This is a genomic window from Flavobacterium panacagri (assembly GCF_030378165.1).
GTDB lineage: Bacteria > Bacteroidota > Bacteroidia > Flavobacteriales > Flavobacteriaceae > Flavobacterium > Flavobacterium panacagri.
Window position 1 is genome coordinate 634,386 of the sequence record NZ_CP119766.1, and the last position, 57,671, is coordinate 692,056.

Annotated in this window: 59 protein-coding genes and 1 tRNA gene (2 of these 60 cut by a window edge); 28 read left to right on the top strand and 32 right to left on the bottom strand. The window is 33.6% G+C overall.

The genetic code is table 11. The features are described 5' to 3' along the window. Positions 1 to 169, bottom strand: the 5' end (the start) of a protein-coding gene (locus tag P2W65_RS03005) for a thioredoxin family protein (RefSeq protein ID WP_289663465.1). 449 nt of this gene lie to the left of the window's left edge; only the first 169 of its 618 coding nucleotides appear in the window; it begins with the start codon at positions 167 to 169; its stop codon lies beyond the left edge, outside the window. Between the two features lie 371 nt (positions 170 to 540). On the opposite strand from P2W65_RS03005, the gene pyrH reads away from it, so the two are divergent. From pyrH to P2W65_RS03020, 3 genes are all read left to right on the top strand, one after another. Continuing rightward, positions 541 to 1,248 (top strand): UMP kinase, encoded by a 708-nt coding sequence (pyrH, locus tag P2W65_RS03010; RefSeq protein WP_289663467.1) that lies wholly within the window; start codon positions 541 to 543, stop codon positions 1,246 to 1,248. 70 nt (positions 1,249 to 1,318) lie between these two features. Next, the gene (gene frr / locus P2W65_RS03015) at positions 1,319 to 1,882 is read left to right on the top strand and encodes a ribosome recycling factor (RefSeq protein WP_179001844.1); all 564 of its coding nucleotides are present in this window, start codon (positions 1,319 to 1,321) and stop codon (positions 1,880 to 1,882) included. Positions 1,883 to 2,000: 118 nt separating this feature from the next. Beyond that, positions 2,001 to 4,496 (top strand): DUF5686 family protein, encoded by a 2,496-nt coding sequence (locus P2W65_RS03020; protein ID WP_289663469.1) that lies wholly within the window; start codon positions 2,001 to 2,003, stop codon positions 4,494 to 4,496. A 163-nt stretch (positions 4,497 to 4,659) separates the two neighbouring features. Here P2W65_RS03020 and P2W65_RS03025 read toward each other — a convergent pair whose 3' ends face one another. The 4 genes from P2W65_RS03025 to P2W65_RS03040 all read right to left on the bottom strand — a co-directional run bounded on the left by P2W65_RS03025 (position 4,660) and on the right by P2W65_RS03040 (position 8,941). Continuing rightward, complete coding sequence (locus tag P2W65_RS03025) at positions 4,660 to 6,930, bottom strand: cation:proton antiporter (protein ID WP_179001848.1); 2,271 nt, start codon at positions 6,928 to 6,930, stop codon at positions 4,660 to 4,662. Between the two features lie 113 nt (positions 6,931 to 7,043). Next, a complete protein-coding gene (locus P2W65_RS03030; protein ID WP_289663471.1) occupies positions 7,044 to 7,763 on the bottom strand; it encodes a LytR/AlgR family response regulator transcription factor in 720 nt (239 codons plus the stop codon). Then, positions 7,726 to 8,487 (bottom strand): sensor histidine kinase, encoded by a 762-nt coding sequence (locus P2W65_RS03035; RefSeq protein ID WP_289663472.1) that lies wholly within the window; start codon positions 8,485 to 8,487, stop codon positions 7,726 to 7,728. Before P2W65_RS03035 ends, P2W65_RS03030 begins: the two co-directional genes overlap by 38 nt. Positions 8,488 to 8,491: 4 nt before the next feature. Next, positions 8,492 to 8,941 (bottom strand): hypothetical protein, encoded by a 450-nt coding sequence (locus P2W65_RS03040; protein ID WP_289663474.1) that lies wholly within the window; start codon positions 8,939 to 8,941, stop codon positions 8,492 to 8,494. 187 nt (positions 8,942 to 9,128) lie between these two features. On the opposite strand from P2W65_RS03040, the gene P2W65_RS03045 reads away from it, so the two are divergent. From P2W65_RS03045 to rpoN, 4 genes are all read left to right on the top strand, one after another. Then, positions 9,129 to 11,495: an efflux RND transporter permease subunit gene (locus P2W65_RS03045; RefSeq protein WP_289663475.1), complete on the top strand. Its 2,367-nt coding sequence runs from the start codon at positions 9,129 to 9,131 to the stop codon at positions 11,493 to 11,495. Between the two features lie 331 nt (positions 11,496 to 11,826). Then, complete coding sequence (gene asnS / locus P2W65_RS03050; protein ID WP_289663476.1) at positions 11,827 to 13,272, top strand: asparagine--tRNA ligase; 1,446 nt, start codon at positions 11,827 to 11,829, stop codon at positions 13,270 to 13,272. A 203-nt stretch (positions 13,273 to 13,475) separates the two neighbouring features. Next, positions 13,476 to 13,871 carry a GxxExxY protein gene (locus P2W65_RS03055; protein WP_289663477.1) on the top strand — a complete coding sequence of 132 codons (396 nt, stop codon included), beginning with the start codon at positions 13,476 to 13,478 and terminating at the stop codon, positions 13,869 to 13,871. A gap of 126 nt (positions 13,872 to 13,997) precedes the next feature. Next, positions 13,998 to 15,458 carry an RNA polymerase factor sigma-54 gene (rpoN, locus tag P2W65_RS03060; RefSeq protein ID WP_289663478.1) on the top strand — a complete coding sequence of 487 codons (1,461 nt, stop codon included), beginning with the start codon at positions 13,998 to 14,000 and terminating at the stop codon, positions 15,456 to 15,458. Positions 15,459 to 15,558: 100 nt separating this feature from the next. On the opposite strand, the gene P2W65_RS03065 is transcribed toward rpoN, so the two are convergent. The 7 genes from P2W65_RS03065 to P2W65_RS03095 all read right to left on the bottom strand — a co-directional run bounded on the left by P2W65_RS03065 (position 15,559) and on the right by P2W65_RS03095 (position 22,679). After that, positions 15,559 to 16,563 (bottom strand): helix-turn-helix domain-containing protein, encoded by a 1,005-nt coding sequence (locus tag P2W65_RS03065; RefSeq protein WP_289663479.1) that lies wholly within the window; start codon positions 16,561 to 16,563, stop codon positions 15,559 to 15,561. A gap of 39 nt (positions 16,564 to 16,602) precedes the next feature. After that, on the bottom strand, positions 16,603 to 17,616 hold the full coding sequence (locus tag P2W65_RS03070; protein ID WP_289663480.1) for an AraC family transcriptional regulator: 1,014 nt from the start codon (positions 17,614 to 17,616) through the stop codon (positions 16,603 to 16,605). 362 nt (positions 17,617 to 17,978) lie between these two features. Next, on the bottom strand, positions 17,979 to 19,040 hold the full coding sequence (locus P2W65_RS03075; protein WP_289663481.1) for a phage tail-like protein: 1,062 nt from the start codon (positions 19,038 to 19,040) through the stop codon (positions 17,979 to 17,981). A gap of 72 nt (positions 19,041 to 19,112) precedes the next feature. Next, a complete protein-coding gene (locus P2W65_RS03080) occupies positions 19,113 to 20,147 on the bottom strand; it encodes a phage tail-like protein (RefSeq protein WP_289663483.1) in 1,035 nt (344 codons plus the stop codon). 21 nt (positions 20,148 to 20,168) lie between these two features. Then, a complete protein-coding gene (locus P2W65_RS03085; protein ID WP_289663485.1) occupies positions 20,169 to 21,200 on the bottom strand; it encodes a phage tail-like protein in 1,032 nt (343 codons plus the stop codon). A gap of 434 nt (positions 21,201 to 21,634) precedes the next feature. Then, entirely contained in the window at positions 21,635 to 22,054 is a 420-nt protein-coding gene (locus tag P2W65_RS03090; protein ID WP_289663486.1) for a DUF8479 domain-containing protein, read from the bottom strand. 34 nt (positions 22,055 to 22,088) lie between these two features. Then, entirely contained in the window at positions 22,089 to 22,679 is a 591-nt protein-coding gene (locus P2W65_RS03095; protein ID WP_091494672.1) for a thymidine kinase, read from the bottom strand. A 246-nt stretch (positions 22,680 to 22,925) separates the two neighbouring features. Between P2W65_RS03095 and P2W65_RS03100 the strand changes: the two genes are divergently transcribed. The 8 genes from P2W65_RS03100 to P2W65_RS03135 all read left to right on the top strand — a co-directional run bounded on the left by P2W65_RS03100 (position 22,926) and on the right by P2W65_RS03135 (position 31,310). After that, positions 22,926 to 23,981 (top strand): DUF8457 domain-containing protein, encoded by a 1,056-nt coding sequence (locus P2W65_RS03100; RefSeq protein ID WP_289663487.1) that lies wholly within the window; start codon positions 22,926 to 22,928, stop codon positions 23,979 to 23,981. Positions 23,982 to 24,023: 42 nt separating this feature from the next. Further along, positions 24,024 to 24,743, top strand: a complete 720-nt coding sequence (rsmI, locus tag P2W65_RS03105; protein WP_289663489.1) for a 16S rRNA (cytidine(1402)-2'-O)-methyltransferase — start codon at positions 24,024 to 24,026, stop codon at positions 24,741 to 24,743. Between the two features lie 105 nt (positions 24,744 to 24,848). Continuing rightward, positions 24,849 to 25,193 carry a HopJ type III effector protein gene (locus P2W65_RS03110; protein ID WP_135223461.1) on the top strand — a complete coding sequence of 115 codons (345 nt, stop codon included), beginning with the start codon at positions 24,849 to 24,851 and terminating at the stop codon, positions 25,191 to 25,193. A 338-nt stretch (positions 25,194 to 25,531) separates the two neighbouring features. Then, on the top strand, positions 25,532 to 27,244 hold the full coding sequence (recJ, locus tag P2W65_RS03115) for a single-stranded-DNA-specific exonuclease RecJ (protein ID WP_289663492.1): 1,713 nt from the start codon (positions 25,532 to 25,534) through the stop codon (positions 27,242 to 27,244). Beyond that, on the top strand, positions 27,231 to 28,514 hold the full coding sequence (locus tag P2W65_RS03120; RefSeq protein ID WP_289663494.1) for an MFS transporter: 1,284 nt from the start codon (positions 27,231 to 27,233) through the stop codon (positions 28,512 to 28,514). The genes recJ and P2W65_RS03120 overlap by 14 nt, the downstream gene beginning before the upstream one ends. Next, entirely contained in the window at positions 28,515 to 29,429 is a 915-nt protein-coding gene (locus tag P2W65_RS03125) for an alpha/beta fold hydrolase (protein WP_289663495.1), read from the top strand. It begins immediately after the preceding gene. Positions 29,430 to 29,658: 229 nt separating this feature from the next. After that, positions 29,659 to 30,015 carry a hypothetical protein gene (locus tag P2W65_RS03130; RefSeq protein ID WP_109190828.1) on the top strand — a complete coding sequence of 119 codons (357 nt, stop codon included), beginning with the start codon at positions 29,659 to 29,661 and terminating at the stop codon, positions 30,013 to 30,015. A gap of 83 nt (positions 30,016 to 30,098) precedes the next feature. Next, complete coding sequence (locus P2W65_RS03135) at positions 30,099 to 31,310, top strand: cytochrome c3 family protein (RefSeq protein ID WP_289663496.1); 1,212 nt, start codon at positions 30,099 to 30,101, stop codon at positions 31,308 to 31,310. Here P2W65_RS03135 and P2W65_RS03140 read toward each other — a convergent pair whose 3' ends face one another. From P2W65_RS03140 to P2W65_RS03155, 4 genes are all read right to left on the bottom strand, one after another. Next, on the bottom strand, positions 31,311 to 32,054 hold the full coding sequence (locus P2W65_RS03140) for a UDP-2,3-diacylglucosamine diphosphatase (protein ID WP_289663497.1): 744 nt from the start codon (positions 32,052 to 32,054) through the stop codon (positions 31,311 to 31,313). It lies immediately after the preceding gene. A gap of 74 nt (positions 32,055 to 32,128) precedes the next feature. After that, positions 32,129 to 32,581 (bottom strand): 6-pyruvoyl trahydropterin synthase family protein, encoded by a 453-nt coding sequence (locus P2W65_RS03145; RefSeq protein ID WP_109190831.1) that lies wholly within the window; start codon positions 32,579 to 32,581, stop codon positions 32,129 to 32,131. Between the two features lie 33 nt (positions 32,582 to 32,614). Further along, complete coding sequence (locus P2W65_RS03150) at positions 32,615 to 32,791, bottom strand: hypothetical protein (RefSeq protein ID WP_289663498.1); 177 nt, start codon at positions 32,789 to 32,791, stop codon at positions 32,615 to 32,617. 323 nt (positions 32,792 to 33,114) lie between these two features. Further along, positions 33,115 to 33,879: an enoyl-CoA hydratase/isomerase family protein gene (locus P2W65_RS03155; protein WP_289663499.1), complete on the bottom strand. Its 765-nt coding sequence runs from the start codon at positions 33,877 to 33,879 to the stop codon at positions 33,115 to 33,117. A gap of 104 nt (positions 33,880 to 33,983) precedes the next feature. Here P2W65_RS03155 and P2W65_RS03160 point away from each other — a divergent pair. Next, positions 33,984 to 34,057, top strand: a tRNA-Ala gene (locus tag P2W65_RS03160). Positions 34,058 to 34,124: 67 nt separating this feature from the next. Here P2W65_RS03160 and P2W65_RS03165 read toward each other — a convergent pair. Further along, on the bottom strand, positions 34,125 to 34,301 hold the full coding sequence (locus P2W65_RS03165; RefSeq protein WP_167398267.1) for a hypothetical protein: 177 nt from the start codon (positions 34,299 to 34,301) through the stop codon (positions 34,125 to 34,127). 215 nt (positions 34,302 to 34,516) lie between these two features. On the opposite strand from P2W65_RS03165, the gene P2W65_RS03170 reads away from it, so the two are divergent. The 10 genes from P2W65_RS03170 to tnpA all read left to right on the top strand — a co-directional run bounded on the left by P2W65_RS03170 (position 34,517) and on the right by tnpA (position 42,432). After that, positions 34,517 to 35,116 carry a hypothetical protein gene (locus P2W65_RS03170; protein WP_289663501.1) on the top strand — a complete coding sequence of 200 codons (600 nt, stop codon included), beginning with the start codon at positions 34,517 to 34,519 and terminating at the stop codon, positions 35,114 to 35,116. A 26-nt stretch (positions 35,117 to 35,142) separates the two neighbouring features. Next, the gene (locus tag P2W65_RS03175; protein ID WP_289663502.1) at positions 35,143 to 36,087 is read left to right on the top strand and encodes a hypothetical protein; all 945 of its coding nucleotides are present in this window, start codon (positions 35,143 to 35,145) and stop codon (positions 36,085 to 36,087) included. After that, entirely contained in the window at positions 36,088 to 36,540 is a 453-nt protein-coding gene (locus P2W65_RS03180; RefSeq protein ID WP_289663504.1) for a hypothetical protein, read from the top strand. A gap of 211 nt (positions 36,541 to 36,751) precedes the next feature. Continuing rightward, positions 36,752 to 37,117, top strand: a complete 366-nt coding sequence (locus P2W65_RS03185; protein ID WP_289663505.1) for a hypothetical protein — start codon at positions 36,752 to 36,754, stop codon at positions 37,115 to 37,117. Between the two features lie 178 nt (positions 37,118 to 37,295). Then, positions 37,296 to 37,727, top strand: a complete 432-nt coding sequence (locus tag P2W65_RS03190; RefSeq protein ID WP_289663506.1) for a YybH family protein — start codon at positions 37,296 to 37,298, stop codon at positions 37,725 to 37,727. A gap of 575 nt (positions 37,728 to 38,302) precedes the next feature. Then, on the top strand, positions 38,303 to 39,334 hold the full coding sequence (locus P2W65_RS03195) for an oxidoreductase (protein WP_289663508.1): 1,032 nt from the start codon (positions 38,303 to 38,305) through the stop codon (positions 39,332 to 39,334). A gap of 23 nt (positions 39,335 to 39,357) precedes the next feature. Then, the gene (locus P2W65_RS03200) at positions 39,358 to 39,726 is read left to right on the top strand and encodes a VOC family protein (protein WP_289663509.1); all 369 of its coding nucleotides are present in this window, start codon (positions 39,358 to 39,360) and stop codon (positions 39,724 to 39,726) included. A 61-nt stretch (positions 39,727 to 39,787) separates the two neighbouring features. Further along, positions 39,788 to 40,348, top strand: coding sequence for a hypothetical protein (locus tag P2W65_RS03205; RefSeq protein WP_289663511.1), 561 nt, complete (start codon positions 39,788 to 39,790; stop codon positions 40,346 to 40,348). 11 nt (positions 40,349 to 40,359) lie between these two features. Next, positions 40,360 to 41,520, top strand: a complete 1,161-nt coding sequence (locus tag P2W65_RS03210) for a leucine-rich repeat domain-containing protein (protein WP_289663512.1) — start codon at positions 40,360 to 40,362, stop codon at positions 41,518 to 41,520. 459 nt (positions 41,521 to 41,979) lie between these two features. After that, positions 41,980 to 42,432, top strand: coding sequence for an IS200/IS605 family transposase (gene tnpA, locus P2W65_RS03215; protein ID WP_289663514.1), 453 nt, complete (start codon positions 41,980 to 41,982; stop codon positions 42,430 to 42,432). Positions 42,433 to 42,741: 309 nt separating this feature from the next. Here the strand turns inward: tnpA and P2W65_RS03220 are convergent, their stop codons facing one another. From P2W65_RS03220 to P2W65_RS03235, 4 genes are read right to left on the bottom strand one after another with little or no spacing between them, the layout of a single operon-like run. Further along, a complete protein-coding gene (locus tag P2W65_RS03220) occupies positions 42,742 to 43,152 on the bottom strand; it encodes a hypothetical protein (protein ID WP_289663516.1) in 411 nt (136 codons plus the stop codon). A 29-nt stretch (positions 43,153 to 43,181) separates the two neighbouring features. Then, positions 43,182 to 44,141: a lipid A deacylase LpxR family protein gene (locus P2W65_RS03225; protein ID WP_289663517.1), complete on the bottom strand. Its 960-nt coding sequence runs from the start codon at positions 44,139 to 44,141 to the stop codon at positions 43,182 to 43,184. Then, entirely contained in the window at positions 44,128 to 44,913 is a 786-nt protein-coding gene (mtgA, locus tag P2W65_RS03230; RefSeq protein WP_289663519.1) for a monofunctional biosynthetic peptidoglycan transglycosylase, read from the bottom strand. The genes P2W65_RS03225 and mtgA overlap by 14 nt, the downstream gene beginning before the upstream one ends. After that, positions 44,913 to 46,025 carry an NAD(P)/FAD-dependent oxidoreductase gene (locus tag P2W65_RS03235; protein ID WP_289663520.1) on the bottom strand — a complete coding sequence of 371 codons (1,113 nt, stop codon included), beginning with the start codon at positions 46,023 to 46,025 and terminating at the stop codon, positions 44,913 to 44,915. The genes mtgA and P2W65_RS03235 overlap by 1 nt, the downstream gene beginning before the upstream one ends. Positions 46,026 to 46,239: 214 nt before the next feature. Here P2W65_RS03235 and P2W65_RS03240 point away from each other — a divergent pair, with 214 nt between their 5' ends. After that, a complete protein-coding gene (locus P2W65_RS03240) occupies positions 46,240 to 48,141 on the top strand; it encodes a S9 family peptidase (RefSeq protein WP_289663521.1) in 1,902 nt (633 codons plus the stop codon). Between the two features lie 191 nt (positions 48,142 to 48,332). After that, the gene (locus P2W65_RS03245; protein ID WP_289663522.1) at positions 48,333 to 50,765 is read left to right on the top strand and encodes a hybrid sensor histidine kinase/response regulator; all 2,433 of its coding nucleotides are present in this window, start codon (positions 48,333 to 48,335) and stop codon (positions 50,763 to 50,765) included. Positions 50,766 to 50,794: 29 nt separating this feature from the next. Here the strand turns inward: P2W65_RS03245 and P2W65_RS03250 are convergent, their stop codons facing one another. From P2W65_RS03250 to P2W65_RS03300, 11 genes are all read right to left on the bottom strand, one after another. After that, a complete protein-coding gene (locus tag P2W65_RS03250; protein WP_289663523.1) occupies positions 50,795 to 52,162 on the bottom strand; it encodes a sigma-54-dependent transcriptional regulator in 1,368 nt (455 codons plus the stop codon). Between the two features lie 128 nt (positions 52,163 to 52,290). Further along, complete coding sequence (locus tag P2W65_RS03255; RefSeq protein ID WP_289663525.1) at positions 52,291 to 52,587, bottom strand: hypothetical protein; 297 nt, start codon at positions 52,585 to 52,587, stop codon at positions 52,291 to 52,293. 17 nt (positions 52,588 to 52,604) lie between these two features. Next, on the bottom strand, positions 52,605 to 52,898 hold the full coding sequence (locus tag P2W65_RS03260) for a PepSY-like domain-containing protein (protein ID WP_109190852.1): 294 nt from the start codon (positions 52,896 to 52,898) through the stop codon (positions 52,605 to 52,607). A 17-nt stretch (positions 52,899 to 52,915) separates the two neighbouring features. After that, the gene (locus P2W65_RS03265) at positions 52,916 to 53,206 is read right to left on the bottom strand and encodes a hypothetical protein (protein WP_289663527.1); all 291 of its coding nucleotides are present in this window, start codon (positions 53,204 to 53,206) and stop codon (positions 52,916 to 52,918) included. Between the two features lie 28 nt (positions 53,207 to 53,234). Then, positions 53,235 to 53,531, bottom strand: coding sequence for a hypothetical protein (locus P2W65_RS03270; RefSeq protein ID WP_289663528.1), 297 nt, complete (start codon positions 53,529 to 53,531; stop codon positions 53,235 to 53,237). A gap of 75 nt (positions 53,532 to 53,606) precedes the next feature. Then, positions 53,607 to 53,903 carry a hypothetical protein gene (locus P2W65_RS03275; RefSeq protein ID WP_289663529.1) on the bottom strand — a complete coding sequence of 99 codons (297 nt, stop codon included), beginning with the start codon at positions 53,901 to 53,903 and terminating at the stop codon, positions 53,607 to 53,609. A gap of 316 nt (positions 53,904 to 54,219) precedes the next feature. Continuing rightward, a complete protein-coding gene (accC, locus tag P2W65_RS03280; RefSeq protein ID WP_179001924.1) occupies positions 54,220 to 55,566 on the bottom strand; it encodes an acetyl-CoA carboxylase biotin carboxylase subunit in 1,347 nt (448 codons plus the stop codon). Between the two features lie 110 nt (positions 55,567 to 55,676). Then, positions 55,677 to 56,162 carry an acetyl-CoA carboxylase biotin carboxyl carrier protein gene (gene accB / locus P2W65_RS03285; protein WP_091494574.1) on the bottom strand — a complete coding sequence of 162 codons (486 nt, stop codon included), beginning with the start codon at positions 56,160 to 56,162 and terminating at the stop codon, positions 55,677 to 55,679. 23 nt (positions 56,163 to 56,185) lie between these two features. Continuing rightward, positions 56,186 to 57,184: a beta-ketoacyl-ACP synthase III gene (locus P2W65_RS03290; protein ID WP_179001926.1), complete on the bottom strand. Its 999-nt coding sequence runs from the start codon at positions 57,182 to 57,184 to the stop codon at positions 56,186 to 56,188. Positions 57,185 to 57,358: 174 nt separating this feature from the next. Next, on the bottom strand, positions 57,359 to 57,553 hold the full coding sequence (gene rpmF, locus P2W65_RS03295) for a 50S ribosomal protein L32 (RefSeq protein ID WP_008465217.1): 195 nt from the start codon (positions 57,551 to 57,553) through the stop codon (positions 57,359 to 57,361). Between the two features lie 9 nt (positions 57,554 to 57,562). After that, positions 57,563 to 57,671, bottom strand: the 3' portion of a protein-coding gene (locus P2W65_RS03300; RefSeq protein ID WP_179001928.1) for a YceD family protein. It continues 434 nt past the right edge of the window; 109 of the gene's 543 nt are visible here — the last part of the coding sequence; its start codon lies off the right edge, out of view; its stop codon occupies positions 57,563 to 57,565.

The following is a 57,671-nucleotide window of genomic DNA, read 5'->3' on the forward strand; positions in this document are numbered from 1 at the left end:
TTTTTTCCAGTCTGTTCATTCTCGCTTCATTCAATTTAGAATAATTAGTCAAACTTTCTGATTGTTCATTTCCTGTTGATTTTCCTTCAGTTAATAAATCGGTAACTAATTTTCGGTATTCCGCATAAGAATGACTATTAAACAATGCTTTGGCTACGATGCTTTTCATATTTATTTCAATTTTAGTACATATAAAAATACAAAATTTAGAAAGATGCAGAAATGACATTTGTCACATTTAATAGTCTATTTAAATTTAATTTGAAATTGTTTTTTTACCGCAAAGGGCGCTAAAATTTTAACCTAAATAATGAAATAGGAAATTGAAAAAGTTCGCAAAAGGATTTTGAACACAAAGCTTTGCCAACTTTTCGTATCAAAGCGTATCTATCCAAAACTCTTAACGCCCTTTGCGGTAAAAAAACAAACCCTTTCAAAGGCTTTATAAATCTAAAATCATAAGTCCGATTAATTTTTTGCAAACATTATTTTTAAAAATCAGAATATGTCTATATTTGCACAAATTAACGCGACACACACATGAAATATAAAAGAATTCTTCTAAAACTTAGCGGCGAAGCGCTAATGGGTGATTTACAATACGGTATAGACCCAAAAAGATTAGCCGAATATGCAGACGAAATTAAGCAGATTCACAGTAAAGGAGTAGAGATTGCAATTGTTATTGGAGGAGGAAATATATTTAGAGGAGTTGCCGGAGCAAGCTCTGGAATGGATAGAGTTCAAGGCGATTACATGGGAATGCTTGCTACTGTAATTAACGGAATGGCTTTACAAGGTGCTCTTGAAGATAAAGGAATGAAAACACGTTTGCAGACTGCTTTGAAAATGGAATCTATTGCAGAACCATACATTAAAAGAAGAGCTGACCGTCACTTAGAAAAAGGCAGAATTGTAATTTTTGGTGCAGGAACTGGAAACCCATACTTCACAACTGATACAGCTGCAGTTTTAAGAGGAATCGAAATCAACGCTGATGTAATATTAAAAGGAACACGTGTTGACGGAGTTTATGATTCTGATCCTGAGAAAAATGCCTCTGCTATAAAATTTGATTTTATTTCTTTTGATGATGTAATCAAAAAAGGATTGAATGTTATGGACACCACAGCATTTACATTAAGCCAGGAAAACAAATTGCCAATCGTAGTTTTTGATATGAACAAAATTGGAAACTTATTGAAAATCTGCGAAGGCCAAAATATAGGAACTGTAGTAAATATATAGTCATCAGTAACAGTTTACAGTCGCATGACTTTAACTGAAAACTGAAAATAAAACTGAAAACTAAAAAACAATGACTGAAGAAATAGATTTTATTTTAGAAAGTACTGAAGAATCAATGAACGGTACGATTGCACACTTAGAAAAAGAGTTTCTAAATATTCGTGCAGGAAAAGCTTCTCCAGCTATGCTTGGAGGTGTTTTTGTTGATTATTATGGTTCAGCGACACCGCTTTCGCAAGTATCTAAAATCAGTGTACCAGATGCAAGAACAATTACATTACAGCCATTTGAAAAAAATATGCTGCAAGCAATTGAGAAAGCTATTTTAATTGCTAACATTGGTTTTAACCCGATGAATAATGGTGATATGGTAATTATTAGCGTACCACCATTAACAGAAGAGCGTCGTCGTGATTTAGCAAAACAGGCAAAATCTGAAGCTGAAGATGCTAAAATTGGTATTCGCAACTCTCGTAAAGATGCCAATACTGATATTAAAAAATTAGAAAAAGAAGGAACTTCAGAAGATATCTGTAAATCTGCTGAAGAAGAAGTTCAGAACTTAACAAACGCTTTCATCAAAAAAATCGATGAATTATTGGCTTTAAAAGAAGCTGAAATCATGAAAGTGTAATTAGTTTTATAATAAAATATAAAATCCGTCTGGTTTATTGTATCAGACGGATTTTTTTATTGCTATTTTTGCATACGAAAATTTAATTCTTTTCGTTTTTGAAACTATATCATTCTGTATGAAGCTATTTTGTTTTTTGACTTTGTTTTTTACGCTTACACTTCAGGCGCAAATTCAAATAAACGGAATCGTTACCGATTCAAACAACAAACCTCTTCCGTTTGCCACCATTACCACTTCAGAAAACAACAACACTATTACAGATGTTGATGGGAAGTTCATTTTCAAGATTAGTACATCGGCAAATACTTTAACAGTCTCTTACGTTGGTTTTCAAAAGAAGACAATTGCATTAATCAAAAACAAAACTTTTTATGCTGTTTCACTTACGCAGCAGACAGATGATTTAAAAGAAGTTATTGTTTCCAACGAAAATCCGGCTTTAACCATAATACGAAAAGTAATAGCCAGCAAATGGCAAAATGATCCACAGAAAAAGCTCAATAATTTCGAGTATAAAACCTACAACAAACTTATTGTAACAGCCAATCCAGACTCTATAGATGGGAGAGTTGATTCTTCAGCATCTTATAAAGATTTAGATAAAAAAATAATTAATGTTGATTCCTCCGATTATAAATTCAAAGAAATTATAAGCAAACAGCATTTATTTCAAACAGAGAAAGTCTCTCAATATCAATTTACAAACAAAAAATTAAAAGAAACTGTTCTTGGCACTAAAATGGCAGGATTTAAACAGCCAATTTATGAAGTGCTAGCATTTAATCTTCAGTCAATTTCGATTTATGATCCGAAATATGAATTGTTTGAGACTAAATATGAAAATCCAATTTCAAACTCTGCAACATCTACCTACAATTATAAATTATTAGACACTGTAAGTATTAAAGGTCGTGACGCTTACATGATTTATTTCAAAAACAAACTTAAGCGAAGATCATCTGGTTTAGAAGGAGTTTTATATATTGACAAAGAAAATTTTGCTGTCGCTAAAGCCGTAATGCGAATTAAAGGCGTTTTGGACATCAGCGGTATCCATGAATTTGAATATATTCCGAAAGAAAAAATCTGGTTCCAAAGCAATACCACTTTCAAAATTGTCAAAGGAAAAAATGATGATGATATTAGAATTCTTGGCGGAACGATTCAATTTGACGGAGATGTTGAAGAGAATTTTGAACCGAGAAAAAAAGTGGCTTCAGATTTTACTTATCTGCTTTCTGAGAGTAATAGCTTTGATGTTCGTTTCAACACGAGCAGTCCTGTAAAAAACCCATCACTTTATATCGAAATTAATGACGATGCTGCTAAAAAACCAGAAAGTTTCTGGGAAGCTTACCGAAAAGAAAATCTTGACTTAAAAAGCCAAAAAACATATCAATTACTGGACAGTATTTCTGTCAGCAATCGAATTGAAAAACGCTTGGGCATTGGCCGAAAAATTATAAATGGTTTTTATCCAATCGGCCCAGTTGATTTGGATTTAAAAAAGATCATTAGCTATAACAATTATGAAGGCTTTCGTGTTGGTTTAGGCGGTATTACAAATGATCGATTATCGAAAAACTTCCGAATTGAAGGTTATACAGCATACGGAACAAAAGATGGTGCTTTTAAATATAGTTTAGGCGCTGGCGTTTTATTAGACAAATACACCAATACTTGGTTTAACGGCTATTACACAGATGATGTTCGTGAGATTGCAAGTACTGTTTTTGCAGTTGACAAACGTGTTTTTAAAATTTATGATCCGCGTCCAATTAACATCAGTACATTTTATGAATATTCGGGATGGCGCGGTAATATTCAAACCAAAATTATTCCTAAAACAGAAGCTGTTCTAGAGTTTTCAAGAAATTATATCGAGCCAAAATTTGATTATTTATTTAATTACGACGGAAAATTGTATTCGAGTTATGTGATGACAACGGCAATGCTTTCTATTGTTTGGGCGCCTTTCAGTGATTTTATGCAGACTCCAACGGGAAGAAATGAATCGGAAAAAAGATTTCCTAGGTTTACTTTTCAATACACGCAGTCTTTGCCGAATGTATTTGATAATGATTTTACTTTTAGCAAAATCGATTTTAAAGCTGAATACGAAAAGAAATATTTAAACCGTCAGAAAACCAGTTTGCTTTTCCAAGCAGGTTTAGCCATGGGAGATGTTCCGATTACACATTTGTACAATACTTCTCCGAATAATTTAACTAAAGAAACGGTTGTACAGCGTATTACTTTTTCGGGAAGAAATGCTTTTGAAACGATGTTTTTTAACGAGTTTTTCTCTAGTCAATACTTAATGTTTCAAATTAAACATGGTTTTGACCGTATTACAATTCTCAAAAAGGTCAGACCTTCATTGGTTATAGTTTCGAGAATGGCTTGGGGTAATATGGAAAACCCTGAACAGCATGTTGGCCCATCTTACAAAACACTTGAAAGAGGCTTTTATGAATCAGGTTTAGAATTAAACAAAATTTACAAAGGTTTTGGTTTGGCTGGATTCTATCGTTATGGCCCAAATCAGTTATTGAAGTTTGAAGATAATATTGCGGTTAAGATTTCTTATGTACTGGATCTGGGACTTTAATTGTAAATTCCAATTTTTTGAAATTCCAAATTCCAATACGTTCGTTAGAAATCTTTGTCAAAGTTTAAAACTTTGACAAAGTTCTTCGCAAATAAAAAAAATCCCAAATCCCAATCACTAAAATTGGAATTTGGAATTTCAAAAAATTGAGATTTAAAACTATTTATGGTTTAAGAATCAAAACCGAAGGCGTATTGTTCAGCCAAGTACTTTGAGATTCTATTAGTTTTTTCCAGCTGTCCAAACTTATAATCATTAGGTTTTGACCATCTAAAAACTCTTTTTTAATTGTTCTGTCATTCATAATCATAATATGATTTGGGGCAATCTGTTCTATAGATCGGATGGTTTCCTGAATCTCACGAGTACTTCGAACTTCTCCGCTTGCATCCAGAACCGTGATCTGAGAACCATTATTATTGATTAATTTTTTAGCATAATCTATTAAAAAAGCATCTTCTTTACTAAAAACAGGAATAAACACTTGATTCATTTCTTCTAAATCTTTATCAATAAAAATACCAACTGGCATTTTGGTTTTTGCAATTATATGACGTGTTCTTTCATCAAAAGGATTATTTTCAAACAAACCTTCTTTTCCGGTAAACTTATCAATCAAACGATCTGGGTTTACAATTCGGGTTGTAAATCCAAGGATTTTTCCAAGCAAAGTTCCATCAAAGATAGATTGTCCAAGACCAACCAATAACAAATCATAATCTCCATGATTTGCCGAATCAATAATATCGGTATCAATATCATTAGAAACTTTAAAAAGACTTACAATCTTTTGATTTAAACGATTGGATTCTTCGATAACTGGAACCAGCATTTTTTTCTCATGATCTTTCACATCAAAAGAGTGAATTTCTGTACTCAATGACAAATGCATCGCTGTTACAATCGAGTTGTCTGGCTGTTTTTTAACTAAACTATTAGCGATTTGAAGCAGTTTTTTTCCTCTTTCTGGCGTTGCAAACGAAAGCAGAATTTTATATTTACTCTTACTTCCTATTTCTTCTGGCACAGCGGTTTCTTTATCTTTAAAAATGAATCCGATAAAATCTAAAGCTGGGCCTGTCATAAAAGTCGTAACCAAAGCCATGATTACCATCATCGTAAAAATCTCTGTAGATAAAACTCCAAGATCGTAACCGATATTCAGAACAACAAGTTCCATCAAACCACGTGTGTTCATTAATGCTCCAATTGCTAAACTATCTTTCCAGCTTTGTCCGACAAATTTCGCTGCCAAAGCACTTCCAAAGAATTTACCTGCAACAGCAACAGCAATAATTAAACCTGTAATTTTCCATAATTCAGGATCATTCAGCAAACCAATTTGTGTACGTAAACCAGTAAAAACAAAGAATAATGGCAATAAAACGATAATGGCTACATCTTCTACTTTTTCAATAAATATGTTTCTGAATTTATTGTTTTCCGGCATAATTGCTCCTGCCAAGAAAGCTCCAAATAAAGCATGAATTCCGATTAATTCTGCTGCATAAGCAGAAACCAAAAGTGTGATAAAGAAAATCGCAACAACTGGTTTATTCAAACTTTCACGAGTCGAATTTAAATCTCCAACACGTTTTAAGAACGGACGAACGATTTTCAACATAATAATTACGTATAAAATCGCTAAACCGATAACATATAACGAACTTGTAAATGAACCTGCTTTTACAATCGCAATTACAACAGCCAAAATACACCAAGCTGTAATATCATCGGCTGCCGCACACGTAATCGCGATCGTTCCTAGTTTTGTTTTCTGCATTCCTCGTTCCTGTACAATTCTGGCCAAAACCGGAAAAGCAGTTATACTCATGGCAATTCCCATAAATAATCCGAAAGAAGAAAACTCAACACCAATTGGGGCAAAAGTGTGGTATATAAAATAAGCTAAAGTTAATCCTAAAGCAAACGGAATTACAATACTGGCGTGGCTGATCACAACCGCATCATGTGCTTTGTTTTTTAGTACTTTAAGATCCAATTCCATTCCGATTACGAACATAAAAAGAATCAAACCAATCTGGCTTAAGAACTGCAAGTTTCCTAATGATTCTTTTGGAAATAAAGCGGCTGAAAATTCAGGAAAATACATTCCGACCAAAGACGGCCCAAGAACAATACCTGCAATCATTTCTCCAATTACAGATGGCTGACCGATTTTTCTGAAAAACCATCCAAATAAACGGGCTACTAAAATGATCGTAACGATCTGCGCCAATAAAATGGCTAACGGATGCTGTAAATTATGAACCATAGAATCCAAGAAGTCATTCCAATGGTTACTTTCGATTTGTTTTTTTACGATGTTGCGCCCCACTTCTAATGCGGCTCCTTTTGAAATTACCCAATAAATCAGTGCTGTAAAACCACCAATAATTGTAATGTAAAATACAGAGTTTTTAATGTTATTCATAACTCGTTCTTTTGATTTATTGCCGCAAATATCAGAACTGAGTTTTAAGTGAAAAAGCAAATTACAGGCTAATTTTCAATGTATGTAACAAGATGGAAAAACTTTGTAATAAGTTATAATTTTACCTTTTTCAAAAAATCAGAACGATAGGTTTCACTTAAGATTAAGGCTGTATTTTTATTGTTTTCTTCTAAATGATGAAGCACAATTTCGTTGTGATTAAAAAATTTTATCGCCTTTACCGCTACAATTTCTTTTTTGTTAATTCTACAGAAATCGGCGTCGGGTAATTCGTGTAAAAGGGTATCGAATTTTACATTCTTTAAATTCAGAAAACTTCCATCGGTAAGCAAAACTGTTTTATCACGGCTATCGCTTGAAGCTGTTGTGATGTATTGAATTTTATTAAAATACAGCAAAGTCTTTCCTTTATCTGTATTCAATTGCATGAACTTTTTGGAATTATCTGATTTATCGAAACGCTCAAAAGCTTTTGTAATGGCTTTTTGAAGACGTTCCAGTTTTACCGGTTTTGTGATATAATCAACAGCATCAATATTAAAAGCATCGGCGGCATAATCTTTATAAGCGGTACAGAAAATCACTAATTTATTATCTAACATTTCAGCTAAATGCAAACCGTCCATTCCTGGCATTTCGATATCAGAAATTAAGAGATCAAAATCCAGATCTGGAATATCAGACAAAAGTTTCTGCGGATTATTGAATGTTTTGACGATTTCCAATTCTGGAATTTGTTCGCAAAGCATTTTCAGATAAGTCAATCCTGGAAGCTCATCGTCCAGAAGCAAGCATTTCAGTTTTGTATTCAAGTAAATCTATTTTTAGATGAGCAATATAAATGTCGTTTTCTATAAACTTATCGAGTTTGAAATTATTCTTGTAAATAATTCGAAGGCGATGTTCTAAAGTCGCATGACCAAAACCGCTTCGCTCCTTTTTCAACACTTTTTTATCTGAGATTTTGTTTGAAACGGTCATAAAAAAAGCATTGTCTTTAAATTCAAAAACTACCGAAATAAAAGCATCAGCACTTTGAAGATCGGCGTGTTTAAATGCATTTTCTATTAAATCAATTGAAATCAAAGGCGCTAACAAAGGCTGATCGTATAATTTATCGTCTTCGTTGATATTCGTTTTAATCTTCAATTCAAAAAGCGGACTGATTTTAATTTTATTGATTTCGATTAGATTCAGTGCAAAATTGATTTCTTCTTTTGCCGTCACAAATTTCTTTTTGCTTTCATATAAAATATAATCCAAAACATTGGCCAGTTTATCTAAGGCGAAATACGTTTGATAAGCATGTGACTGAATCGAATTTAAAATATTCTTAAACAAATGCGGATTTAGTTTTGATTCAAGATTTTCTAACTGAAGATCATTTACTTTTACTTCAAGCGCATAAAAACTCTTTTCTGCATCTTCTTTTGCTTTTTTGGCCTGCATCAATTGATAAATCATAAAACAAATGATGACAATCAGCAAGAAAAGAATCGCTAAAAAAATAAATGTTGTGGTATTGTTGTTCTCCATATTTTTAAGATTGTAAACTTCCCTTTAATGTCATTCTATAATGAACTAAAATTCCAATTGTTAAAATTAAAATACTAGAAATCCAAAGATAATATCCTAACTCAAAAGAAATAATTTTAGCCATTGCTCCACTTTCAGCTCCCAAAATTTCACTCCAAAAAGAAAAAGAAACTGCCAAAGCTGATGCTAATAAACTCAGAGAAATAGCTTTTGGATCATTTTTCCAGAAATATATAATTGCATATAAACACAATGGATTTGCCAGCCAAATAATTTCTTCAAACAATCCACCACCCATAAAAGCGATCGCCCCCATAAAAAAATAGTCAAACGATGCACCTGTTTTTGTTTCTCCTCCGTAATTTACAATTAATGCATTTTGGCTTAATGAAAATAAAAGCAACAATAAACTCAAACCAATCGTTATAAACTTAATCTTTTTGGAATACATCATTTTTTATTCTCTTGTATTAATAAATTAATTGCAAATATGAGAAAACCTTGCGAGTAAAATATAAAAAGCACACATTTTCTCTTTCTCAAACATTATGCATTTTTGTGTTAACGTTAAGTAAAATACTGTGGTTAATTTATGATTTCGAGCACTTTTCACTACATTTGCATCCATTTTTAAAGAATATATGAAAAACGCTGTCCAAGTCGGATTTTGGGAAAAACTGGCCCGAATTATACTTAAAAACAGAATAACTATTTTGGTTATTCTTTCCCTGTTAACTATTTTCCTTGGTTATCAATGGAAAAACCTGTCTATGACTTATACCGAAGCCAACTTGCTTCCAAAAGATCATATTGCGAATAAAGATTATCAAAAATTTCTTGATAAGTTCGGCGAAGAAGGAAACCTGATTGTGATTGGTTTTAAAGATCCGAAGTTTTTTACACCTAAGAATTACGCTGCCTGGACAGAATTAATGAATGGTTTGAAAAAAGCGAAAGAAGTTGATTTGGTAATTTCTTTGAATGACTTAAAGAAACTGGAAAAAGATACTGTAAATCAAAAATTTGTTTTAGCGCCATTTATTGAAGAAAGCAAAGTACTTGATCCTGCTTATTTAAAAACGGTTCAATATGATTTGTTTCACAATCTTCCTTTTTATGAAGGGCTTTTGTTTAACAAAGAAAGCGGGAGTGTTCGTTCTGCCATCTACATGAATAAAGCGCTGGTAAATACAGCTGAAAGAAAGACTTTTATCTTAAAAGATTTAGTTCCGAAAATTGATAAATTCGAAAAAACAACAGGAATCGATCTTAAAGTTTCGGGAATGCCTTACATCCGTACGATCAATGCGGATAATATGAAAGGCGAAATCGGACTTTTTATTGGAGCGTCTTTATTAACGGTTTCTTTAATTTTCTTTTTCTTCTTCCGTTCATTCAGAGCTACATTTATTTCGATTTGTATTTTAATTGTCGGCGTAACCTGGTCGTTTGGAACACTTGGATTATTTGGATATAAAATCACGATTTTAACGGCTATTATTCCACCGCTGATTATCGTAATCGGAATTACCAACTGTATTTTCCTGATTAATAAATACCAGCAGGAAATTAAACTGCATAACAATCAGGCAAAAGCGTTACAGCGTGTGATTTCAAAAATTGGTTCTTCGACTTTGATGACCAATTTAACTGCTGCAATTGGTTTTGCAACCTTGATGATTACCGGAAACGAATTACTTTTTGAATTTGGATTGGTAACTTCTATCAACGTGCTTTCTGTTTATACTTTGACACTTTTTATCGTGCCGATTATTTACAGTTTTATGCCATTGCCAAAAGCGAAACACTTATACCACTTAGACAAAACGTATATTTCAACGCTGTTGAATGTGGTTGCTAATATCGTTAAAGGTAAAAAGACAATCGTTTACACTATTTATGCTATCCTTTTTATAATAAGTTTAAATGGAGTGAGACAAATGAAAGTATCAGGAAGTTTAATTGGCGAAATGCCGAAAACAGCTTCTTTCTTTAAAGATATTTTATTTTACGAAAAGGAATTCAACGGAGTTATGCCGCTGGAAATTATGATTGACACTAAAAAGAAAAAAGGTGTCATGAAGCCGGCTACAATTCGTAAAATGGATGAATTGCAAAATACCATTTCAGAAATTCCCGAATTAGCAAAACCGGTTTCGGTTGTCAATTTGGTTAAATATGCCAAACAAGCTTTTTATAACGGAAACCCTGAATATTACCAATTGCCGACTTCACAGGAACAGACTTTTATTTTGGGTTATGCTAAAAATGCAACCAAAAACAGTAAAGAAAATTTAATGAAAGCTTATGTGGATTCGACTGGACAATATGCCCGAATCACGACTTTCATGAAAGATATTGGAACAGATGAAATGGCAAAAGTAGAAGGAAAACTCCGCAAAAAAATTGATGAAATTTTCCCGAAAGACCGTTACGAAGTTACGATTACAGGAAAAGCTTTAGTTTTCCAAAAAGGAACAACTTATCTGGCACATAACTTAATCGAATCGTTACTTTTTGCAATTGCAACGATTGCAATTTTGATGCTGTATTTATTCCGTTCGTTCAAAATGGTAGCTGCTTCTTTGATTACGAATATTTTACCGCTTTGTATTACTTCGGGATTAATGGGGTATTTCGGAATTCCGTTAAAACCTTCAACGATTTTGGTATTCAGTATCGCTTTCGGAATTTCGGTAGATAATGCGATTCAGTTTATGGCGAAATACAAACATGACCTGATTCAAAACCGTGGAAAAGTGAAGAAATCTGTTTTCAGTGCCTTAAGAGAAACTGGTGTAAGTACTTTCTATACTTCTGTAGTTTTGATCTTAGGTTTTGCGACTTTTACTTTATCAAGTTTCAGCGGAACAATCGCCTTAGGAGGATTAATTTCCTGTACTTTGGTTTTTGCCATGTTTGCTAACTTGGTTGTATTGCCATCACTGGTTTTAACTTTTGAGAAGAAGAAAACTAAGAAAGAGGAATTGGAGAATTTGGAGAAATAATTTTTCTTTGCCCATATAAAGATATTCGCCACAAATTCACGAATTTATTTAAAAACAAATTTTAATAATTCGTGAATTCGTGGCTTATAAATTTACACTAATACTCGCCTTAACAACAAAATAGAAGAAAAATAGCTTCTTTTGAAATTGAGTGCCCTAGCCCTGATCGAAGCGGCATCCTTTCTATTTTTTCTTTAAAAATAGAAAGATACAGCGAAGAGCAGGAAACAGCTTCAAAAATTAATTATTATCGTTTATATTTGCAATTCGATATAAAAAACACTGGTTTTATTTTGATGTAAAATCAGCAATCTATAAATCTAAAATTAAAATGAGACACACAAAGGTTAAAGACTTATTAAACAGTACGACGACGCTACAGGAAGTGAATGCAAAAGGATGGGTGAGAACTTTTAGAAATAATCAGTTCATCGCGCTTAATGACGGTTCTACAATTAATAATATTCAATGTGTTGTTGATTTTGAAAATACGCCAGAAGAAACTTTAAAAAGAATCACGACTGGAGCTGCGGTTTCTGTAATTGGAACTTTGGTTGAAAGTAAAGGTGCGGGTCAGAAATACGAAATTCAGGTGAACAAACTTGAAATCCTTGGAGATTCTGATGCAGAGAAATTCCCAATGCAGCCTAAAAAACACTCTTTAGAGTTTTTACGTGAAAACGCTCACCTGCGTGTACGTACAAACGCTTTTGGTGCGATTATGCGTGTGCGTTCGGTATTGTCATTTGCGGTTCACAAATATTTTCAAGAAAAAGGATTTGTGTATGTAAACACGCCTATTATCACTGGAGCTGATGCTGAAGGTGCTGGAGAAATGTTCCAAGTGACTTCATTACCATTGGATAATCTACCAAAAAATGAAGAAGGAAACATTGATTTCAAAAAAGATTTCTTTGGAAAACATACCAACTTAACGGTTTCTGGACAATTAGAAGGAGAAACTTTTGCAATGGCTTTGGGTCAGATTTATACGTTTGGACCAACTTTTAGAGCAGAAAACTCAAACACTTCTCGTCACTTGGCTGAATTTTGGATGATCGAACCTGAAGTTGCTTTCAACAACCTTGATGACAACATGGATTTGGCTGAAGATTTTATTCAATACGTAATTAAATATGCTTTAGACAATTGTGGTGATGATTTGAAATTCTTAGAAGGAAGACTTTTAGAAGAAGAAAAATCAAAACCACAGGCTGAGAGAAGCGAAATGGCGTTGTTAGAAAAATTGAACTTTGTTTTAGATAACAACTTCAAACGTGTTTCTTATACAGAAGCTATTGACATTTTAAGAGATTCAACTCCAAATAAAAAGAAGAAATTCCAATATTTAATCAACGAATGGGGAGCTGATTTACAGTCAGAACACGAGCGTTATTTAGTAGAAAAACACTTTAAATGTCCTGTAATTTTATTTGATTACCCTGCAAACATTAAAGCGTTTTACATGCGTTTGAACGATAACACAGAACCAGGAAGAGAAACTGTTCGTGCTATGGACATCCTTTTCCCTGGAATTGGAGAAATCGTTGGTGGTTCTGAAAGAGAAGAGCGCTACGATGTTTTGGTTGAAAAAATGAAAGCTTTACAAATCGACGAAGAAGAATTATACTGGTATTTAGACACCAGAAGATTTGGTTCAGCGACTCACGCAGGTTTCGGTTTAGGATTTGAGCGTTTGGTATTGTTTGTTACAGGTATGACAAACATTAGAGACGTAATTCCTTTCCCAAGAACTCCGGGTAGCGCGGAATTCTAAGACCCAAGGTTTTTTTTGCCACGAAGGCACAAAGACGCTAAGTTTATTTTTAAACTAACTGAATTAAAGACTCAAAAAAATTAAAATAATACCACGAAGACACAAATTCACAAGTATTATTTTATTTTTCAATGAAGATAAAGATTTAAAAACTTAAAAAAACTTTGTGCCTTTGCGCCTTCGTGGCAAAACCATAAAAAAATATGCTCTCTGAAAGAACTGAAGAAATTGGAAAAATAATTGTAAACGCAGCATTCAAAGTTCACAAACAACTTGGACCGGGATTATTAGAAAGAGTTTATGAAGTTTGTCTAGCTCATGAAATTGCAAAAGCTGGTCTTGATGTAAAACGCCAAGTTGATATTCCGATCTTTTATGACGGAATTGAATTTAGTGAAGGATTAAGACTAGATTTACTGATTGAAGATTCTATAATTATAGAAATAAAAGCAGTCGAACAAATGAATCCAGTTTGGGAAGCACAAATTATTAGTCAGTTAAAATTACTAGACAAAGATTTAGGCTTTTTAATCAATTTCAATGTTCCTTTAATAAAGAGTGGCATCAGAAGATTTATAAATACAAAAAGAGTATTTTAAATTTTTCAGCGAAATAAAGTAAACAAAAAACTTTGTGTCTTAGCGCCTTAGTGGCATAAAAAAACACAAGAAATAAAAAAACTTACAGCCTTTGCGCCTTAGTGGCTAAAAAATAGCGCCTTAACTATGCTAAAGCAATTTTTAAATTTAAAATTATCCCAAAAATTATCTCCACAGCAAATCCAGCTGATGAAGTTAATTCAATTGCCTACGCAAGCTTTTGAACAGCGTTTATTGGAAGAAATGAACGAAAACCCAGCTTTGGAAGCGGGTAAAGAAGACGAATACGAAGCCGATGAATATGCTAATGACGAATACGACGATTATGATGATAATGAATCTGACAGAATTGAAGCAGACGACATTAACATTGACGAATATCTAAGCGACGACGATACGCCTGATTACAAAACTCAGGTGAATAATTATAGTGATGACGAAGAGCGCGAAACTCCTTTTGCGGCTCCAATCAGTTTTCATCAGGACTTAATCAATCAACTGAATACTTTTATTTTAAACGATGAAGAGCGGGAAATTGCTGAGTTCCTTGTTGGAAGTATTGATGATATGGGTTACATTCGAAGAAGTATTCCGGATATTGTAGATGACATGGCTTTTACTCAGGGAATTTATACTGATGAGGCTATGGTCGAGAAAATGATGACCGTGATTCATGAATTAGAACCTTCGGGAGTTGGAGCACGCGATTTACAAGAATGTTTACTGCTTCAATTAAAACATAAAACACCAACTGAATATGTTGATTTAGCGATTGACATTATCGAAAATCAGTTTGATGCTTTTACGAAGAAACATTACGACAAACTTTTACAGAAATACAGTGTTTCAAACGAACAGCTGAAAAAAGCCATTCACGAAATTGAAAGACTGAACCCAAAACCGGGAGGATCTTTTGCTGGAAATAATAAAGTTACTGAAAATGTAGTTCCAGACTTCGCGATCAGAATTGTGGACGGCGAATTGGAACTGACTTTAAACGGAAGAAATGCTCCTTCTCTGCACGTTTCTAAAGATTATCAGGAAATGATGCAGACGTATAAGGAATCTAAAGATAAATCGACAGCGCAGAAAGATGCCGTTCAGTTTATCAAACAGAAATTGGATTCGGCTAAATGGTTTATCGACGCGATTAGACAGCGTCAGGAGACTTTATTTGTAACAATGAATGCGATTATGCATTATCAGGAAGAATATTTCTTAGACGGCGATGAAACCAAGCTAAAACCAATGATCTTAAAAGATATTGCGGATATGGTTGGTTTGGATATTTCAACAATTTCGCGTGTAGCCAACAGTAAATATGTGGAAACGCCATACGGAACAAAACTGATTAAAGAGTTTTTCTCTGAAGCGATGAAAAACGATCAGGGAGAAGATGTTTCGACTTTAGAAATCAAAAAAATTCTTAAGAATACCATTGAAGAAGAAGACAAAAAGAAACCGCTTCCAGATGATCAATTGGCCGAAATCTTAAAAGAAAAAGGGTATCCCATTGCCCGAAGAACTATTGCAAAATATCGTGAACAGCTTGATATTCCGGTAGCAAGAATGCGAAAGAAGATTTAATTTTTTTTATAAACCATATAAAGAATATAAGTTCATTTAAAATAGAAAACCCGACAAGTTAAAAACTGTCGGGTTTTCTATTTAGCAATCATTTTTACATTTATTCTTTTCTCGACCTTTTATATTCTCCAGGCAAAATATTAAAATACTTTTTAAACGTTTGGGCAAAATAGCCTATATTGTTATATCCTAGTGTTGATGCTGTATCGCTCACACTATACCCATCGTTTAAAAAATCTTTTGCTCTCTCCATTTTCTTACGGATAAAATACTCTCCATAATTCTCTTTGAATAATGTTTGAAACATTGATGCGAATTTAGAGGTGCTCATAAAACAGGAGATTGCAGCTTTGGAAAGTGTTAATACATTTGTAAGGTTTTGTTCCTGTATTTCTTTAAGTTCAATAATACGCATGGCATCCGGTGAAACAGAATTTTTCGTGTCGGCATATTCGTCTCTTAGATTATTGAAGAATAATGCTATTAACTGACAGGCATATCCTTCAAGCAATTGTATTAAATTTACTCTTGTCGTATCTAGTTCTAATATTTCATTGACCAAGTCATAACTTTTATTATCAAAATTAGCAATGGCATGCATTGGCAGAGCATTAGCAAACTCTTTAAATCTTGTAAGCTCTAAGGGTATAGGTTCTGTTAGGTTTTTTATTCCCCAACTTCTATGACCAAAAATCTGTACATAACGAACGGGTACATTTTTATGAAATAAAACAGCAGAATCAAAAGCGTGAGAACTTAACACTACAGGTTTTACAAGTTCATCCAGAATATTGACCTTTTTGCCATCGGACTGTGTTACTTTAACATTATGTTCGCTTACATCAAAAGCAAGGCCATAATAATCATTTCCAATTAATTGCTTTTTATGTAACAGCACTTCATCCTTAAACACAATATCTACGCACAACATTCCTAAATTCTCACTCAATTCATAATATTCATATCTTCCGATGGCTACAGAAGATGGAAAAATCAGTTTGTTGTCTTTAAAAGATACTTCAGTTCCAATCCTTTTACTGAAAGAATTAGCCAAATCTTTCGCCCACTGACTTGAGGTATTAAAATAATATTCGACTTCTATCATAATTTATTGAACTTACAACCTTTTCCTGTACAGAAAAAATTAGTGTTTCACTGCAGCATCACGATACGCTTTTGGAGGCATTCTAAAATACTCTTTAAACACTTTCGTAAAATGACTCTGATTTACAAAACCAACAGATTTTGCTACATCAACAATCTCAAAATTTTTCTTTAACAATTCGGCTGCTTTCTCCATTTTCAACTCCTGAAAAAACTGCAGATAACTTTTAACATACATCGCTTTAAACATATTAGCAAATTTTGATGAACTCATACTGCAGTTCTTCGCTAAATCGTCTAAAATAGGAATTGGCCGTTCCAAATGGTCTTCTATACTTTTTTTTGCATCAATAATAGTAAGCACATCATGGTATTTTAATGTTCCTATAGAATTGGAATATCCTGCTTCTCTTTCTAATGCCAGTGCAATCAAACGTTTAGCATAACCTTTATAAAAAAGTTTTACGAGAAAATCAGGAGGTGTACTTGTAATAATTTCTTGTGTCAACATTACCGTTTCAAGGTCTAAGTCCAATGTAAACTGTAATGGCACATCTTCCAACAATTCTTTTTGATAGGGTATATGACTTTGTTGTTTTTTAAGACGGTATTTATTGATTACCCATTCTCTTGACAGCAATAGCACCACCATCCTGATAGGAATAGTTGCAGGAGCAATCCATGAAAGTTCTGTTTTAGATGTACTATAAAATATTTTATTCCTCCAGCTCTCCCCTTCAAGCTGTTTTTCCTTTCCATCTTTATTTACCATGAAAGAAAAATTAGTAAGGTTAAAACTCATGGCGTGGAAATAATTAATTTCTGCTGGAAGGCGTATAAAGTTTACATCATCAAAAAATATACAATCCATAATTACCACCGCTAGTCCTGTATCAACATCATAACAAGCAAAAGTTCCTTCTCCGACCGATTTAGGAAAAACGAACTGATTATTTTTTATTTCAACTTTTTGTGAGGATACCGCGTTAAAGCCCGCCGCCATATCAGTAAGGTAGCTGCTGCATGTGGTTAAATTGTACTTTACGTTTAACATAGAAATTTGTATAACGATCTAACATTTTTTTGTTTAAATGCAAATAGCAAGTCAACGGTGCAATGACCAAAGGATAAAAATGATTTAAAAAAACAGTTTTCAGATTCTGTGCAAAACAAACATCAACACAACACTATTCAATTAAACACCTTCTAATTAGGTATTTATACATAAAATTACAAAAAAAATATTTGAGCTAGCTAAGCAGTTTTATTCTAATACATATAAAAGATATTTTCTATAAGCAAAATCATTAACCACTAAATTGCTGTATTAAAGCCATTTGTTTTTTATGCATTGTAAATGTCTTATTCTTTGCGTCAAATAATAAAAATATGTGCTTGGAAAACTTTAAAAATATTTTAATCATTCCAAATTATTATTGAACCACCTTCATCTACATGGAAAACTCCTGAAAGAGAAGGATAGGCCCTGCCATCTGAATCTTCCGGTGGATTAACCGTTGCAGCGCTACCAAGTGTAGCTTGGTATGTGTTTGTATCAGCTGGGTAACCCGCACCATTTTTACCGGTTATCTTAAATGTATAAACAGCCCCTTTAACAACCCTGAACCTTGTACTCAACCAAAGACAATCCTTCGTACCTACTACAGTGCCGACGCCAGCTACACCAACAGCAGATGGACTAGCTGCCGTTGTTACAGCACTGCTTGCAATCGGAACTCCATTTTCCAAAGGCTGAAGCGTAACAGAAAGATTACCATATTCATAATTGTTGACAGGATTAGCCATCCAATAAGAACCAAAAATAATCATTTGTACATCGAGCGTTCCATCTGCTGGGGCAGTGTACGACATGCCATTAAAGTATGGATAGAGAGCCGGTGTACCGAGATCAATATAAAATGTACCCCTGGCCGCTTTCCAAAAAAAAGTACGCTGAAAAGCAGGCATTACCCAGTTGGCATTGCCTGAAACATCACCAGCGGTTAACACACTTCCTGTCTGAGGAGTACTTCCATCTACCCCTTTTGCAATTGAGCTGGTAAAAGTTGATAATTTATTGGCATTGTTAATGTTATTGTTTGCCATATTTAATGACTGCGTTGCAGTGTGATTGCCCAAATTATCAGATTTATTGCCGGTTGTTCCCGCAACAAGTCGCTGCCATTTGATACCATCCCAGTAATAATAACCTGTACCTGAACCTCCTGCAACACTTGGATTGGTATTAAAAACTAATAAACTCGTAGCGGGCGAACCGGTAACAATAGGATTGCCTGAGTTTAAATCGCTTAGACTAACCTGCGGAATTAGTAATCCTTTTTGCGAAGCACCTTCTCTCATATCCAATACAGCTGAAGAAGATGGGTTATTTCCCATCATTCCTATCTGGGCAAAAACGTTGTTATTGCAAAATACTAATAGCAATAAAAAAACGGTTATATTATGTAATCTTTTCATTTTTATTTTTTTGATGTTATTTTCCACTGGTAGAAACTTGAAAAATCACTGTCTATTTATCAATATATTTATTTAATTGGCCATGAATGTCCCCAGTACATAAGAAGTAAGAGGCGTACCTCCATAGTCTATAAAACTTCCTGCTTTGCTAGTACCACTGTTATTATTGTACTTATACAAATCAGCAGTTTCCATAGTAAAGTTATAAGTAGTTCCTGCAGTAACCGGGAACTGTGTAAAAATAACCAGACCAACAGGGTTTTTACCTGAACCGGACGTACTAACGGTTGAACTACCATGTATTTCACCATAAGTCACTACTGAACCTCTTGGGTCAGCAATGGGCGTACCACCAGTACGTGCCGTAAAGCGCAGCCCTGATTGAAACATTGCCGTAGCTATTCCTGGGCTAGTTATATCACTCATAGCTATAAAAACGGTTGCTTTTATGATAACATAACCATTTTTTGATGGTGTATACATCAAACCGGACAAACCTGGCACGGTTATCCAAGCATTTAACGTACCTGTAGAAACAGAAGCACCACTACTATATGCTACAAAGATACCGGTTGCGTTTGCTTCTATCTTAGGTAATGGCTTCCATAGTATATTACCCTGAGTATCAGCTGCCGTAGCCACGTTACCAGGCTGAGGAGCGATACCATCTGTACCCAAGGCAATGGCTTCGGTTTGGGTCGATGTTTTATTAGCTTGAGTAATATCAAAACCAGACATATTCAAATTTGTTGTCGCAGTATGATTTCCTAAATCATCACCTGTCAAATCATCTTGATTAGTCAGTTTCTTCCAAGTGTTGTTTTCCCAGTAATAATAACCTTTACCACCTGTTATAGTTGCATTAGTATTATATACCAGCAGACTCGTAGCCGGCGTAACAGCAATAGGCAATGTACTTGTTAAACTAACCAAACTAACCTGTGGGATGAGCAATCCTTTATTGGCAACAGCTCCGCCAGATAAAGACGTTCGCAAATCTAAAATTGCAGTTTTGTCGGGCGAGTTATTCGTCGTACCAACTTGTGCTAAAGCTGTATTCCCAAAAAACCATATAGGAAAGAGAACGTATATTATAATTTTTTTCATTGTTATTTTTTTCTATTCAACCTAATTAAATTCGTCTGGTAAAGGTGTCAGACCCAGCAGAGTTCCCATAATATAAGAATTGATAGTCGCTCCACCAACTGTAGTAAGTGTACCTATTGAAACTGGCAAATCAATCCCAAGTGGCATGGTTGTAGAATTAGTTAGACCACTTATTTTAATAGTGTAAGTTGTTCCTTTAACTACAGGAATCAGTAACTGTAGTACCATTTTTGCCGGGAACTTATTTGTTGAAAAAGCAACGACCTTAGAATAGGTGTACATCTCGTCAACCAGTGTAGCGCCATTATAAACAGCCACACGAGCTAAACAATCAGCCGTGGAACTCGCCGCACTCGCAATACTTTCTATTTGGCCGTAGAAAACACCTTCTAGCATAAGTGTCCCTGAACCCGTAGCCGTATAAGTGAAATTATCCAGATTGGGGATTGGAAAGGCTGCAGATTTTTGACCTACAATACTCACCGCACCAGTACTTTCCTTATAAAAAGCAAATTCATCTTTGGCTACCGTATAAGGCGCAGGTTTCCAAACAATATTACCAGCAGTATCTGCAGAAGTAGCTACATAACCTGCTCTTGGCAATAATCCATCAGTGCCTTTTGCTATAGATTCAGTTTTTGTAGATGTTTTATTAATGTTCTGAATACTATTATTTGACATTTGTAAAGTACTTGTGGCTGTATGGTTACCCAGATTATCTCCAACTACGTTTTCTGGTATTAGCATACGGCACCATTTTACACTGTCCCAGTAATAAAATCCCGCTCCACCTGGCTGACCATTTAAACCTGTTAAGGTAGCATTATCATTATATACCATCAGTCCGGTTTCGGGTGCGTTGTTTACTATCGGAGCAGGATTATCCAGTGCTACCAGGCTTACATTTGGAAGTAGAAATCCTTTATTATCTAGACCTGTCATATCTAGTACTGCGGATTTATGCGGATTGTTGGTTACAATTCCCACTTGTGCATACAATGTTTTACAAAATAGCATTGTACCAAGCAAAATGGTTAAAATCATTCTTCTCATTGTCTTCTATTATTTAACACTTTGCTTCTAAAATCATATATAACTACTAAACAATTAGTTACGATTTAAGCAATTAATTTTTCTGGTACAAAATTACTTTGATGACAACGGAGAAGCATAGCAGTATTTATTTTAAAATTGTCATCTTTCAGTAATTGAAAATTTTGCACCTAGGCCTCATTAAACAGCATTGAGAATATCTCAATTGTAAGAAATACCAGAAATTAGCAAGTTTATCACTAATAAAAAATACTTTTTTGGTAATTAATTGTTCTAAAAACGTAAAACAAGTCGCTTTTAAAATAAAAATATATCCTTGAAGCAGGATTGTAAAAATCAATTTTAGCCTTTACTGGATTGTTTCAAAAAGTCATAAAAACAGGAAACCCGACAGATTTGAAAATCTGTCGGGTTTCCTGTTTTTGAATATTCTATTACTTATACTGATCAGGCAGTATTTTTATCGTAAATAAATACACTTTCTTTTTATCACTATAACTATAATTCAGCGTATAATCATTATCTCTAAAAACCTGAAGTCCGGGATTTGATTTTGCAGTACTTAAAAGACTCTTTTCAATTTCTTCCATAATTACATCCGTTTCTGCAGTTTCTTGTACTACATTCATTAAAGTTAAATTGTATTGAACCGTTCTTTCTTCAGTTAAGCTGACACTGTCTAAACGAATGCCTTCCTGAATGGTCAGCGGACAGTTTTTATTATATTTTGTGACTAATTCTGTTATTTCAGTATTTGTTTCTTTTGCTTCTTCAGTAAGGAAGAATTGAAAATAAACTGCCACAGCAAGTGCAACTCCAATAACAACTAACAATAAAATATTTGACTTTCTCATATTTTGTTTTCTTAACAAGATTTAAATCCAGAAGTTATTTTTCTTGATTTTTTTTCATTGCTTTAAAATACGCTGCACGGCTAAGTGGTTCGTATTCTTCAGTTTCTCCCAGCATCACCAGTTTATCATTATCTGTTTTTCTAAAACTGTAATTAGCTAAATTTCCTGTTCTGGTGCAAACCGCATGCACTTTGGTTACATATTCTGCAGTAGCCATGAGTCCCGGCATTGGCCCAAACGGATTTCCTTTAAAATCCATATCCAAACCGGCAACAATTACACGAATTCCCTGATTGGCTAAATCATTACAGACTGTGATAATTTCATCATCAAAAAACTGCGCTTCATCAATTCCGATTACATCACAGCCTTGTGCTAAAATTAAAATATTAGCAGCTGCTGGAACTGGTGTAGAACGAATCTCATTAGAATCGTGAGACACTACCATTTCATCATGATAACGGGTATCTATCGCGGGTTTAAAAATTTCAACTCGTTGTTTGGCAAACTGCGCACGCTTTAATCTGCGGATTAACTCTTCGGTTTTACCCGAAAACATTGATCCACAAATAACTTCAATCCAACCAAATTGTTCTTTGTGATTTACTGTATTTTCGAGAAACATTTTGTATTTTTCAGCCTTTTAAAATGAATAAGTTTTTATTACTTTGTACTGGTAATAAATCGACGTAAAAATGTGTTGTTTTACATTTTTTCAAAAGTAGAAAATTTTTATCAAAACGGAGATCGGCAAACGCTTATTAACAGAAATAAAAAATATCTTTAAAAGATCTCCCAGATTTATTTAAGAATAAAGACATTCAGACATTAAATACACTAAAATACCGTATTCACTATAATTTCAACAGTTATGAAAAAAAAATTGGAAGCCGATTTAATCAGCATTGCTCATCGAATTTTAAAGCTTAAAAACAAATCCGATATCAATCAATTGTATCTTGAAACTCAGAAATTATATGAAAAATTAGCGGTTTTAAAATTTGTAGAAGAAAATTTTGACGCTGCAAAACCAACTATCGGACAAGCGGATATTACTAATGAATTGGAAACTATTTTCAGTAAAGAAGAAGAAATAACTCCAACTGTAATTGAACTAGAAGCAGCAATTGTTGAAGAAGTTCCTGCTACCGAAGAAGTGATTTTACTGGAAGAAACTGCTGAACCAGAAATTTTAGAAGAAAAACCAGTAGAAATTGTTGAAGCTGCTGAACCTGTAATCGAAGAAACTCCTGAAGCAATTATTGAAGAAACCGTTGTTGAAGTAACTGAACCAATTGTTGCTGAAATTATTGAACCAGAAGCTGAAAAAGAAATTGAAAAAGTTGATGAATCTAAAAATACTATTGAAGAACTTTCATTTACAACGGTTAGCGATTTAAAACCAATTCCAGATTTCAAACCTGCATTTGAATTAGATACACAAGAAATTCAAGAAGAAGCTAAAGAGGAAATTAAGGAAGGACCAAAAACAAACACTTCTACTGCTCCAACTATTTTGTTTGAAGATTTCGGAATTAATTATGCTGATGCGCAGTTTGTAAAAGTAGACAGTTTTGAAGCTGTACCTCCTGTTTCAACACCATCAATTAATGATTTTAAGGAGCCTAAAAAAGTAGAAACTGCTATTCTTGAAACTCCATCTCAACCAAAAGCAGTTAGCCTAAACGAAAAACTATCTCGCGGATTTCATATTGACTTAAATGACAGAATTGCGTTTACCAAAAATCTTTTCGGAAACAGCACGGAAGATTACATTCGTGTTTTAAACCAATTAATGACTTTTGATTCTTACAGTGAAGCAAAAGAATTTATCGAAAACATGGTAAAACCTGATTACAATAATTGGGAAGGGAAAGAAGATTATGCGGAACGTTTTATGGGAATTATAGAAAAGAAATTCGCATAAACATTCCACTTTTTACAGCTTACATTTTACGAATAAACAACTATGTCAAAATTATATATCGTTCCAACGCCAATTGGCAATCTTGAAGACATGACTTTTAGAGCCATTCGGGTTTTGAAAGAAGTCGATTTGATTTTGGCCGAAGATACCCGCACAAGTGGCAAACTATTAAAGCATTTTGAAATTGGCACGCACATGCACAGCCATCATATGCACAATGAACACAAAACTACCGAAAATCTAATTGCAAGATTAAAAGCAGGCGAAACTATCGCTTTGATTTCAGACGCAGGAACTCCGGCAATTTCTGATCCCGGATTTTTATTGACAAGAGCCTGTGTTGAAAATAAAATTGATGTTGAATGTCTTCCTGGTGCAACGGCTTTTGTTCCCGCACTTGTAAACAGCGGACTACCAAACGACAAATTTGTTTTTGAAGGATTTCTGCCTGATAAAAAAGGTCGCCAGACTCGTTTCTTGACTTTGGCCGAAGAAACCCGAACAATGATTTTATACGTTTCGCCACACAAACTCGTTAAAACTTTAGCCGAATTTGTACAATATTTTGGTGAAGACAGACAAGTCTGCGTTTCGAGAGAATTATCAAAATTACACGAAGAAAATGTACGCGGAACAGCAAAAGAAGTTTTGGCGAATTTTGAAAAAACAGCTCCACGTGGCGAAATCGTCGTTGTCGTTGCTGGAAAAACCATAACAAAAGAACCTAAGAAAAGTAAATTTTCTAAGGATGAAGAAGAATAAATAATTATTTCAGTCACAGATTGAAAGGATTAACACAGGTTAATTATAAAGTTTAGCACAAAATTAATTCGTGAATTCGTGGCAAAAAAAAATCAAACTATAATCATGAGCATTCAAGCCTTTTTAGAAAAAGTAAAACAAACTCCAACACAAATCACATTTCCTGAAACTATTGCCGTAATCGAAGAAAATTACAATTTTACACCAACCGCTTTTCAAAATGGAACACAGCACAATGCTGCAGGAGAAAATTCTGGTTCTTGTAAATTATTTTCTTTTGCAAAACTGCAGAATTTAAGCAAAGACGAAACTTTAGCCTGTTTTGGAGCCTTTTATTTTGAAGAAGTTTTAGGAGATCCAAACGGAACTAATCACCAAAATATTAGAAATTTCATCAACTTAGGCTGGGACGGAATTCAGTTTGAAGGAAATGCTTTAGAAGCGAAGTAACAAATGTCAGGCTGAGCGGAGTCGAAGCCCTTACAAAACAAAATATTTTTGCCACAGATTTCACAGATTAAAAGGATTAAAAAAATCTGCCGTATCTGCAAAATCTGCGTGAAAAAATTAAACACATAGAAACATAGATTTTTATTTATGAATAAAAGAATTTAGAAAGAAAACTAGTTTCTAACACATAGTCAAAGTTATGTGAATTTATGCAAGTGAAACGCCTTTTTCAAGTTTCCAATAAGCTATGTTTCTATGTGTTAAAAAAAAAAATTACCTATCAAGATTAAACGATTTCATAAATCTGAAATCTAAGATCTAAAATCTACAATTAAAAAATGCGTTGGACATTAAAACCAAAACCTTCTGAAGATAAAATCAAACATTTGGCGCAAGCTTTAAATGTAGAAGATTTTGTAGCAACACTTTTGATTCAGCGTGGTATAGAAACTTTTGATGATGCTAAGAATTTCTTTCGCCCTTCTTTAGAACATCTGCATGATCCGTATTTGATGAAAGATATGGACAAAGCCGTTGCGAGAATCGAAAAAGCGATTGAAAACCAGGAAAACATCTTGGTTTTTGGCGATTACGATGTGGACGGAACAACAGCAGTTTCTTTGGTTTCATCTTATTTAAAATCGCATTATCCAAATATTGCCACTTATATTCCAGATCGTTATGACGAAGGTTATGGAGTTTCCTATAAAGGAATTGACTTTGCAGACGATAACGGATTTTCATTAATTATCGCTCTCGATTGTGGTATTAAATCCATCGATCATATTGCTTACGCGAAAGCGAAAAACATCGACTTTATTGTCTGCGATCACCACAGACCAGGAGAATTTCTACCAGATGCCGTTGCCATTCTAGATCCAAAAAGAGAAGACTGCTCTTATCCTTATGACGAATTATGCGGTTGCGGAGTCGGTTTTAAACTGATTCAGGCTTTAGGCCAAAATCGAAATGAAACGATTGAAGATTTAGTTCCGTATCTGGATTTGGTTGCTACAGCAATTGCAGCCGATATTGTTCCGATAACTGGGGAGAATCGAGTTTTGGCTTATTTCGGATTGAAGGTAATCAATAGCGAACCAAGACCAGGAATAAAGGCTTTGGTACATCAGGTAAAAAAGAAAGTTTTAGACATTACCGATGTTGTTTTTATTATTTCGCCACGAATTAATGCCGCAGGAAGAATCAAACACGGAAATCATGCTGTTGAATTGTTAACCGAATTTGATTTTGAGCAAGCACAGCAATTCGCCTCAGAAATCGAACAATACAACGCCGACCGAAAAGATTTAGATAAAAAAATAACCAAAGAAGCTTTTCAGCAGATTTTACAGAACAATGAAGAAGAACGATTTTCAACTGTCGTTTTTCAGGAAGACTGGCACAAAGGCGTTATCGGAATTGTCGCTTCAAGATTAATTGAAACTTATTATCGTCCGACTTTGGTTTTTACTAAAAGCGGCGATAAATATGCAGCTTCTGCCCGATCTGTAAAAGGATTTGATGTTTATAATGCTCTCGATGCATGTTCAGAACATTTGGAACAATTTGGAGGACATATGTATGCCGCAGGAATGACTTTAAAAGCCGAAAATTATCAGCTTTTTAAAGAAGCTTTTGAGAAATGCGTTCAAGAAACCATTAAACCTGAAATGCGGACTCCAGAAATCGAAATTGATGCCGAAATAAATTTTTCTGATATAACACCAAAACTGATTCGGATTTTAAAACAATTTGAACCTTTTGGCCCACAAAATATGACACCCGTTTTTATGACTACCGATGTTAAAGACACTGGTTATGCCAAAACGCTAGGCGCAGAAGAAGAACATTTAAGGCTTTTTGCAAAACAATCCCGAAGCCTCGGGACAGACGGAATCGCCGCTATCGGTTTCGGACTGGGAAAAAAACTAAACATAGCACAAAATCAAAATCTGTTTCAACTAGCCTACACCATTGCCGAAAATGAATGGAATGGAACTGTTTCAACTCAGCTTATGCTGAAAGATATTCGAACAAATGGAAGAAATTAAATCCAACAAACCTGATCCCTATCAGGCATTACGTTATAGAGAATTCAACGTGTTTTTATTATTGCGTTTTGCAATGGTTTTTGCCTGGTCTATGCAGTTTATTGTAATTGAATGGGAAGTTTACAGTTTAACCAAAAGCAAGCTTTCTTTAGGAATTATAGGTTTAATGGAAGTTATTCCAGCCGTGGGAATGGCTTTGTTCGCCGGACATATTGTAGATCAAAGAGAAAAGAAAGGATTATTGGTAAAATGTATTTTAGGCTTTTCAGTAGTCAGTTTTGGTTTATTTTTACTAACCTGGCCCAAAATAGTTGGAGGTTTATCTTCAGATGTAATCTTGTATTCTATTTACGCTTTAGTCTTTTTTGGAGGTTTGGTTCGCGCCTTTCTTGGGCCCACTATTTTTTCACTTCTATCGTTGATTATTCCTAAAAAAGTATATCCAAATGCTGCAACTTGGAGCAGTTCGGTTTGGCAGGTCGGCGCTGTAATGGGACCGGCGTTGGCAGGATTTTCAATCAACTGGATTGGCGTGCATTGGTCAATGTGTCTGGTATTCGGATTCTCCATTCTTTCTTTAATTGCCTTATCACAAATCAGTAAAAAACCAATCTTAAATCCAAAAATTGGAGAATCTATAAAAGATAGTCTTACTGAAGGTTTGACTTTTGTATTCAGTAACCAAATTATTCTAGGTGCTCTATCGCTTGATATGATTGCAGTACTTTTTGGAGGTGCTGTAGCGTTATTACCCGTTTTTGCTCAGGACATTTTAAAAGTAGGTTCAGAAGGTTTTGGTCTTTTAAGAGCCGCTCCTGCAGTAGGATCTTTTATTACAGTACTCGCTTCTGCGTATGTGCCACTAAATAAAAATGCAGGAAAAAAACTTTTAGTCGCCATATTCGTTTTTGGGTTATCCATTATCTTATTTGGATTATCAACCTATTTTTGGCTTTCTGTTTTTGCTTTATTTTTAAGCGGATTGGCAGACGGAATTTCTGTCGTAATTCGTCAAACCATTTTACAGCTTAAAACTCCAGATCATATGCGTGGTCGTGTGGGTGCAGTAAATTCTATTTTTGTAGGATCCTCAAATGAGCTTGGTGCTTTTGAAAGTGGCGCAACTGCCCAATTAATGGGAACAGTAACGTCTGTCGTTTTTGGAGGAAGTATTACACTTTTGACTGTAATTTTCACTGCATTAAAATCGCCTACCTTTAGAAATTTAGATTTGAAAAGAGATATGGAGGATCATCATAAATTAGAATAAATGAAATCATTCTTTCTTTCTTTATTCTTGACAATTTCTCTTTTCGCAAAAGGACAAAATCTTTACATCAAAACTTACGGGAATGAGAAGAACAAACCTGTAATTTTCATTCACGGAGGCCCAAGCGGTAATGCGACTTTGTTTGAAGGAACAACAGCACAGAATCTCGCTAACCAAGGTTTTTATGTTATTGCTTACGATCGTCGCGGCGAAGGAAGATCTACAGATCCTAATGCAACTTTTACTTATGAAGAAGCTTTTCAGGATTTAAATTCTATCTATTCAAAGTATCATTTGAAAAAGGCAGTTTTACTTAGCCATAGTTTTGGAGGTTTGGTGGCAACACTTTATACTAATAAATATCCACAGAAAGTAAGCGCTTTGGTTTTGGCGGGAGCTTTATTTTCGCAGCAGGAAACGTATGATCATATTTTAAATTCTATAAAGAAAATCCACGACGGCGATTCTAAAACATTAAATAAAATAGCGTATGTAGAAAAACTTGATAAACATTCTGCAGGATATAGAAAACATTGTTTTGACTTGGCAAGTGATGAAGGTTATTTTAAAATGCCAAAACCAACCAAAGCTTCAAAAAAATTATATGCCCATTATGAAGCCGGTAAATTTTATAAAACCAATATCCGAAACAAAAATGCGCCTTTGCTTTTCTACCAAAACGAAAAACAAAATAACATTGATGTCCGACCAATTTTAAAGAAAATCAAAACTTCTGGCGTTCCTATTTTTGCTATTTATGGAAAACAAGATGCCATTTTTTCATCGGTACAAATTCAATCTATTAAAGATATTACTGGTGCAAATCATTTTGCTTTTCTGGACAATTGCTCTCATTATCTTTTTGTAGATCAGCAGAAAGAATTTCTTTCTAATATAAAGAAATGGCTTAAATAACTTTTTTAAACCATATAAGTAATATAAGTTCATGTAATATTGAAATTTATGAATCAGCCTTCAGTTAAAATGGAAGGCTTTTTTTATTATTCAATACTTCTCAAAATAAAAATCTCTTTAATATGAACTTATATTACTTATGTGGTTCAATTTTTTTTCATTTTTTATGATTTTTTTATTTAGAATTAATATAAATAATATTTATATTTGTTGAATTAAATGGATTAAGATGAGAGAAATTGAACAGATATATCATAATAACTTTGGGATAGCTTTTTACTGGAAAGATCGCAACACGACTATTTCAGACAAAGTACAACTGGTTTTTAAAGAAACAGGTTTTTATTTTACAGTTGCAGAATTGAATCTTTTTTGTGATTTGATTGAAGACAGTATGATTGAAAATGCTTGTTGCGAAGCTTGTGAAATGAAATATTCTTGCCACAAATTCTTATTGAAAACACCTTGTAATTCGATTGATCTGGCTGTAAATATGACCGAATTAAAATCTATTAAAGATTTAGTTGAAGGTTCTTTATTCAAAATCGAATTAGATGAATATATCTACGGAGTTGGAATGAATTAAGAAGCATTCTAAATATTTTAACAACATTTTTTCATTATTGAAATATATTTTGATTCAAATCAAAAAAAAGTATATTTACAGCAATGAAAAAAGCTGTATTTCTATTCTCCACTATTTTCTTGGCAATTTTCTTTGTCAACTGTTCCAATAAATCAGAAGAATACATAGATCCTCGCGGCACCGATTATGCGGGTTCGGAAAGTTGTGTGCAATGTCATAAAGTACAATCTGAAATGGCGCTTCACAGTTCCCATTTTAAAGCTACTGCTCCTGCAATTTTAGGAAATGTTTCAGGCGATTTCGATTCTAAAAATCATACTTTCATTTATGATAAAGACACCAAATTGGTCATGCAAAAACGGGGCGACAGTTTGTATCAAGTTTTATACAAAAACGGAAAAGAAGTTTCTAAATATAAATTCGAAATTGTTTTTGGAACTAAACATGCACAAACCTCTGTTTACTGGAAAAATAATAACACTTACGAATTACCGGTTTCATTTTATCATTCTATAAACAATTGGGCTACAAGTCCGGGTTTTCCCGCTGATAAACCTTATTTTGACCGAATGGTGGTTAAAGATTGTTATGCCTGTCATAGTTCTAATATTAGTTCGCGCACGGTTAATCAAAGTTCTGAAGACAAAAATTTCATGTCTATGGACGTTGAAGATGCCATCAATAAAAAAACGATTGTGTACGGAATTGACTGTGAGCGCTGTCATGGGCCAGCCAAAAAACATGTTGATTTTCATTTGAAAAACCCTAACATTAAAATCGCCAATAGCATTACAAGTTTTAAATCATTGAGCAGACAACAAAGACTGGATGCCTGTGCTTTATGCCATGCAGGAAATGATGGAATGAAATTAAAATCCCGTTTTGATTTTAAACCAGGAGATAATTTATCCGAATACTTTCGTGAAACCCGAAGTATAAATGACACTGCTACTTTTGATGTTCACGGAAACCAATTTAGGTTAATGGCACAAAGTAAATGTTTTATGAACAGCAATAAAATGGATTGTATTACGTGTCATAATCCGCATGAAAATGCATCTAAAAACATGGCGTCTTATTCTAAAATCTGTATGAGCTGTCATCAGGGATTAAAACACAATGAAACAACGCTTAAAACAATGCCTGAAAAATTATTGGCAGATAATTGCATAGAATGCCACATGCCCAAAAAAGCTTCGAACGCGATTAATTTCCAGCTTTCAAACAGCAAACAATTATCCAGTTATATTTTGAGAACGCACAAGATCGGAATTTATCCTAGTGCTAAAAAGTAATTATTTCTTGTACTCTAAAAGTTCAAATTTTTCTCCATCGAAAACACCATATGTAAAGTAACCAATCCAGTCCCCAAGATTTACATATTCTGAATTTTCGCCAACAGAACGAATCATTGGCAAATGACGATGTCCAAAAATAAAGTAATTGTAATGTTTGGTTTCTAACTTTCGTTTGGCATATAGAATCAGCCATTCTTTATCTTCACCTAAAAATTTAATGTCTTCGTCACCAGAAATCAATTTGTTTTTAACAGATAGATATTGTGCTAAACCAACACCTAAATCTGGATGAAGCCAACGAAAAAGCCATTTTGAAAACGGATTCGTAAATACCTTTTTCATTCTTTTATAGCCTTTATCTCCAGGGCCTTTTCCATCGCCGTGGCCAATTAGGAAGGTTTTTCCGTTAAAGGTAAATTCTTTATTATCATGGTAAACGGGAATATTCAATTCTTTTTCAAAATAATCTTCCATCCATAAATCATGGTTTCCGACGAAAAAATAAATTGGAATTCCGCTGTCGCGAATTTCAGCCAGTTTCCCCAAAACACGTACAAAACCTTTCGGAACGACTGTTTTATATTCAAACCAAAAATCAAACAAATCTCCTAACAAAAAAATGGCTTCTGCATCTTCTTTAACCTCATCTAACCAGGCAACAAATTTCTTTTCGCGCGGTAAACTCAATTCCTGAGTCGGCGCACCAAAATGCTGATCTGAAGCAAAATATATTTTTTTCATCTAGAAAGTTAGAAGTTAAGAGTTATAAGTTATTCGTTTGAGTTTTCGGATTTGGAATTTAAAAAATTGGAATTTTAAACATTATCACTTGCATACCATTCTGCAAACGAAGATTCTGTTTCCTGAAGTTTTAATGAGAAAAGAGCAATTCCGGCAGGAAGTCTATTTTTAATTCGTTCTGCAAAATCAACCACCATATTTTCACTTGTTGGCTGGTAATCAACCAAAATTACATGATGTCCACGATTTTTTAATTCATTAGCCAATTCAATATGTGGAGTCGTTTGATTAAAAACAGTTGCATGATCGAACTGATCGACGATTTCTTCTTTTACAATTTTCTTTAGATCCGAAAAATCAATCACCATTCCGAACTTTACATTCGATCGATCCGTAATTGGCGAGCCAATAACCGTTACCGATAATTTATAACTATGTCCGTGAACGTTCTTGCATTTTCCGTCGTAACCGTACAAAGCGTGACCGGTTTCGAAACTAAATTGTTTTGTAATTCTGATATTACTCATCGATTTTTAATTTTAAGCTTGCAAATTTACAAATTAATTGCCGTTTTTGTCTCTTTTTTTAGCCCTAAGATACATCCACAAAGCAAGTCCGCCCAAAACCAGAAACGGAATGAAAGATCCAATGACAACGCCAATTTGATAACCACTGTCTGGGGCGTCTTTAATTTTCTCTGCAATGTCTACTTTTTGGAATAAGGAAATAAGTTTCATTTTAAATTATATTTATTTTTATAGCCACAGATTAAAAGAATTAATTGGATTATTCTATCTAACTCTTCTTCGAAGTCTAACCAGTTTATAGAAACTTTACCACTATATTTAAACACATAGAAACATAGCTTGTTGGAAATTAAAAAAAGGCATTTCACTTTCATAAATTCACATAGCTATTCTATGTGTGAGAAACTAGTTTCTTTCTATTTTCTTTTATTCACAAACTAAATCTATGTTCCTATGTGTTTATTTTTTTTAGTTAGCAACTCCTTGTCAAAATTATATAGTTATTTCCCCAAAATAAATGACTTATATCATAGCTATTTTTTAAACTGCAGTAAAGCATTTCTGCTAAAATCAGATAAAACCAATTTACCTGTAATTGCAGCACGCTCAAACAAAAGAGATTCCCATTGCTCTGTCCCTTCCCAAATAATCTTTTTCATTTCAAATAAAGCTTCGGGATTATAAGAACTTAATTTTTGGGCAAAATTTTCGACATCCTGATCCAAATTCACAGAATCACTTAAAGCTGAATAAAGTCCTTTTTCAAAAGCCCATTCAGCAGATTTCCATTCATGTGGTGCCAAAGTCATTTGAGTCATCGCCGTTTTTCCTATTTTACGAGAAACAGCAGGTTCAATAACAAATGGGCCAATTCCGATTGCCAGTTCAGACAATTTTATAGCACTTTCAGGAGTAGCAAAAACATAATCACAAGCCGAAATAATTCCGACTCCACCACCAACAGCTTTTCCCTGAACACGACCAATAATTAATTTATTGCAATTGCGCATGGCATTTAACAAATGAGCAAAGCCTGAGAAAAACTCTGTGCCTTGTTCCTCATTTTCAACCTGCAAAAGTTCATCAAAAGAAGCTCCGGAACAAAATGCTCTGTTTCCTTCACTTTTTAAAATAATAACCGAAACATTTTCATCTCTGCTCAGCGAATTAATTTCAGTCGTAAGTTGGTTTAACAAAGCCCTCGGAAAAGAATTACTGGCAGGATGTCCAAATTGTACCGTTGCAATTGTATTTTGAAAAGAAGTTTCTAAACTTCCATTTAGATTTTCTGAACTCATAAAAATAGATTTAAACGTAAAGTTACGCTTTTGAAAAATATTTTATCTGATTGATTTCTAAATTTGTTTTTTGAGAATTATTTGACTTTATTTGTTGACGCTTTGGGGGATTAGCTCATTTGGCTAGAGTACTTGCCTGGCAGGCAAGGGGTGACCGGTTCGAATCCGGTATTCTCCACAAAAATTAAAACCCTTGTAAATTCTGTTTTACAAGGGTTGTTTTTTTCTGTGGTTTCGCAATTTTGTCATTTCTCATTAGCCGAATCATCAGCATCTACTCTATCTTTTTCAGCTTTTTTGAAATCGTTATTCAGCAAATTTTCCAATTTCTTTTTCTCTTTTAGATTTTTTCTAATGGTTAAAACAATTAAAAGAACAACCAATAAAATCACTACTGCTATTACAACCCAATTTATTTCCATAATTTAAATTTTAATTAAAAGTAAAAATTTAAACTACTTACCATATTATCAAAAGGTTAAGAATAAAATTCTTGATCAGTCCTTTACTTTTATACAATTTGAAAGATATTTCTTTAAAAAGGTTTCTTATTTTTGTTTAGAGCGTCAATCATTTTAAAAACGACAACACCGAATACTATAGCCAACGAAAATTCAAATACACTAAACACCAAAAAATGAAAAAAGAAATATTAGATCGAATCCAGCAAATTGGCGGAAACATCGATAAAGTAAAAGGAAATTCATTACAGGAAGATTTACAGTCAATCGAATTCAGTCATCCGTTATATACCGATTATTACGAAGACGAGTTATACGGAGCCGACGAATTTTATGCCGATAACCGTGAATTGTATCAGGAAAACAGAAAAGAATTTTATGACCAATTACTACATCATTTTTTCTCTGATCACGAACTTCCGTACGGGCAGGATTTTTACAGGAATTTTCTTTTTACCCCTTTTAAACAAGGCACAAAAGATTTTGAAGAGTTTGACGGATTAATAGAGGAAGCTGAAGTTAGAGAAGTAGTGGAAGGCGGAGATTTAGATTTTATCTGTATTTGTTATTCCTATGGATATCCGGATCAGTTTTTTATCTGTCTAACAGATCCAAATCCTGAAAATCCAACAGTTTACTCAACTGATCATGAAGTCTTTTTCAGTGAAATTGAAAACGAAGGCACTCTCGAAGAATTTCTTAAGCGTTATTTGACCAAAGACGAGTTTTTAGAAATAGTCAAAAATTATATTGAGAATGAAAAAACGGATAAATAGTTTGTAAAATGCAGTAAACACAGAAAATGAAACGATTTATTTCAATATTACTTCTCACAATTCTAAACTCATTTACTATTTCCTGTCAAAAATCAGGGGCTTCAAATGAGAAAATAGAGATTATGAATTTAGAAATTGCAAAAACAGATAAAGTTTTCAAAGGAAACATTAATTTAAAGACTCAGAAAGAGGTTGATGACTTTGGACAAAACAAATACACTTATATCAATGGAAATCTAATTATTGGCGATACTTTATCTTCAGATTTATCGAATGAAATTCAAAATTTGAATGCACTTTCAAGTATCCAAAAAATCAACGGCGAATTATTGGTACTCAAACTCAAAAATCTGGAGTCAGTACAAGGATTAACAAACCTTGAACAGGTAAACGGACATTTTACTATTTCGGGATGTGAATTAAAACAGATTAGCGGTTTTGATAAATTAACTACAGTAAACGGCGATATCACTTTTGGAAACAACAGTGGAAAATACACCGAAAATCCTTTAATAGAAATCTCCGGTTTTAATAATCTAGTTAAAGCAAAAAAAATATTTATAATAGGAAATTCGGGACTTCAAACACTGGATGGATTTAATCAGATTAAAGAAGTTCAAACGGTTATGATTATGAACAGCGAAATCAAAACATTAAATTGTTTTAAAAACCTGCAAACTGTACATGAAAATTTTAGCGTTGAATACTCTGACTTACTAACCTCGATATCTTTGGAAAAACTGGAAAATGTAAATGGCTTTTTCGCTTTAAATGAAAACAAAACGATTAACGGAAACATTACGTTTCCAAATCTAAAATTAATAAAACTGCTGTATTTTTTTCAGAACAAAAGCTTCGAAAATTACTGTCCGTTCAGTCATTTTCTTAAAGAAAATAAAATTGTGGAGATAGAACTTCAAGGCAATAAATCAAATCCATCAAAAGAACAGATTATTACCAATTGCAAATAAATGGAACAAACATTATTAAATAAAACCATTCAATTTCTTAAAAGATCCCTTGCGATTCCTTTATTGATTTTTCTGACCACTTTCATCGAAATTTACTGGGCAATGGGAAGTCTTTCTGAAAGAGTATCCAGCGGAAATCCCGACAGTAGTTTTTTTGATGATGCTTATTTAATGTCTGTGTTTACGACCATTATTCTAACGGTTGTTTTTCTAACATTCTATTTTATCAAAAACAAACCGATAAGAATCACAATTCAGTTATTATGTTTAATTTCAGTTTGGTTTTTCTTGAACTATTGCATTTTTGTAGATAGAGAATCTTCCTGGAGTACTTATCTTTTTAAAGAAGAACTACATTATACGTTTTCACTTTCTTTTCTGCCTATTGTAGTTTTATCTATTGTTACCATTTTTGGTTTAAAATTTATTTCGAAAAAATATGAGCTTAAATAAAAAAATAATACTGCGATTTTATCTTATTCTAAGCGCTATTTCTATATTGGATTGTGCCTTATATTATTTTAAAGCAATAAGTTTTCGGGGTTATTATAGTGATGCGATTTTGTTTTGGTTTTGGCTTTTTTCCAGTTTTGTTATAATCATTGTTTTTTGGAAAAAGCTTTTGGCAAAGCTTCTTTTGGTCTGCATAATAATAACATTCGCCTTGAGTATTATTGCTATGATGCTTCCTTTTTATGCTTTGCTAAATTCAACTACATCATTGGGTTTATACATTGATAAAAATCTTAATGAAAATTACAGAGCTCAGATTGTAGGATATGGCCCAATGGTTTATCCGTGGCTTGAAATCATTGAGAAAAAAGGTTTGTTTGAAAAAAGAATCATCAAATGCACTGATTCTGAAATTATGAATGATAATCTGGATCTAAAAATCAGAACTGCGAAAGACATCCTTTTTAAAAATGAAACCGATCATACCATTACGCTTACTCTATTTTATGGAGGCCCAAACAAAACAATTACATTCGATAAAAACACCGGAAATGTTATTGAAATAAAAGACAATTGATTTATCGTTATGGACTAACATTTGAGTGATAAAATGTCTGGAAATAATGATTCTAGCATTACGAAACATTTTTAAATCAATTAAACTTATTTCAACATATTGATGGCTTATCTCAGCTCTTTTTCCTTATTTGCTTTTATAATTTTATCTATTTGAACTTACCTAATTAAATAAAACCATGCGTTACTTAAAATTTTTATTTCTCGGATTCTTTCTCATGATTTCTTTTAATGGCAATTGTCAGGATAAAATTGTACAACAGGTTTTGAATCGTTTAAAAGCACAACAAACCTGCTGGAATAATGGTGACCTTGAAGGTTATCTAGAATTTTATGCTCCACTAGATTCTGTCCGAATGATTTACAGCGGCGGTGTAGTTTATGAAAAAAACAATATTGCCGATTTCTTTAAGAAATACTGGCCAAAAGAAAGAATGGGAAAACTAACCATGACCGATTTTGTTGTTGAACCTCTTTCAAAAAAAGATGCTTTTGTAAGCGCCAAATTTAGTGTCGAAGCTCCAAATGGAAAAAATAGTTCGGGACAATTTTCGGGGATAATGCGAAAAATAAATGGTCTTTGGTATTTGTATATTGATCATTCTGGATAAAAAAATTATAAGGAGAAAATCAACAATTAATCGATAATTATTTACAAAGAAAATAGCAAAACAATGACATTTTACTTTATTAAAACATGGTTGCTGATTATACTGTTCAGTCTTTTAATTTCAGGTGGTTTATTGTATCGTTTTTTTGAGATACAAGATGAGACTAAAAGTTTCTGGCTGGTTATACTTTCCAATTTGTCCTTTTTTTTCTCTTTAAGATTTGTTTTGTTCTTGTCTCTCTCATCCGTTACCATTTTTCTGAACCATTATGAACCTATTAGAAAAAACAGATTTTATTCATTAGCAACTTATTGCCTGATTTCGTTTACAACATTGTTTTGTTTTATGATAGGCGATTTATCTGTAAAGGAATTTAATTCCGATATACTCCTATCGGGCTGGAATTTTTTAGCAATGCTGGTTTTACCTCATTTAATAATATGTCTCACTGCCTATTTATTTTTTAGAAGAATGTTGAAAAACAGAAAAATTGACTGAGTTTTAACTTTCAAGTTTAAACAAATTAAAGTACTTTCGTACATAATGAATAGAAAATTAAAATCCATAAATGTAAAATGACATTAAAGCCCCTTCTATTATCTGCCTCTTTTTTAATCTTACTAGCTGCCTGCAACAAAAAAGAATCTTCTAAATTACAAAAACAGGATACTTCAAAAAATGCAACAGTAAAAACCGATTCTTTACAGGAAGGTGAAGCAACTCCGAGAAAAGAAAGTATCAATTTGTTTACAGTTATGCCTAAAGACAGCAGTGATATTGCTTTTGTTTCGCTTTCGGATATTTATCCTGTTGATGACGAAAAAGACACTCTTGCTTTGCCCAATATTGAAAAATTAGGAAAACATAATGCTCAGTATTTTGCTTTTTCCAAAAACTATAGAAAAAGATTTCTTTCTAAAACCAATATTGCAGAAACCGATTCAGTTTTTGTTTACGATTATGCCAAAAACAAACTGGCTTCTTTTTTAGTCAAAAATTTAAAAACTGCTGCAATGTTAAACGGATATTCTTCAGAAGAAGATTGGCCACATCATAATTACGATTTTATGATTGGTTTCGAAATCAACAAAAAACAGTTGAGTGGATTTAGCGAATATTATCGGGATGCTTTGGTCTATGTTGGTAAAGAAAATCCGTTTTCGAAAGAAGGTTTAAAACCAATTTCATGGAAAAAAATTGCTCCAAAAGATTATCCGTCTAAATCTTTAAAAAAAGAAGATAAAAATACGCTAAAGGGCACCAACGCTGGAAATACTTATTCTTATCAAACAGACAGTTATCAGTATTTTTTACAGGATTATCTAGATAGCAATAAAATAATTTATGCCAGACGTCTTTTAGTTACCGATTCCAAAACCAAAGAAATCATAATTGAAAAATTATACAGTCAAAGCGAAGGTACCTCTCCTGCTCCTTTAAATTATGAAAACGGAGACGATGCTGTTGAACAATATACAGGAAAACTTTTCAAGAATAAACCAGAAGTTGTATTTGGTTTTTTATATGAATCTTTTGGCTGTCCAGCCATTTCTATTATAGATAAATCAAACGAAGAAATTTACCTTCAATGTGATAATCGCCATTAAAATAATAATCTAAAAATATTTTTATGAGAATTTCAGCTTGGTTTTATAGTATAAATCTTCAAAAGTCCTTTGATTTTTACAAAAAGGTTTTTGATCTTGATGAAGAAGATTTAAAAAGTTCAAAAGGTTTTTCTGTTCCAATTGGCAACCATTTCGAACTTAAAATAAGTACCGCAGAAAGACCTCTAAATACCGGAAATATTGAGATAAATGAAGCCAATATAGAGGAAACATATGAAAGATTTATTAAAAACAACGTTACCGAAACTTCAGAATCAAATCCTCACAAAATGAAAAGCGGCACATTCTCTGGCCCTTGGGAGTATCCCGGCGGAATGGCATTATTTTTAAGAGACCCTGATAATCATTCTATTCTCTTTATGGAGTGGTAATTGGAATTCATGTCGGAAACTTTTTTATATCTAACAACGAAATTTAAAATATTACAAAATCATGTCTGAATTAAGTTCTCTATTCTGTAAAGTAAAAATCACCAAACTTCAGCTTGACAAATTTTTAAGCAGTTCTCCCGAAAAACCAGAACTAAACGATAATTGGTTAAAATGGTGGGACAGCCGACAAATGTATTCTAAAATGGCTCTGACCAGCGAACTGCTTCGCTCTTATGATGATGATACCAATCAAGAAGTTCTTAACGGCTGGATGGAGTACAAACAAGCAATGGCTTTCTCAGATTATGATGAAACTGCCGAAGAATGGCATTGGGGAATGATGTTTTTTAGTGAAAACTATTTGGAAATGCTTCCAATGTTTGCTTTCATCATCAGTCTGGAAAAATATGTAAGTGAAAGTGTAGAAAATATGGCAATTGTTTTTCCTTTCTTTTGGGGAGACAATGGTGTTCATGTCTATATTCATTTTGAAGAAGGAAAAGCCATTTTAAGTCCAACGGTACAAACAACCTACGATATTAGTCCTGAAATGCTGACTTATACAAAAGAATACCTCAATAAAAAGTGGGATGACTTAACAAAAGATATGGATTTGGATTAAAAAACTCAATTATGGATATTACCCATTCTTTTACCGATTCTGTTTTTAAACAATATGTTCTGGAGAATTTCTCTCAGGATAAAACAACAATTCAAACAAATGATGTCGAAAAGATTGTTTCACTGGACTTGAGTGTCCAAAAGTTAAAAAATCTAAACGGATTAGAATATTTTACTTCCTTAAAAAGTTTAAACTGTTCTTATAATAAACTGCAGTCTGTTGATGTCAGCCGTAATTTGCAGTTAGAAGAATTAATCTGTAATGAGAATGAAATGCTGTCGCTTGATTTATCAGCCAATACAGCACTTCAGCATTTGAACTGCGGTTTCAATCGGTTAAAAAAAATAAACCTGAAAAACAATACGCTTTTAAAAGAATTTATCTGTCATTGGAACTTATTGACTGATCTTTCTACAGAAAACAATTCGCTTTTAGAAGAACTGGACTTTTCATACAATCACATTTTTGGAGTAGAATTAGGAGAAAAACCTCATCTTAAACATCTAGAATGCAGTCAGAACGGTTTATTGAATCTCGATTTGAGCGGATGTATTTCATTGCAAACCTTACGATGCAGTAATAATGTACTCAAACAGCTTAATCTCCAAAACAACAAAGAACTCGAAGATTTACATTGTTTTTATAATCATATTTCCATTTTAGATATTAGTCAAAATACAATGCTTAAAAGACTCTATTGTTCTGATAATAAAATAGCAGTCTTAGATACCAGCAATAATTCTAAATTAGAATCTTTAGATTACGCCAATAATCTTATAAAAGAAGAAGATTATATCATTGACGGAATTGCGGTTTTCAAATATGATATTTCGTCCTCTACCTATTCTGCTTCATTAGTTTTTGAAGATTCCGAACTTTACGTTTCAACAGAAGTCAGAACCAAAAAAGAAATCGAAAAATTAAGTCCAATCATTACAAAACTGTATAAAAATTTCGCTCAGCTTAATCAGGAAGCTTTGACATTTATTCAGCAAAAACATCCAGATGAAAACATTGAAACTCTAAAAGCTTCGGATATTATTTTTGATGATGAAGAATCCTTCAGAATAGGTTACGATGCCGGCGATTCTCCTGCCGGCAGGTTATTTTTATATGTTTCTTTTGATGCAAAACTTAAAATGAGCGATGAAATAATTTATGAGACGTATTGATTTTTTTTTACTAAAAAATAAACAAAGCCACTTCTTAAACAGAAGTGGCTTTGTTGTTTTAATCGCTCATTATTAACTTATTATAATATAATTATAACTTTTGCTGGCTCTCTTCCAATACTTCGGCTTTTAATTTTATTTTTCCGTACAACTTATGGTAATTATACCCATGAGAATAGGCTTTCGCCCTTTCAGGGCTTGAGTGACTATATTCTTTCTCTTCAATAGTGCGTTGCACTATCTTAGTGGTTGGGCTCTTTCAGAGCTGTTTTTATCTGGTTGTACAAAGGACAAAGAACAATTCAGCAACAAAATGGGCTGAAAGCCCAATAGATACTACCATAGTGCAAAGCGCTATAAGAGTAGACTTCCAAAATGGGCTGAAAGCCCCAAAGAGATTAACATAGTGCGAAGCGCTATGTAAAAAAAGAAAATCATCTTACCTAAAAGAGAAAAATTATGCCACAATCATTATACAAAGTATACGTACATCTAGTATTCAGCACAAAAAAGCGTTACCCCTTTATTGACGACGACATAAAAGAAAAACTATGGGCATATCTTGGAGGAATTTGCAAAGGGTTAGAATGCAATCCCATTCAGGTAGGAGGGTATAATGACCATGTTCATATTCTTTGTTTATTATCCAAAAAAATTACACAAATGAAATTGGTTGAAGAAGTAAAAAAACAATCATCGAAATGGATAAAAACAATAGATAGGCGTTATGCCAACTTTTACTGGCAGGATGGTTATGGTATTTTTTCTGTTAATCCCTCACAGTTAGAGATAGTGGTTAAATACATTAAAAATCAGGAAGAACATCATAAAAAAAAGACATTCAAAAAAGAGCTCTTAGCATTTTTAAATAAATATAATGTCGACTATGATGAACGATATCTTTGGGATTAGGTTTTCGCCCTTTCAAGACTGGATTAACTATATCAATTCTTTTTCCATGGCGCGTTACACCACTCTAATACTTGAGCTCTTTCAGAGCTGTTTTATGCACTTCTGTAAAAACAAATAAAATCTAACAATTTTCAAAACTGGGCTGAAAGCCCTAAAGACATTACCATAGTGCGAAGCGCTATGAAAGTAAAATCAAAGAGACATCATGCGCCCTGAAGGCAATAGCAAAAAAAAGCCTTTCTAGTAAATCTACTTACTTGAATAAAAAAGAAAATACAATCCTAAAATCATTGAAATAGTATTCTAAACCTACTCTTTTATATATTTAATATAATATTTCAAAAGATACATCGGAAAAAAAGCTAACGCGACAGGAACATACACACCCTGAAAAGCATCATCAAAATTTAATACCATTTTTTCCAACATAACTAAAAGAAAAGACGCAAGAATAGTAAATATCCAGTAAGTCTTTTTTTCATTTTCTTGGTCAAAATAAATAAATGCAGAAGAAATAAAGAGAAGAACATAGAGAATGAGGTTAACAAAAAAGACCATAATTCCAGCTTTTTTATCAAGATCATTTCTAAAATGATAATGTGTAAAGAATACTAATAAAATAAATCCAGCTATTAAATCTGAAATCAAAAATGTTCCCCACTTAACACTAACATAAGCAAAAATGGCTACGAAAACGAAGAAAACAAAATATCCAATCATATTGATTTTAATTTTTTTGTTTAAAAAGATTATTTAATCAAAAACCCCATTCGAATCGAGCCATAAAAATATCCTGCATTGGTATTGATTCCTGGATCATTTAGTTCTCTTCCACGGTAAAGAAAAGAATAGGAGATATTAAAATTGTTGTGTCGGTATTTTAAGCCAGCTTCAGCATTAAAACGAAGCGGATTCAAATCAAATGTAATCGGACTGGTGTCATTAAACATACTGCCTTCTATCGTGGCATCATAAAACTGATAATTGACACTTGGCATGGCATAAAAGTAGAACTCTCTAATATCCGTCTGAACCTGTGAGTTTACAGAAGCATGATACATATTAGAATCATAAATTGGAAGCAGTTTTTTAAATCCAATTCTCGCCATAAAACCAGTTGAAAGTCCTGTAAAAATAGTTCCTAAATTGGCTTCGGAATGAAAGTGCAAATCGACAAAATCATTGTGTTTGGAAGGGAACATTTTTTTAGAATACATTACATGCGCCTGGACAGCAAAAGCATTATGCAATTGATTTTCCCAGCCGTACACTTTTTTGTATCCAATAATTTTATGAAATCCAACCTGAGTTTCTTCTCCCAAAGCATTTGGCCCCATAAATCCTAACTGGAAATTAGTTTTTAAAACTGACTCGCTTTGATAAAAGAAGCTTCTGCCGGCTTCTGCAAAAAGATAAGCCGTAAAAGGACGATCGTTTATATCGATTGCTGTTTCATTAATAAATCTCGGATTATAGATATACTGTCCAACACGGAATTCTGTGACTTTCTTATTGATCTTTTCATTATCATTTTTTGATAAAAACCGATAAAAAAGTTCCAATCCGTTGGTATAATACATATCGTTTTTAGACGAAGTGTATAAATCATTGTCTGATATAAAACCTATTTCAGAAGTTTTTCCTTGTCCAAAAGTCAACGTTACGTTTAAGATCAGAAAAGCAAAAAGAGCTTTTTTACTTTTTCTCATCTCCTTTATAATTGATTTTTCCAACGTATCGCATTTCGCGGACAATTCGTTCTTTTCTTCTGTTAATATAGCTTGAAGAACCTGTAGCTTTAAATTTTCTCGGATTTGGAAGAATTGCTGCAATTCCCGCCGCCTGCATTGGCGTTAAACTAGAAGCATCTCGGCGGTACCAGTGTTCTGTTGCGGCATAAGCTCCGTAAACTCCGTCTCCCATTTCAATACTGTTTAGGTAAACTTCCATGATGCGTTCTTTACCCCAAATTAGTTCAATCAAAACAGTAAAATAAGCTTCGAGACCTTTACGGAAATAACTTTTACCCTGCCATAAAAAGACATTCTTAGCGGTTTGTTGTGAGATTGTACTTCCTCCACGAATTCGGCGTCCGCGTTCGTTGCTTTTATAGGCTTTTTGAAGCGCTTTAAAATCGAAACCGTTGTGTGTTAAAAAAGTGGCATCTTCGCTGGCAATAACTGCTTTTTGCAGATTCATGGAAATTTTTTCAATCGGTTCCCAGTCGTGATCAAAGTAAACCTCTTTTCCTGCCCATTTATTTTCGATAGCACGAATAAGCATTAATGGCGTAAACGGAACTGGAACATATTTAAAAAAGATAACCGACCCAATGGATATTCCAAAAAACCATAAAGCAGCTTTTATAAAAAACCATTTTATTCTTTCGCCCCAAGAACGATTTCCTTTTTTAGGAGCCGTTTTAGGTTTAGGTTTACTTGCGGTTGTTGTTTTTTTAATTGGTCTTTTGGTTACTCCCATTATATTAAATCTGCTAATTCTGTTCCTATTAAACTGCCTACTGCCACTCCCATTCCGCCCAAACGCACTCCACAAAACACGTTTTCAGACAGTTGAGTTACAACAGGATTTTTACTATTTCCGATTCCCATAATGCCACTCCAACGGTGCGCAATCTGAAAATCCTGATTCGGTAAAATTACATTTTTCAGTAAATCTTCCAATTTATTTTGGATAATTTTCGTGTTACCAAATTCGGTTGTAGTTTCACCTTCAAAATCCAGGTTTCTCCCTCCTCCTAATAAAATTCTATCGTTTATATTTCTAAAATAATAATAGCCTTTATCTAAATGAAACGTTCCTTTTATGTCTAAATTATGAATCGGTTCTGTAATTAAAACCTGTGCTCGGGCTGGTTTAACTGCTCCATTTGTGAGAGATCCGGCAAAACCATTTGTAGCAAAAAGCAGTTTTTGGGTTTTAAAACTAAAATCATTTAGAACTACTTCAGCATGATTTCCTGCATCTGCGTAAGAGGTTACGGTTTGCTGATTGAGAATTAAAATATTCTCTGAAACTGCTTGTCTTAGTAATTCCTGCATCATATTTCCGGTATCAATTTGTGCTTCAAACGGATTAAAAATTAAATAATCCTGAACATTTCCAAATCCAAATCGGTCTGTTTCTTTGGTAAAAACATCTGTTTTAAAAAGTGGTTTTAAGATTTCGTTGATAAACGGCATTCTCGAAATACATTCATTAAACCCGAATTCATCTTCTTTCAAAAACAATTCATAGCCACCATGAGGTTTAAAATCTATTGCCGAATCTCCAAGTTTTTTTCGAAGCAACTGCAAACCTTTCCATCGTTTTTCAATCAGAGTTACAACATCATCTTCTGAATGTGTTTTTAAATCTTCTAAAATTTCCGAAAGACTCCCGAAACAGGCAAAACCAGCATTTTTGGTACTCGCACCTTGCGGTAACATGCCTCTTTCCAAAACCAGAATTTTGGCTGCTGGAAATCTTTCGCGTAAGCGCAAAGCAGTATGCAGACCAACAATGCCACTTCCTACGATAGTGTAATCTACATTCGTGAACCAGTTTTTTAATTCCCAATAACTTAATTCCATTTTTAGAGTTTTTTATAAAAATAATGATTTTTTTTCCGCCACGAATTCACGGATTATATTTTGATAATCTTTGTGAATAAAAATTTGTGAATTCGTGGCGAAAAAAAATATCGCAGGTAAGTTTAGAATTTTAACAATAATTGAAATTTGAAATTTAACTAATTGGATTTTAAATGTTGTATTTTTAGCACCACAAAAAATAGAATAATTGATTATGAAAAAAGTAGTATTAACAACCTTAATAATGATGAGTTTAAATGCTATCGGACAGAATATGATGTCGCCGGAATTGTTATGGAAATTAGGAAGAGTGACACCTCTTGGCATTTCTAAAGATGCAAAAAATGTTGTTTTTAAAGTTTCTACGCCTTCTGTAGAAGAAAATAAATCGTCTTCAAAATTGTATACGATTCCTGTAACTGGAGGAAATGCAGTTGAAATTAAAGACACTAAAGACATCTTAACAGACAAAAACATTTCTCCTGACGGAAAATATGTTGTTTATAACGAAGAAGTAAAAATCGACAAAGTTTTAGGTAAAGATTTTTATCCAAACCTGACAAAATCGGATGCGCAAATCTACGACGGATTAGATTACCGTCATTGGGATACCTGGAACGAAGGGAAATTCAACCATGTTTTTTATAAAGAAAATAAAGACGGCGCAAAAGGAATCGATATCTTAAAAGGCGAAACTTTTGATTCTCCGCAAAAACCTTTCGGTGGTGACGAAGATTATATCTGGTCGCCAGACAGCAAAAGCATTTTGTACGTTTGCAAGAAAAAAGCAGGAACGGCTTATGCTATTTCTACCAATACCGATATTTATGAGTACAATCTGGAAACTCAAAAAACGGTTAATAAAACAGATGGTAATTTAGGTTACGATACAGCGCCACAATTTTCTCCAACAGGAAATTTAACTTGGTTGCAAATGAAACGTGACGGTTATGAGTCTGATAAAAATGATATTATTGTTGAGTTTAAAGGAATGAAACAAAACTTAACAGCAAACTGGGACGGAACTGTAGATAATTTTATCTGGAGCAAAGACGGAAAAACAGTATTTTTTGTAGCGCCAATTGATGGTACAAAACAAATTTTTTCGGTTAATTTTCCTGGCTTGACTAAAATCGCAATCAATGTTCAGCAATTGACAAAAGGAGATTTTGACGTAAATGATTTAGTTGGATTTGCCGGAGATGATATCATCGTGACTAGAACAGACATGAATCATGCTGGCGAAATTTTTTCTTTTAATTTAAAGAAAAACACTTGGAAACAACTTTCTAATGTAAATACAGAAACTTATAAATCATTAACGTTAAGCAAAACCGAAAGACGTTATGTTACCACAACCGACGGTAAAAAAATGTTGGTTTGGGTAATTCTTCCTCCAAATTTTGATGCTACAAAAAAATATCCAACTTTATTATACTGCCAAGGCGGCCCGCAAAGTGCATTGACACAATCGTATTCTTTCCGTTGGAATTTCTCATTAATGGCCGCTAAAGGTTATGTAGTCGTTGCACCAAATCGCCGTGGAATGCCAGGACATGGTGTAGAATGGAACGAGCAAATTAGTAAAGATTGGGGCGGACAAGTTATGGACGATTACCTTTCTGCAATTGATGATGTGGCTAAAGAAAGTTATGTTGACAAAAGCCGTTTAGGTTGCGTTGGAGCGAGCTATGGAGGATATTCTGTATTCTACTTAGCTGGAATTCATAAAAACCGTTTCAAAACTTTCATTGCTCACGATGGAGTTTTCAATACCGTTTCGATGTTAGGAACAACTGAAGAAGTTTTCTTTAACAACTGGGATTTTGGAGGCGCGTATTGGGAAAAAGATAATGCTGTTGCTCAAAAAGCCTACACCACTTTCAACCCTGCAACTTTGGTTCAGAACTGGAACCGACCTATTTTGATTTTCCAAGGCGGAAAAGATTTCCGTGTGCCAATCGGACAAGGACAAGAAGCTTTTCAGGCTGCGCAGTTAAGAGGAATCAAAAGCCGATTTGTATATTTCCCAGAAGAAAATCACTGGGTTTTAAAACCTCAAAATGCTCAGGTTTGGCAAGGTGAGTTTTTCAAATGGTTAAGCGAAACATTATAATCGTTAAAAAATTATAAATAACAGCCGTAGATTTTACATAATCTACGGCTGTTTTGCTTTATACACCTTACAATTATATAACATTATCAGTAGTTTCACTGTTCTTAAAACAGATTTTTTTAGATAAATTGCAGGACATTATAATCCCGAGATTTCGGGACCAAATTTCCCCAAAAACCTTTCAGTAAAATATGGAGACCAAAAAAAGTTACACCGCACTTAAAGTTTTATTCAGTTATGTCGCTTTGTTAGCTTTGGTGGTTACCGTTGGATGGTTTTTGTATTCGGAAAATGTCGTTTATAACAAACTGGAAGATAAAATTGCTTTCGAAAAAACCAAAATCCTTAAAGTCAGTAAACTTTTTTCTAATGTTTACAAAACGGAAAGTTTAGCCAGACAAACCATTCAAAGCAACTCCGAAAAAGATTTTAAAAATTATTTAATCGAAACCGATTCGCTTCGTCTTCGCCTTGATACTTTAAAACAAATTGTTACTACAGAATATCAAAAAACACTTTTGGATAGTGTGACTTTTCTTCTGTCTGAAAAGACCAAAAACATCAAGCAGTTAAAAGAAATCAAGAATAAAGCAGACGACGAAACTTCGGTTAATAATGCGATTGACGAAATCACAAAAATGGAGTTTAATTTAAGAAAGCTGGAACTTCAAGATTTTACAAAAAACCCAAATCAGTTAGGAAGTTATCAGCGTAGTGTTCTGCAACGCTATGTTGATTATCTAAATTCCAATATTCCGGATGACAGCACCAATACGCTGAGCAAAAAAGCTTCCGATTCTATTTTGGCGAATTCTAAAAAACTCTTAAGTACCGTAAAATTAAAAGCCGAAAAGAAAAAAGAATCTTTGAATTTTGAAGAAAATAAATTGCTTCAGAACGAAATGGCAATTTCTGATCAGCTTCGAAAAGTGCTTCGAATTATTGAAAGAGAAATCATCATCAATTCGATCAAAAATAATTCATTAAAAGAAAAATCTTTAAAAAGAGTCAACGAAATTGTAACTGCTTCTGCTGTTATCGGTTTATTGTTAACTGTATTTTTCTCTATTTTGATTGTGAGTGATTATTCTAAATCTCAGGTCTATAAAAAACAGTTAGAAATAGCCAATTTCAAGACCAAAAATCTGCTTAAAAGCCGAGAACAATTAATCTCTACTGTAAGCCACGATTTAAAAACACCTTTGAGCACCATTGTGGGATATTCTGAACTTTTAGGAAATTCAGATGTGAATACTAAGCAGTCTTATTTTATCAAAAACATCAAAAATTCATCTGAGTATATTACACAGCTGGTTCAGGATTTATTAGACTTCTCACAAATTGAGGCCGGAAAAATTTCGATTGAAAAAGTTCCGTTTTTACTTCCTGAAATCATTGAAGATGTTGCCCAAAATATCCATACTGTTTACAAGCAAAAAGATATTGATCTTATTATTAATGTTGATGAAAAATTTCAGAAACGCATCGTTGGTGATCCATTTCGATTAAAACAAATTCTGACCAACATTATCGGAAATGCTTATAAGTTTACAGAACAAGGTCATATACGAATTGCTGCTTACGCGGATGAAGAGGATACTTTTACTATTTCTATTCAAGATACTGGAATAGGAATTGAAAAAGCCAATCAGAAATTGGTTTTTGAAGAGTTTGCCCAAGCGAATGAAAACATTGAAAAAACATATGGAGGCACTGGTTTAGGATTATCTATCTGTAAAAAAATTATTTCTATTTTGGGTGGCAGTTTAAGCTTGGATAGTATTTTTGGAAAAGGAAGCACTTTTACAATTCAACTGCCTTTATTATTTGATAATAGCCAACCCAATTTAAATGAAGCAAATAAGACTTTAAGAAATACCAAAAAAAACACTTTTATTGTGGTTGATGATGATATTAATCTTTTGAATTTAACCAGCGGTGTTTTGAAACAGGAGCAACATCAGGTTTTTTCTTTTACTAATCCTATTAAAGCTTTAGAAACCATTCAAAATACACATTTTGATTTTGTGATTACTGACATTCAGATGCCGGAAATTGACGGTTTTATGTTTTTAGAAAAGCTAAAAGAACTTCCTGAAACTACTTTCAAAAACCAGCCTGTTATTGCACTTACAGGAAGAACCGATTTAGATCTTTCGGTTTATAAAGATGCTGGTTTTACAACGGTTGTCAAAAAGCCTTATTCGCCAAAAATTTTACTAGAAACTATCCAGCACATTTTGGATCATGAAGAAATTCCTGTTGCAGAAACAATAGAAAATGATGAAGATAATGCTTCTCAGATGTATTCGTTAGAAACTCTAAAGGACTTTCTAGGTCAGGATGATTCTGCTTTAAAAGAAGTTTTAAAATCTTTTATAGAAAACACTCATGATAATTTAAATCTTCTGAAAACAGCAGTAAGCGATACTAACCACGATGAAATAAAATCAATTTCGCACCGAATTGCTCCAATGTTCAGACAAATTCAGGCAAAAGAAATTGGAGAAATTTTAAAGACTTTGGAAAAAGAAGATTTAAATACGCTTGACATTAAAAGTATTTATTCTGATTTAGAACAAAAAATTATTGTTCTTTTTGAAGCATTAAAACAGGAAATATAAAAAAGAAAAAGCGCTTTAAATAAAGCGCTTTATTCTAATTCTATATTATATTGTTTCAATTTGTTGTAAAGTGTTTTTCGGGTAATTTTCAGAAGCTTGGCTGCTTCAGACTTATTGTTCTGCGCTTTCGATAAAGCATGAATAATGGCTTCTTTTTCATTTTCAGACAATGAAAAACTACCACTCCCTGCCGACTGCTTTTGAATTTGAAAGAATTCTGCAGGAAGCACATCACTTTCTATAAAATCGCCTCTAGACAAAAGAGTCGAACGTTTTACACAGTTTTGTAATTCACGTAAATTTCCCGGCCAACTATAATTTTGAAAAATCGAAACCACTTCTGGCGAAAATCCAATGATCTCTTTATTCAATTGTTCATTGGCTTTTTCAAGGAAATAATCGGCAAAAACCATTAAATCTTCATCGCGATCTTTTAAAGACGGAGACTGAATCGAAAACTCATTGATTCTATGGTATAAATCCTCTCTAAAATCGCCGTTTTTTACTGCCTCGCGTAAATCTTCATTGGTTGCTGTAATAATGCGTATATCGACGTTTATTTCTTTATTGCTTCCAACTGGTTTTATTTTTCTTTCCTGAAGCGCTCTCAACAACTGGATTTGATTTTCGTACGAAAGGTTTCCAATTTCATCCAAAAATAAAGTTCCACCATTAGCCGCTTCAAAATATCCCATTTTATCGCTGATTGCGCCAGTGAACGATCCTTTTAAGTGACCAAAGAATTCACTTGCAGCCAATTCTTTCGGAATCGCACCACAATCGACAGCTATAAAATTATTACTTTTTCTCTGACTCTGCTGATGAATGCTTTTCGCAATGATTTCTTTCCCTGTGCCGCTTTCGCCGATAATTAAAACCGACATATCTGTTGGGCTTACCAATTGAATATGATCCCAAAGTTTTTTAGAAGCAACCGAAATTCCTCTCACAAATTCATTTTCAGGAGAAGAAGCTGTTTTCTTTACTGCTTTTTTCTTTTTAGCAGGAGCTTCTGTTTCTTCTTCCTCTTCTTCTTTTGGAGTTTGCAATGCATTAGTAATCACAAGCAAAACCTCGTCAGGATTGAAAGGTTTCGAAATATAATCGGCCGCACCATTTTTTATGGCTTTAACTGCAGTATTAACATCAGAGTAGCCTGTCATTAAAACAACAGGAATATGTGGGTATTCGTTTTTAAATTCAGACATCAAACCAATACCGTCAGAATCAGGCAGGCGAAGGTCAGTCAAAATCAAATCAAAAGATTCGTTTTTAACCGCAGTACGTGCTTCTGCAGCAGAGAAAGCAATCGTTACATCAAACATTTTTTTAATTAGAAATTTTTCTAATAATTTACAAAACGCGATGTCATCTTCTATCAATAATATCTTGGGCATTTGCTTTTAGGGAGTTTTTTGCTAAAATAAGACTATTAAAATTGGATTTTCACAAAATTATGCAAAAAAAAAGAGATTGCACGACGCAATCTCTTTTTCACCAAAAACATAAATCTAAATTCACCTAATTATATCTTCAACCAGTTACCATTGACATCTGAGTAAACAGTAGCCTTTTGGTCTCCAACTGATATTTCTAGTTTGTACTCTTTTTTATCATTTACAAATGCTTTATCCAGTTTTGCTCCCGGATAAGCTGTCTGCAAAGCTGTTTTTACAGCTGCAGGCACAGCATCTACAGCAACTTCTGTGTATTCTGACTGAATAACTACAGTCGTTTTAGCATCTTCTGAAACAGGCAATACATTGGCATGAATTGACATTGTTCCTAGAAGGATAACTGCTGATAAGATTAACTTTTTCATGATGCTGATTTTTTTAATTATTTTTTGATGATATTACCAGAAGCATCTGTAAAAATAGTGTACTTCTTGTCTCCGCTTGAAATTTCAAGTTTGTACTCGTTTTTCGCGTTTTTATAAGCTTTTTCAAGCTTAGTATTCGGGAAAGATTTTTCAATTGTTGACTTCACTGCTGCCGGAACGGCGTCTGCAGCTACTTCAGTATATTCATCTTGAATTAGTACGGATTGAGTGATCGAAATCGCTGGAAGAACTGTGGCATTAACCGATAAACTTCCTAAAACAATCGCTGCTGATAAAACTAACTTTTTCATAATATTTATGGTTTAAATTATTTTTTAAGAATGTTTCCAGAAGCGTCTGTATAAACGATCGATTTTTCACCACGAACGGTTATCTCAATTTTGTACTCCTTTTTGTCATTTACCCATGCTTTTTCAAGCACTACACCAGGATAAGCTTCGTCTAAGCCTTTCTTTACAGCTGCCGGAACTCCGTCTACTTCTTTATATCCATCCTGATCATTAACTGTCTGCACCATTGGGCTGGTTGCAGCAGCGGTTTCTGCGTGCATCGACAAACTGCCTAAAACAATTGCTGCCGATAAGATTAACTTTTTCATAGTAATAGTTTTTTAGGGTTAGATTTAATTATTGTTTAATCCAAGTTCCGTCTGCGTTAGCAAAAAGATTTCCTGTTTTGTCTCCAACAGCTACTTCAAGCTTATACTCATTTTTAGTATTTTTAAACGCTTTTGTTAGAACTGCATCTGGATATGCTTTTTTAAGCGCATCTGTAATTGCAGTCGGAACTTCCACTACTTTAATTTCTGTATAATCATCTTGAATAGAGATTGTTTTTACGATAGTATTTGAAATTGGCGAAGTTGAAGCAAATGATGTTAAACCTCCCAAAACGATTGCGGCTGATAGAAATAAATTTTTCATGATAATTATATTTTAATGTTGTTAATTTGATCTTAGTATTCTTGATCTGGATTTTCACAAAACCTACAATTTAGATTATTTTTTAATCCAAGTTCCGTCTGCATTAGCGAAAAGATTTCCAACTTTGTCACCAACAGTAACATCAAGTTTATACTCAGATTTTTCGTTTTTATATGCTTTTGTAATCACAGCTTCTGGATATGCTTTTTTCAAAGCTTCCGAAATTGCTGCTGGTAATTCTTCTAGTTTGATTTCAGTGTATTCGTCTTCAATAGAAATCGTTTTTACGATTGTATTGTTTACTTGTGTAGTTGAAGCGAATGAAGTTAAACTTCCTAAGACAATTGCGGCTGATAAAAATAAATTTTTCATAACGTATATATTTAAATTAATAGTTGTTTACGCTTTAGATAATGAAATTATTATGCCGTAATGAAAAAGAACTGTGCCAAACCTCGTAAAGACTTGTTTTTAAAGGCTTTTATGAGATATACCAAAAAAAGGTAAAAAGTAAAAAGGTGTGTAAAAGAGAAAAAAGGTGTGTAATAAGTAAACACTTAAAGTGTAACCTTATGAAATTTTCTAGTTGAAAGTTTCAGGTTTGAAGTTTCAAGTTGAATCAAAAGAACGTATTCAAAACTTATATAAAGAAAAAAGGCTGTCAAAAAAAATTGACAGCCTTCTATAATTATTCTGGATTATTCATTTTAAATGTATCCATAAATGCAGTTGTATAATCTCCTGCAATATATTTTGGATCATCCATTAATTGTCTGTGGAAAGGAATTGTAGTTTTCACACCTTCGATTACGAACTCATCCAAAGCTCTTCGCATTTTGCTAATCGCTTCTTCACGAGATTGTGCCGTTGTAATTAACTTAGCAATCATAGAGTCGTAGTTTGGCGGAATACTATATCCTGAGTAAACGTGAGTATCTAAACGTACTCCGTGTCCTCCTGGCATATGAAGCGTAGTAATTTTTCCTGGTGAAGGACGAAAATCGTTATAAGGATCTTCAGCGTTAATACGACATTCGATAGCGTGTAATTCTGGAAGGTAGTTTTTACCTGAAATCGGAATTCCAGCAGCCACCATAATCTGCTCACGAATCAAATCATAATCAATAACTTGTTCTGTGATTGGGTGCTCTACTTGAATACGAGTATTCATTTCCATGAAATAGAAGTTTCTGTGTTTGTCAACCAAAAACTCTACAGTTCCAGCTCCTTCATATTTAATGAATTCAGCAGCTTTTACAGCAGCTTCCCCCATTCTAGCACGAAGTTCGTCTGTCATAAACGGAGAAGGAGTTTCTTCCGTTAATTTTTGGTGACGACGTTGTACAGAACAATCTCTTTCAGAAAGGTGGCAAGCTTTACCATAAGCATCACCAACAACTTGAATTTCGATATGACGTGGCTCTTCAATAAGTTTCTCCATGTACATTCCGTCATTTCCAAATGCTGCAGCAGCTTCTTGGCGCGCGCTTTCCCAAGCTTTTAAAAGCTCTTCTTCTTTCCAGATGGCACGCATTCCTTTTCCACCACCACCAGCAGTAGCTTTCATCATTACTGGATAGCCAATTTCTTTAGCTGTTTTTTGCGCATGTTCGTAAGATTCTAATAATCCATCTGAACCTGGTACACAAGGAACTCCTGCCGCTTTCATTGTCGCTTTTGCAGAAGCTTTATCTCCCATACGGTCGATCATTTCAGGAGCTGCACCAATAAATTTGATTCCGTGCTCTTGACAAATTTTAGAGAATTTAGCATTCTCAGAAAGAAATCCATAACCTGGATGAATTGCATCTGCATTTGTAATTTCTGCAGCTGCAATAATATTTGACATTTTCAAATACGATAAGTTACTCGGAGGAGGGCCAATACAAACCGCTTCGTCAGCAAATTTAACGTGTAAACTTTCTGCGTCGGCTGTAGAGTAAACTGCAACAGTTTTGATTCCCATTTCCTTACATGTACGAATTACACGTAGTGCAATTTCTCCTCTATTCGCAATTAATATTTTTTTAAACATCTTATTTTAATTAGATAATTAGACAATTTGAGAATTAGATAATTTTAGATGTCTGCGATATTAATTCTGCCAGATCAATCTAAAATCTAAAATCTAAAATCTAAATTTATTTATGATGGATCTACTAAGAATAAAGGTTGATCAAATTCAACTGGAGACATATCGTCAACAAGAATTTTTACAATTTTACCAGAAACTTCAGATTCGATTTCGTTGAATAATTTCATTGCTTCAATTACGCAAAGAACATCACCTTTAGATACAGTACTTCCCACTTCTGTGAAAACTGGTTTGTCTGGAGATGGTTTTCTATAGAATGTTCCAATGATTGGAGATTTTATAGTGATATATTTAGAATCGTTAGCAGCTGGTGCTTCTGGAGTTACATTTACAACTGTTGGAGCTGTAACTTGTGGCACTTGTGCTTGAGGTAAAGCTGCCTGAGCAGGTAATTGCTGTACGTAAGTTGCCTCAGTTACATTTGTTTCTAAAGTTGTTCTGATTGTGATTTTTACATCATCCATTTCTAACTTCACTTCTGCAACGCCCGAATTTGCAACAAATTTGATTAGGTTTTGAATTTCTTTTAAATCCATAATGATTCGTTTTTAGTTTTAATTTAATTCTTATCGTAAGCCCATTTTAAATAGATAGATCCCCAAGTGAATCCACCACCAAAAGCGGCAAAAATAACATTATCTCCTTTTTTAAGCTTATGCTCAAAATCTGCTAATACTAATGGTAGAGTTCCAGAAGTAGTATTACCATATCTTTCGATGTTTACCAACACTTTAGAATCGTCCAATTCTAATCTGCCTGCAGTAGCATCAATAATACGTTTGTTCGCTTGATGCGGCACCAAGAAGTCAACATCTTGATTAGTCAAATTGTTTCTTTGTAAGATCAATTCGCTTGCATCAGCCATATTAGTAACAGCATATTTGAAAACAGTTTTCCCGTCTTGCATAATATTGTGCTGTCTGTTTTTTACAGTTTCTTCGCTAGGCGGAATCAAAGAACCTCCCGCAGGGATTTTAAGAAAATCGCGTCCTACACCATCACTTCTTAAATATTCGTCCTGTAAGCCTAAGCCTTCATAATTTGGTTCAAAAAGAACAGCACCTGCTCCATCTCCAAAAATAATACAAGTCGCTCTATCTGTATAATCTACAATTGACGACATTTTATCAGCACCAATTAGCAGCACTTTTTTGTAACGTCCAGATTGTACATAAGCTGCCGCAGTTGACATTCCGTATAAGAAACTTGAACAAGCTGCTTGTAAATCGTAGGCAAATGCATTTGTAGCGCCAATTTCTGTAGCAACAAATACTCCTGTAGAAGCCACCATCATATCTGGTGTTGCCGTTGCCATGATAACCATATCAATCTCTAAAGGATCAATATTTGCTTTTGCAATTAAATCTTGTGCTGCTTTTATAGCAAGGTAAGATGTTCCTTTATCAGCATCTTTTAGAATTCTTCTTTCTTTAATTCCTGTTCGAGTAGTAATCCACTCGTCATTGGTATCAACCATTGTTTCTAACACTTTGTTGGTAAGAACAAAGTCAGGAACATAAGCTCCAACAGCGGTAATTGCGGCTGTGATTGTATTCATTATATTCTATTATTTCCTCTCAAATTATGATTAATTTGAAAAATTTTTAAAAGACTCGAAAATTACAAAAAAAAACGTAACGAATTTGTCTATATTTTCCTAAAAAACGAAAATTATAACCAACAAAAAAAACTCTCACTATGTGAGAGTTCCAGTATAATTTACAAAAACGTATTAAGCAACCGCTTCAGATTTATCGATAACAACTTGCCCTCTGTAGTACATTTTACCTTCATGCCAGTAAGCTCTGTGGTATAAATGTGCTTCTCCAGTAATTGGACATGTAGCGATTTGAGCTACAGTAGCTTTATAATGTGTTCTTCTCTTATCTCTTCTTGTTTTCGAGGTCTTTCTCTTAGGATGTGCCATTTTACTATATTATTTATCCGTTAATAGTTTCTTTAATTTTTCCCAACGCGGGTCAATATCTTCTTCTTTGTTACTCTCTTCCTTTTGTTCTTTTACACTCAATTCATTCAATTTAGTT

Bases quoted from the DNA above. Each gene is read 5' to 3' on its own strand.
- pyrH (WP_289663467.1), top strand. From the start codon at position 541: ATGAAATATAAAAGAATTCTTCTAAAACTTAGCGGCGAAGCGCTAATG.
- frr (WP_179001844.1), top strand. From the start codon at position 1,319: ATGACTGAAGAAATAGATTTTATTTTAGAAAGTACTGAAGAATCAATG.
- P2W65_RS03020 (WP_289663469.1), top strand. From the start codon at position 2,001: ATGAAGCTATTTTGTTTTTTGACTTTGTTTTTTACGCTTACACTTCAG.
- P2W65_RS03025 (WP_179001848.1), bottom strand. From the start codon at position 6,930: ATGAATAACATTAAAAACTCTGTATTTTACATTACAATTATTGGTGGT.
- P2W65_RS03035 (WP_289663472.1), bottom strand. From the start codon at position 8,487: ATGGAGAACAACAATACCACAACATTTATTTTTTTAGCGATTCTTTTC.
- P2W65_RS03040 (WP_289663474.1), bottom strand. From the start codon at position 8,941: ATGATGTATTCCAAAAAGATTAAGTTTATAACGATTGGTTTGAGTTTA.
- P2W65_RS03045 (WP_289663475.1), top strand. From the start codon at position 9,129: ATGAAAAACGCTGTCCAAGTCGGATTTTGGGAAAAACTGGCCCGAATT.
- asnS (WP_289663476.1), top strand. From the start codon at position 11,827: ATGAGACACACAAAGGTTAAAGACTTATTAAACAGTACGACGACGCTA.
- P2W65_RS03055 (WP_289663477.1), top strand. From the start codon at position 13,476: ATGCTCTCTGAAAGAACTGAAGAAATTGGAAAAATAATTGTAAACGCA.
- rpoN (WP_289663478.1), top strand. From the start codon at position 13,998: ATGCTAAAGCAATTTTTAAATTTAAAATTATCCCAAAAATTATCTCCA.
- P2W65_RS03065 (WP_289663479.1), bottom strand. From the start codon at position 16,563: ATGATAGAAGTCGAATATTATTTTAATACCTCAAGTCAGTGGGCGAAA.
- P2W65_RS03070 (WP_289663480.1), bottom strand. From the start codon at position 17,616: ATGTTAAACGTAAAGTACAATTTAACCACATGCAGCAGCTACCTTACT.
- P2W65_RS03075 (WP_289663481.1), bottom strand. From the start codon at position 19,040: ATGAAAAGATTACATAATATAACCGTTTTTTTATTGCTATTAGTATTT.
- P2W65_RS03080 (WP_289663483.1), bottom strand. From the start codon at position 20,147: ATGAAAAAAATTATAATATACGTTCTCTTTCCTATATGGTTTTTTGGG.
- P2W65_RS03085 (WP_289663485.1), bottom strand. From the start codon at position 21,200: ATGAGAAGAATGATTTTAACCATTTTGCTTGGTACAATGCTATTTTGT.
- P2W65_RS03090 (WP_289663486.1), bottom strand. From the start codon at position 22,054: ATGAGAAAGTCAAATATTTTATTGTTAGTTGTTATTGGAGTTGCACTT.
- P2W65_RS03095 (WP_091494672.1), bottom strand. From the start codon at position 22,679: ATGTTTCTCGAAAATACAGTAAATCACAAAGAACAATTTGGTTGGATT.
- P2W65_RS03100 (WP_289663487.1), top strand. From the start codon at position 22,926: ATGAAAAAAAAATTGGAAGCCGATTTAATCAGCATTGCTCATCGAATT.
- rsmI (WP_289663489.1), top strand. From the start codon at position 24,024: ATGTCAAAATTATATATCGTTCCAACGCCAATTGGCAATCTTGAAGAC.
- P2W65_RS03110 (WP_135223461.1), top strand. From the start codon at position 24,849: ATGAGCATTCAAGCCTTTTTAGAAAAAGTAAAACAAACTCCAACACAA.
- recJ (WP_289663492.1), top strand. From the start codon at position 25,532: ATGCGTTGGACATTAAAACCAAAACCTTCTGAAGATAAAATCAAACAT.
- P2W65_RS03120 (WP_289663494.1), top strand. From the start codon at position 27,231: ATGGAAGAAATTAAATCCAACAAACCTGATCCCTATCAGGCATTACGT.
- P2W65_RS03125 (WP_289663495.1), top strand. From the start codon at position 28,515: ATGAAATCATTCTTTCTTTCTTTATTCTTGACAATTTCTCTTTTCGCA.
- P2W65_RS03130 (WP_109190828.1), top strand. From the start codon at position 29,659: ATGAGAGAAATTGAACAGATATATCATAATAACTTTGGGATAGCTTTT.
- P2W65_RS03135 (WP_289663496.1), top strand. From the start codon at position 30,099: ATGAAAAAAGCTGTATTTCTATTCTCCACTATTTTCTTGGCAATTTTC.
- P2W65_RS03140 (WP_289663497.1), bottom strand. From the start codon at position 32,054: ATGAAAAAAATATATTTTGCTTCAGATCAGCATTTTGGTGCGCCGACT.
- P2W65_RS03145 (WP_109190831.1), bottom strand. From the start codon at position 32,581: ATGAGTAATATCAGAATTACAAAACAATTTAGTTTCGAAACCGGTCAC.
- P2W65_RS03150 (WP_289663498.1), bottom strand. From the start codon at position 32,791: ATGAAACTTATTTCCTTATTCCAAAAAGTAGACATTGCAGAGAAAATT.
- P2W65_RS03155 (WP_289663499.1), bottom strand. From the start codon at position 33,879: ATGAGTTCAGAAAATCTAAATGGAAGTTTAGAAACTTCTTTTCAAAAT.
- P2W65_RS03165 (WP_167398267.1), bottom strand. From the start codon at position 34,301: ATGGAAATAAATTGGGTTGTAATAGCAGTAGTGATTTTATTGGTTGTT.
- P2W65_RS03170 (WP_289663501.1), top strand. From the start codon at position 34,517: ATGAAAAAAGAAATATTAGATCGAATCCAGCAAATTGGCGGAAACATC.
- P2W65_RS03175 (WP_289663502.1), top strand. From the start codon at position 35,143: ATGAAACGATTTATTTCAATATTACTTCTCACAATTCTAAACTCATTT.
- P2W65_RS03180 (WP_289663504.1), top strand. From the start codon at position 36,088: ATGGAACAAACATTATTAAATAAAACCATTCAATTTCTTAAAAGATCC.
- P2W65_RS03190 (WP_289663506.1), top strand. From the start codon at position 37,296: ATGCGTTACTTAAAATTTTTATTTCTCGGATTCTTTCTCATGATTTCT.
- P2W65_RS03195 (WP_289663508.1), top strand. From the start codon at position 38,303: ATGACATTAAAGCCCCTTCTATTATCTGCCTCTTTTTTAATCTTACTA.
- P2W65_RS03200 (WP_289663509.1), top strand. From the start codon at position 39,358: ATGAGAATTTCAGCTTGGTTTTATAGTATAAATCTTCAAAAGTCCTTT.
- P2W65_RS03205 (WP_289663511.1), top strand. From the start codon at position 39,788: ATGTCTGAATTAAGTTCTCTATTCTGTAAAGTAAAAATCACCAAACTT.
- P2W65_RS03210 (WP_289663512.1), top strand. From the start codon at position 40,360: ATGGATATTACCCATTCTTTTACCGATTCTGTTTTTAAACAATATGTT.
- tnpA (WP_289663514.1), top strand. From the start codon at position 41,980: ATGCCACAATCATTATACAAAGTATACGTACATCTAGTATTCAGCACA.
- P2W65_RS03220 (WP_289663516.1), bottom strand. From the start codon at position 43,152: ATGATTGGATATTTTGTTTTCTTCGTTTTCGTAGCCATTTTTGCTTAT.
- P2W65_RS03225 (WP_289663517.1), bottom strand. From the start codon at position 44,141: ATGAGAAAAAGTAAAAAAGCTCTTTTTGCTTTTCTGATCTTAAACGTA.
- mtgA (WP_289663519.1), bottom strand. From the start codon at position 44,913: ATGGGAGTAACCAAAAGACCAATTAAAAAAACAACAACCGCAAGTAAA.
- P2W65_RS03235 (WP_289663520.1), bottom strand. From the start codon at position 46,025: ATGGAATTAAGTTATTGGGAATTAAAAAACTGGTTCACGAATGTAGAT.
- P2W65_RS03240 (WP_289663521.1), top strand. From the start codon at position 46,240: ATGAAAAAAGTAGTATTAACAACCTTAATAATGATGAGTTTAAATGCT.
- P2W65_RS03245 (WP_289663522.1), top strand. From the start codon at position 48,333: ATGGAGACCAAAAAAAGTTACACCGCACTTAAAGTTTTATTCAGTTAT.
- P2W65_RS03250 (WP_289663523.1), bottom strand. From the start codon at position 52,162: ATGCCCAAGATATTATTGATAGAAGATGACATCGCGTTTTGTAAATTA.
- P2W65_RS03255 (WP_289663525.1), bottom strand. From the start codon at position 52,587: ATGAAAAAGTTAATCTTATCAGCAGTTATCCTTCTAGGAACAATGTCA.
- P2W65_RS03260 (WP_109190852.1), bottom strand. From the start codon at position 52,898: ATGAAAAAGTTAGTTTTATCAGCAGCGATTGTTTTAGGAAGTTTATCG.
- P2W65_RS03265 (WP_289663527.1), bottom strand. From the start codon at position 53,206: ATGAAAAAGTTAATCTTATCGGCAGCAATTGTTTTAGGCAGTTTGTCG.
- P2W65_RS03270 (WP_289663528.1), bottom strand. From the start codon at position 53,531: ATGAAAAATTTATTTCTATCAGCCGCAATCGTTTTGGGAGGTTTAACA.
- P2W65_RS03275 (WP_289663529.1), bottom strand. From the start codon at position 53,903: ATGAAAAATTTATTTTTATCAGCCGCAATTGTCTTAGGAAGTTTAACT.
- accC (WP_179001924.1), bottom strand. From the start codon at position 55,566: ATGTTTAAAAAAATATTAATTGCGAATAGAGGAGAAATTGCACTACGT.
- accB (WP_091494574.1), bottom strand. From the start codon at position 56,162: ATGGATTTAAAAGAAATTCAAAACCTAATCAAATTTGTTGCAAATTCG.
- P2W65_RS03290 (WP_179001926.1), bottom strand. From the start codon at position 57,184: ATGAATACAATCACAGCCGCAATTACCGCTGTTGGAGCTTATGTTCCT.
- rpmF (WP_008465217.1), bottom strand. From the start codon at position 57,553: ATGGCACATCCTAAGAGAAAGACCTCGAAAACAAGAAGAGATAAGAGA.